At 69.0% G+C, this 55855-nt stretch carries 55 protein-coding genes and 1 pseudogene (2 of these 56 cut by a window edge); 24 read left to right on the top strand and 32 right to left on the bottom strand.

What is annotated here, in order from left to right; all coding sequences use genetic code 11:
- Together OOK40_RS09090 and OOK40_RS09085 are read left to right on the top strand one after the other, a co-directional pair.
- A protein-coding gene (locus OOK40_RS09090) for a polysaccharide deacetylase family protein (protein ID WP_266479054.1) crosses the window boundary here: on the top strand, positions 1-660 show its 3' portion. The gene continues 120 nt to the left of window position 1, outside the view; the window shows 660 of its 780 coding nt (coding positions 121-780); its start codon lies beyond the left edge, outside the window; the stop codon is at positions 658-660.
- 86 nt (positions 661-746) lie between these two features.
- Positions 747-1841 (top strand): DUF5925 domain-containing protein, encoded by a 1095-nt coding sequence (locus OOK40_RS09085; RefSeq protein ID WP_266478105.1) that lies wholly within the window; start codon positions 747-749, stop codon positions 1839-1841.
- Positions 1842-1893: 52 nt separating this feature from the next.
- Here the strand turns inward: OOK40_RS09085 and OOK40_RS09080 are convergent, their stop codons facing one another.
- Positions 1894-2268: a GntR family transcriptional regulator gene (locus OOK40_RS09080; RefSeq protein ID WP_266478104.1), complete on the bottom strand. Its 375-nt coding sequence runs from the start codon at positions 2266-2268 to the stop codon at positions 1894-1896.
- A gap of 70 nt (positions 2269-2338) precedes the next feature.
- Between OOK40_RS09080 and OOK40_RS09075 the strand changes: the two genes are divergently transcribed.
- Together OOK40_RS09075 and OOK40_RS09070 are read left to right on the top strand one after the other, a co-directional pair.
- Positions 2339-3259 (top strand): GNAT family N-acetyltransferase, encoded by a 921-nt coding sequence (locus OOK40_RS09075; RefSeq protein ID WP_266478102.1) that lies wholly within the window; start codon positions 2339-2341, stop codon positions 3257-3259.
- Positions 3240-3734, top strand: a complete 495-nt coding sequence (locus OOK40_RS09070; protein WP_266478100.1) for a DUF402 domain-containing protein — start codon at positions 3240-3242, stop codon at positions 3732-3734. Before OOK40_RS09075 ends, OOK40_RS09070 begins: the two co-directional genes overlap by 20 nt.
- 62 nt (positions 3735-3796) lie before the next feature.
- Here the strand turns inward: OOK40_RS09070 and OOK40_RS09065 are convergent, their stop codons facing one another.
- Both OOK40_RS09065 and OOK40_RS09060 read right to left on the bottom strand, forming a co-directional pair.
- On the bottom strand, positions 3797-4471 hold the full coding sequence (locus OOK40_RS09065; protein WP_266478098.1) for a response regulator: 675 nt from the start codon (positions 4469-4471) through the stop codon (positions 3797-3799).
- The gene (locus tag OOK40_RS09060; protein WP_266478097.1) at positions 4468-6117 is read right to left on the bottom strand and encodes an ATP-binding protein; all 1650 of its coding nucleotides are present in this window, start codon (positions 6115-6117) and stop codon (positions 4468-4470) included. Before OOK40_RS09060 ends, OOK40_RS09065 begins: the two co-directional genes overlap by 4 nt.
- Before the next feature lie 97 nt (positions 6118-6214).
- Here OOK40_RS09060 and OOK40_RS09055 point away from each other — a divergent pair, with 97 nt between their 5' ends.
- The 5 genes from OOK40_RS09055 (at position 6215) to OOK40_RS09035 (ending at position 10901) form a co-directional block, all read left to right on the top strand.
- Positions 6215-7216: a tripartite tricarboxylate transporter substrate binding protein gene (locus tag OOK40_RS09055; protein WP_266478095.1), complete on the top strand. Its 1002-nt coding sequence runs from the start codon at positions 6215-6217 to the stop codon at positions 7214-7216.
- Positions 7213-7746 (top strand): tripartite tricarboxylate transporter TctB family protein, encoded by a 534-nt coding sequence (locus tag OOK40_RS09050; protein WP_266478093.1) that lies wholly within the window; start codon positions 7213-7215, stop codon positions 7744-7746. The genes OOK40_RS09055 and OOK40_RS09050 overlap by 4 nt, the downstream gene beginning before the upstream one ends.
- A complete protein-coding gene (locus OOK40_RS09045) occupies positions 7746-9245 on the top strand; it encodes a tripartite tricarboxylate transporter permease (protein ID WP_266478090.1) in 1500 nt (499 codons plus the stop codon). The genes OOK40_RS09050 and OOK40_RS09045 overlap by 1 nt, the downstream gene beginning before the upstream one ends.
- A gap of 13 nt (positions 9246-9258) precedes the next feature.
- Positions 9259-9654: a universal stress protein gene (locus OOK40_RS09040; protein ID WP_266478087.1), complete on the top strand. Its 396-nt coding sequence runs from the start codon at positions 9259-9261 to the stop codon at positions 9652-9654.
- Between the two features lie 95 nt (positions 9655-9749).
- Positions 9750-10901, top strand: a complete 1152-nt coding sequence (locus tag OOK40_RS09035) for a DUF475 domain-containing protein (protein ID WP_266478085.1) — start codon at positions 9750-9752, stop codon at positions 10899-10901.
- Positions 10902-11052: 151 nt separating this feature from the next.
- Here OOK40_RS09035 and OOK40_RS09030 read toward each other — a convergent pair whose 3' ends face one another.
- Positions 11053-11613 carry a TetR/AcrR family transcriptional regulator gene (locus tag OOK40_RS09030; RefSeq protein ID WP_266478082.1) on the bottom strand — a complete coding sequence of 187 codons (561 nt, stop codon included), beginning with the start codon at positions 11611-11613 and terminating at the stop codon, positions 11053-11055.
- 97 nt (positions 11614-11710) lie between these two features.
- Here OOK40_RS09030 and OOK40_RS09025 point away from each other — a divergent pair, with 97 nt between their 5' ends.
- The gene (locus tag OOK40_RS09025) at positions 11711-12307 is read left to right on the top strand and encodes a DUF2867 domain-containing protein (protein ID WP_266478080.1); all 597 of its coding nucleotides are present in this window, start codon (positions 11711-11713) and stop codon (positions 12305-12307) included.
- Positions 12308-12421: 114 nt separating this feature from the next.
- Complete coding sequence (locus OOK40_RS09020; RefSeq protein ID WP_266478078.1) at positions 12422-13426, top strand: alpha/beta fold hydrolase; 1005 nt, start codon at positions 12422-12424, stop codon at positions 13424-13426.
- A 49-nt stretch (positions 13427-13475) separates the two neighbouring features.
- On the opposite strand, the gene OOK40_RS09015 is transcribed toward OOK40_RS09020, so the two are convergent.
- On the bottom strand, positions 13476-13943 hold the full coding sequence (locus OOK40_RS09015; protein WP_266479051.1) for a hypothetical protein: 468 nt from the start codon (positions 13941-13943) through the stop codon (positions 13476-13478).
- Between the two features lie 158 nt (positions 13944-14101).
- Between OOK40_RS09015 and OOK40_RS09010 the strand changes: the two genes are divergently transcribed.
- Positions 14102-14680 (top strand): dihydrofolate reductase family protein, encoded by a 579-nt coding sequence (locus OOK40_RS09010; protein WP_266478076.1) that lies wholly within the window; start codon positions 14102-14104, stop codon positions 14678-14680.
- A gap of 528 nt (positions 14681-15208) precedes the next feature.
- Here OOK40_RS09010 and OOK40_RS09005 read toward each other — a convergent pair.
- Positions 15209-15658: a hypothetical protein gene (locus OOK40_RS09005; RefSeq protein WP_266478074.1), complete on the bottom strand. Its 450-nt coding sequence runs from the start codon at positions 15656-15658 to the stop codon at positions 15209-15211.
- A gap of 186 nt (positions 15659-15844) precedes the next feature.
- On the opposite strand from OOK40_RS09005, the gene OOK40_RS09000 reads away from it, so the two are divergent.
- Positions 15845-16012 (top strand): hypothetical protein, encoded by a 168-nt coding sequence (locus tag OOK40_RS09000; protein ID WP_266478072.1) that lies wholly within the window; start codon positions 15845-15847, stop codon positions 16010-16012.
- A gap of 212 nt (positions 16013-16224) precedes the next feature.
- Here OOK40_RS09000 and OOK40_RS08995 read toward each other — a convergent pair whose 3' ends face one another.
- The 6 genes from OOK40_RS08995 to OOK40_RS08970 form a co-directional block, all read right to left on the bottom strand.
- Positions 16225-16578: a hypothetical protein gene (locus OOK40_RS08995; RefSeq protein ID WP_266478069.1), complete on the bottom strand. Its 354-nt coding sequence runs from the start codon at positions 16576-16578 to the stop codon at positions 16225-16227.
- A 25-nt stretch (positions 16579-16603) separates the two neighbouring features.
- Entirely contained in the window at positions 16604-17128 is a 525-nt protein-coding gene (locus tag OOK40_RS08990; protein ID WP_266478067.1) for a hypothetical protein, read from the bottom strand.
- A gap of 58 nt (positions 17129-17186) precedes the next feature.
- Positions 17187-17921 carry a hypothetical protein gene (locus OOK40_RS08985; RefSeq protein ID WP_266478065.1) on the bottom strand — a complete coding sequence of 245 codons (735 nt, stop codon included), beginning with the start codon at positions 17919-17921 and terminating at the stop codon, positions 17187-17189.
- A gap of 217 nt (positions 17922-18138) precedes the next feature.
- Positions 18139-18906: a hypothetical protein gene (locus OOK40_RS08980; protein WP_266478063.1), complete on the bottom strand. Its 768-nt coding sequence runs from the start codon at positions 18904-18906 to the stop codon at positions 18139-18141.
- Positions 18903-19436: a sigma-70 family RNA polymerase sigma factor gene (locus OOK40_RS08975; protein WP_266478061.1), complete on the bottom strand. Its 534-nt coding sequence runs from the start codon at positions 19434-19436 to the stop codon at positions 18903-18905. Before OOK40_RS08975 ends, OOK40_RS08980 begins: the two co-directional genes overlap by 4 nt.
- Positions 19437-19475: 39 nt before the next feature.
- Positions 19476-19799 (bottom strand): DUF4158 domain-containing protein, encoded by a 324-nt coding sequence (locus OOK40_RS08970; protein ID WP_266478059.1) that lies wholly within the window; start codon positions 19797-19799, stop codon positions 19476-19478.
- Between OOK40_RS08970 and OOK40_RS08965 the strand changes: the two genes are divergently transcribed.
- The 3 genes from OOK40_RS08965 (at position 19798) to OOK40_RS08955 (ending at position 20946) form a co-directional block, all read left to right on the top strand.
- The gene (locus OOK40_RS08965; RefSeq protein WP_266478057.1) at positions 19798-20382 is read left to right on the top strand and encodes a hypothetical protein; all 585 of its coding nucleotides are present in this window, start codon (positions 19798-19800) and stop codon (positions 20380-20382) included. The genes OOK40_RS08970 and OOK40_RS08965 overlap by 2 nt on opposite strands.
- An 86-nt stretch (positions 20383-20468) precedes the next feature.
- Positions 20469-20678 (top strand): hypothetical protein, encoded by a 210-nt coding sequence (locus OOK40_RS08960; protein WP_266478055.1) that lies wholly within the window; start codon positions 20469-20471, stop codon positions 20676-20678.
- A gap of 88 nt (positions 20679-20766) precedes the next feature.
- Positions 20767-20946: a hypothetical protein gene (locus tag OOK40_RS08955; protein ID WP_323136042.1), complete on the top strand. Its 180-nt coding sequence runs from the start codon at positions 20767-20769 to the stop codon at positions 20944-20946.
- Between the two features lie 86 nt (positions 20947-21032).
- On the opposite strand, the gene OOK40_RS08950 is transcribed toward OOK40_RS08955, so the two are convergent.
- Both OOK40_RS08950 and OOK40_RS08945 read right to left on the bottom strand, forming a co-directional pair.
- A complete protein-coding gene (locus OOK40_RS08950; RefSeq protein WP_266478053.1) occupies positions 21033-21812 on the bottom strand; it encodes a GntR family transcriptional regulator in 780 nt (259 codons plus the stop codon).
- A complete protein-coding gene (locus OOK40_RS08945) occupies positions 21809-22342 on the bottom strand; it encodes a GntR family transcriptional regulator (protein WP_266478051.1) in 534 nt (177 codons plus the stop codon). Before OOK40_RS08945 ends, OOK40_RS08950 begins: the two co-directional genes overlap by 4 nt.
- 95 nt (positions 22343-22437) lie before the next feature.
- Between OOK40_RS08945 and OOK40_RS08940 the strand changes: the two genes are divergently transcribed.
- Entirely contained in the window at positions 22438-22800 is a 363-nt protein-coding gene (locus OOK40_RS08940) for an ATP-binding protein (protein ID WP_266479048.1), read from the top strand.
- Between the two features lie 219 nt (positions 22801-23019).
- Here OOK40_RS08940 and OOK40_RS08935 read toward each other — a convergent pair whose 3' ends face one another.
- Positions 23020-23547, bottom strand: a complete 528-nt coding sequence (locus OOK40_RS08935) for a hypothetical protein (RefSeq protein WP_266478049.1) — start codon at positions 23545-23547, stop codon at positions 23020-23022.
- 404 nt (positions 23548-23951) lie between these two features.
- Here OOK40_RS08935 and OOK40_RS08930 point away from each other — a divergent pair, with 404 nt between their 5' ends.
- Positions 23952-24914, top strand: a complete 963-nt coding sequence (locus OOK40_RS08930; protein ID WP_266478047.1) for a lytic polysaccharide monooxygenase — start codon at positions 23952-23954, stop codon at positions 24912-24914.
- Positions 24915-24978: 64 nt separating this feature from the next.
- On the opposite strand, the gene OOK40_RS08925 is transcribed toward OOK40_RS08930, so the two are convergent.
- From OOK40_RS08925 to OOK40_RS08915, 3 genes are all read right to left on the bottom strand, one after another.
- On the bottom strand, positions 24979-25848 hold the full coding sequence (locus OOK40_RS08925) for a triacylglycerol lipase (RefSeq protein WP_266478045.1): 870 nt from the start codon (positions 25846-25848) through the stop codon (positions 24979-24981).
- Positions 25849-26038: 190 nt separating this feature from the next.
- Positions 26039-27019: a hypothetical protein gene (locus OOK40_RS08920; RefSeq protein ID WP_266478043.1), complete on the bottom strand. Its 981-nt coding sequence runs from the start codon at positions 27017-27019 to the stop codon at positions 26039-26041.
- Positions 27016-30507: a DNA polymerase III subunit alpha gene (locus tag OOK40_RS08915; RefSeq protein WP_266478041.1), complete on the bottom strand. Its 3492-nt coding sequence runs from the start codon at positions 30505-30507 to the stop codon at positions 27016-27018. Before OOK40_RS08915 ends, OOK40_RS08920 begins: the two co-directional genes overlap by 4 nt.
- A 107-nt stretch (positions 30508-30614) precedes the next feature.
- Between OOK40_RS08915 and OOK40_RS08910 the strand changes: the two genes are divergently transcribed.
- Entirely contained in the window at positions 30615-31649 is a 1035-nt protein-coding gene (locus OOK40_RS08910; protein ID WP_266478039.1) for a DUF3533 domain-containing protein, read from the top strand.
- 241 nt (positions 31650-31890) lie between these two features.
- On the opposite strand, the gene OOK40_RS08905 is transcribed toward OOK40_RS08910, so the two are convergent.
- Both OOK40_RS08905 and OOK40_RS08900 read right to left on the bottom strand, forming a co-directional pair.
- Positions 31891-32976: a S1 family peptidase gene (locus tag OOK40_RS08905; protein WP_266479044.1), complete on the bottom strand. Its 1086-nt coding sequence runs from the start codon at positions 32974-32976 to the stop codon at positions 31891-31893.
- Positions 32977-33199: 223 nt separating this feature from the next.
- On the bottom strand, positions 33200-34039 hold the full coding sequence (locus tag OOK40_RS08900) for a slipin family protein (protein ID WP_266479041.1): 840 nt from the start codon (positions 34037-34039) through the stop codon (positions 33200-33202).
- 197 nt (positions 34040-34236) lie between these two features.
- Between OOK40_RS08900 and OOK40_RS08895 the strand changes: the two genes are divergently transcribed.
- Positions 34237-35103, top strand: coding sequence for an alpha/beta fold hydrolase (locus OOK40_RS08895; protein WP_266479038.1), 867 nt, complete (start codon positions 34237-34239; stop codon positions 35101-35103).
- 261 nt (positions 35104-35364) lie between these two features.
- Here OOK40_RS08895 and fxsT read toward each other — a convergent pair whose 3' ends face one another.
- From fxsT to fxsA, 5 genes are all read right to left on the bottom strand, one after another.
- Positions 35365-39306, bottom strand: a complete 3942-nt coding sequence (gene fxsT, locus OOK40_RS08890; protein ID WP_266478037.1) for an FxSxx-COOH system tetratricopeptide repeat protein — start codon at positions 39304-39306, stop codon at positions 35365-35367.
- Positions 39290-40630, bottom strand: a complete 1341-nt coding sequence (locus tag OOK40_RS08885; protein WP_266478035.1) for a TIR-like protein FxsC — start codon at positions 40628-40630, stop codon at positions 39290-39292. Before OOK40_RS08885 ends, fxsT begins: the two co-directional genes overlap by 17 nt.
- A gap of 112 nt (positions 40631-40742) precedes the next feature.
- Positions 40743-41453 (bottom strand): aminoglycoside N(3)-acetyltransferase, encoded by a 711-nt coding sequence (locus OOK40_RS08880; protein WP_266478033.1) that lies wholly within the window; start codon positions 41451-41453, stop codon positions 40743-40745.
- Between the two features lie 79 nt (positions 41454-41532).
- The gene (gene fxsB / locus OOK40_RS08875) at positions 41533-43755 is read right to left on the bottom strand and encodes a radical SAM/SPASM protein FxsB, inactivated metallohydrolase extension form (RefSeq protein ID WP_266478031.1); all 2223 of its coding nucleotides are present in this window, start codon (positions 43753-43755) and stop codon (positions 41533-41535) included.
- A gap of 9 nt (positions 43756-43764) precedes the next feature.
- Positions 43765-43929, bottom strand: coding sequence for an FxSxx-COOH cyclophane-containing RiPP peptide (fxsA, locus tag OOK40_RS08870; RefSeq protein ID WP_266478029.1), 165 nt, complete (start codon positions 43927-43929; stop codon positions 43765-43767).
- 231 nt (positions 43930-44160) lie between these two features.
- Here fxsA and OOK40_RS08865 point away from each other — a divergent pair, with 231 nt between their 5' ends.
- On the top strand, positions 44161-45063 hold the full coding sequence (locus OOK40_RS08865; protein ID WP_266478027.1) for a DUF4231 domain-containing protein: 903 nt from the start codon (positions 44161-44163) through the stop codon (positions 45061-45063).
- Positions 45064-45075: 12 nt separating this feature from the next.
- On the opposite strand, the gene OOK40_RS08860 is transcribed toward OOK40_RS08865, so the two are convergent.
- From OOK40_RS08860 to OOK40_RS08850, 3 genes are all read right to left on the bottom strand, one after another.
- Positions 45076-45555 (bottom strand): hypothetical protein, encoded by a 480-nt coding sequence (locus tag OOK40_RS08860; protein WP_266478025.1) that lies wholly within the window; start codon positions 45553-45555, stop codon positions 45076-45078.
- Between the two features lie 126 nt (positions 45556-45681).
- Positions 45682-46584 (bottom strand): S1 family peptidase, encoded by a 903-nt coding sequence (locus OOK40_RS08855; protein ID WP_266478023.1) that lies wholly within the window; start codon positions 46582-46584, stop codon positions 45682-45684.
- 460 nt (positions 46585-47044) lie between these two features.
- Positions 47045-48304 carry a DUF5685 family protein gene (locus OOK40_RS08850; protein ID WP_266478021.1) on the bottom strand — a complete coding sequence of 420 codons (1260 nt, stop codon included), beginning with the start codon at positions 48302-48304 and terminating at the stop codon, positions 47045-47047.
- A gap of 249 nt (positions 48305-48553) precedes the next feature.
- Between OOK40_RS08850 and OOK40_RS08845 the strand changes: the two genes are divergently transcribed.
- On the top strand, positions 48554-48988 hold the full coding sequence (locus OOK40_RS08845; protein WP_266478019.1) for a cell division protein SepF: 435 nt from the start codon (positions 48554-48556) through the stop codon (positions 48986-48988).
- A gap of 27 nt (positions 48989-49015) precedes the next feature.
- On the opposite strand, the gene OOK40_RS08840 is transcribed toward OOK40_RS08845, so the two are convergent.
- Together OOK40_RS08840 and OOK40_RS08835 are read right to left on the bottom strand one after the other, a co-directional pair.
- Positions 49016-50206 carry an acyl-CoA dehydrogenase family protein gene (locus OOK40_RS08840; protein ID WP_266478017.1) on the bottom strand — a complete coding sequence of 397 codons (1191 nt, stop codon included), beginning with the start codon at positions 50204-50206 and terminating at the stop codon, positions 49016-49018.
- Positions 50207-50286: 80 nt separating this feature from the next.
- Positions 50287-51924: an MFS transporter gene (locus tag OOK40_RS08835; protein ID WP_266478015.1), complete on the bottom strand. Its 1638-nt coding sequence runs from the start codon at positions 51922-51924 to the stop codon at positions 50287-50289.
- A gap of 432 nt (positions 51925-52356) precedes the next feature.
- On the opposite strand from OOK40_RS08835, the gene OOK40_RS08830 reads away from it, so the two are divergent.
- Positions 52357-53334, top strand: coding sequence for a phosphatase PAP2 family protein (locus OOK40_RS08830; RefSeq protein ID WP_266478013.1), 978 nt, complete (start codon positions 52357-52359; stop codon positions 53332-53334).
- An 88-nt stretch (positions 53335-53422) separates the two neighbouring features.
- Here OOK40_RS08830 and OOK40_RS08825 read toward each other — a convergent pair whose 3' ends face one another.
- Positions 53423-53638, bottom strand: a complete 216-nt coding sequence (locus tag OOK40_RS08825) for an I78 family peptidase inhibitor (RefSeq protein WP_266478011.1) — start codon at positions 53636-53638, stop codon at positions 53423-53425.
- Between the two features lie 416 nt (positions 53639-54054).
- On the opposite strand from OOK40_RS08825, the pseudogene ctaD reads away from it, so the two are divergent.
- Positions 54055-55764: pseudogene (ctaD, locus tag OOK40_RS08820) on the top strand (cytochrome c oxidase subunit I).
- Here ctaD and OOK40_RS08815 read toward each other — a convergent pair.
- Positions 55724-55855: the 3' end of a YafY family protein gene (locus OOK40_RS08815; protein ID WP_266478009.1), read on the bottom strand. 825 nt of this gene lie beyond the right edge of the window; 132 of the gene's 957 nt are visible here — the last part of the coding sequence; its start codon lies off the right edge, out of view; its stop codon occupies positions 55724-55726. The pseudogene ctaD and the gene OOK40_RS08815 sit on opposite strands and share 41 nt — an antisense overlap.

Here is a 55855-nt window from a genome sequence, read left to right as displayed (position 1 = left end):
GCACAGCTCGGCGACGCGTGGCGGTCGGGCGGGCGCCGGCCCCTGCCCCGCCGCCCGGTGCTGATCACCTTCGACGACGGTTACGAGGGCGTGCACCGGCATGCCCTCCCCGTCCTCGCCGAGCACGGATTCGCGTCCACCTTGTTCGTCTCGACCGGCTGGCTGCGCGGCGCCCATGACGAGGGCGGCGCGCTCGACACCATGCTCGACTGGGACCAGGTGCGCGAACTGGCCGCCGCGGGCACGGAGATCGGCGGCCACACCCACACCCACCCGCAGATGGACCAGCTCGACGACGACCGGCTGCGCTACGAGACGGCCCGCTGCCGGGACATCGTCGCCGACGAACTGGGCACCGCGCCGGTCTCCTTCGCCTACCCGTACGGCTACTCCAGCCGCCGGGTGCGCCGAGCGGTCCGGGCGGCGGGCTTCGCGCAGTCGCTCGCCGTGGGCAACGCGCTCGCCCTGCCCCGGCAGGGGCCGTACGCCGTCCAGCGGGTGACCGTACGGCGCTCCACCGGTATCGAGGAGTTCGAGCGGCTCGTCGAGGGGAGGTCGATCGCCCGGAACTTCGCCAAGGACCGTGCCCTCACCAAGGGGTACGCCGTGGTGCGCCGCACACGCCGGGCCGTCGGGCTGATCCGCGGGACCGTCGGCTGATGCCGGAGCCGGCCGGCCCGCGGCCCGGGCCGCGCCACCGGTCAAAACACCGTGCGCGCGGCGGTCCCGTGCCGGATCATGGGCGCATGTCTGCAAAGCCTCAGGACGCACTGCCGATCCGGCTCACCGTCGACGACAGCGATTCACCTTCGGACGTCGTCGACGCGCTGTTCCTCGGCCGCTTCGCGACGGGCGAGCAACCGTACTCCCACAGCTCCACCATCGACCGTGTCAGGCCCGGCGCCACCCTGCTGCCTCCGGCAGCTTCCGTACTGCGCTCAGCGCGGGACGACGACCGCAGCGCCACACTCGCCGAGGGCGAGGGCTGGACTTTGCTCATCTCCCGCTGGAACCGCGGCGCGGACGTCACGGTCACAGCGGTCACCTCCGAGCTCGCCGAGAAGGTCCTCAAGCAGGCCACGGACGGTGCGGCGGACGAACCGGAGCCGCAGCCGGAGAACGTGACCATGGGATTCTGGTACGTCTCGCCGCGCCGCGGCCCGCACCGCACCACCCGCCAGATCGCCGCCGGTACCTGGGCCGAGGTCCGGCCCAACTACACGGCGCCGGTGGCCGATGCGATGGACCGGCTGATGAAGGTCACGCCGGACGACATCGCCGGCCGACTGCTCCTGCTGCACGGCCCGCCCGGCACGGGCAAGACCTCCGCCCTGCGAACGCTGGCCCGCTCCTGGCGGGACTGGTGCCAGGTCGACTGCGTACTCGACCCCGAGCGTCTCTTCAACGACGTCGGCTACCTGATGGACATCGCGATCGGCGAGGACGAAGGCACCTCGAAGGGCCGCTGGCGACTGCTGCTCCTGGAGGACTGCGACGAACTGATCCGCGGCGAGGCGAAGCACACCGCCGGCCAGGCGCTGTCCCGGCTGCTCAATCTCACGGACGGTCTGCTGGGCCAGGGCCGCAATGTCCTGGTGGGAGTGACGACCAACGAGGACCTGGAACGGCTCCACCCGGCGGTGGTCCGCCCGGGCCGCTGTCTGGCCCGGATCGAGGTGGGGGCGCTGACCCGCAAGGAGTCGGTGACCTGGCTGGGCACGGAGGAGGGAGTCGGTCGTGAGGGCGCGACGCTGGCCGAGCTCTACGCCCTGCGCCGCGGGCACAGCCCTACGTCGGTCCCTCTCCAGCACGACGGCGCGGACGCGGGGCTGTACCTGTAGCCAGTGGCGTTTGAGGCGCGGGGTCCGGGGGCGGAGCCCCCGGCACCGGACCTCAGCCGCCGTACGCCGCCCGCAGCGCGTCCCGCGCCGCGGACAGCGCCGCCTCCTGCGTCAGGCCGAGGCGATGCACCTGCTCGGCAAAGGCCGCCGCTGCCGCGGCCGCCCGGCGTTCGGCCGCATCGCCCGCTGCCGCGATGAACGTGCCGTTCCGGCCTCGGGTCTCGATCACTCCGTCGGTCTCCAGCGCGCGGTACGCCTTGGCGACGGTGTTGGCGGCGAGCCCGAGCTCCTCGGCAAGCCCGCGCACGGTCGGCAGTTTGTAGCCCACCGGCAGTGCGCCCGACCGCGCCTGCTGGGAGATCTGGGTACGCACCTGTTCGTATGGAGCCAGGTCCGCATCGGCATCAATGGCGATCTTCAAGGTCACCCGCCGATTCTCCCTCACCGCCGGAAATTGAGAGGCGAGGCCACCCGGCGGGCACGTACCGTCCCTCCCCATGACTTTGATCGTCCGTGATTTCCGACCCGATGACGCAGCGTCGGTGTCCCGCGTCAGGCGTGCCGCTCTCCCTTACATGGTGACGACGCCGGCAGCCGTCGCCTTCGGTGTGGAGTCCGCCAACCCGGCCAAGAAGTACAGGCTGTTGATCGCCGAGAAAGACGGGGAAATCATCGGCACTGCCCATGCCGGCATCGCGTACGACTCCAGTGAGCCGGGTCAGTCGTTCGTCACTCCGCACGTCCACCCGGAGCACCGCGGCCGGGGCGCGGGGGCGCTGATTCTGCGCACCGCCGAGGAGCATCTGGCGGCCGAGGGCGCGAGGACCGTCTACGCCTGGGTGATCGACGAGCCGGAGTCCCGGGCCTTCGCGGAGAAACACGGCTACCGGCCGACCCGTCCAGCCCACTTCCAGCGTCTTGACCTCGCGAACGGAACGCTGCCGCCGCTGCCTGAGCTGCCCGCGGGCGTCGAGCTGCGTACCGCCGCAGACTTCGAGGCCGACCCGCGGCCGATGTTCAGGGCCGATGCCGAGGCCACGTCGGACGAGCCCAGCGACATCGGCGCGGACTTCGACGATTACGACGACTGGATCCGCCACACCTGGAACAACCCGCTGCTCGACCGTGGGCTGAGCTCGGTCGTGCTGGTGGACGGCGAGGTCGCTGCCTTCACAGCGGCCCAGTCGGACGGCGGCACCCGCTATATGTCCGGCATGACGGGCACGCTGCGCGCTCATCGCGGGCGGGGTTTCGCGAAGCTCGCCAAGACCGACTCGCTGCGCCGCGCCCGCGCGGCGGGTCACACCGAAGCGTTCACCAGCAATGACGCGGACAATGGCCCCATGCTGGCGATCAACAAGTGGTTCGGCTACGAGATCTGCGCGACGGAGGTACGGCATGTCCGCACGCTCGGTTGAGGTGGTCCTGGTCAAGGCGGGCCGGACCAAGATCCGTTACGCCGCGGAGCTGCTCGCGGACGACGGCACCCATGTGACCGTGCGCGCGCCGTGGGCGGGCGAGGAGGCTCGTGACTTCGGCTTCGTACGCTTCGAGGCGGGCGATGTGTTCACCGAGCACTACTGGCGGGACCGCTGGTACGCGGTGAAAGAGGTCAGCTCGAGCGACGGCGCGCTGAAGGGCTGGTACTGCGACATCACCCGCCCCGCCGTCCTGGACGGCGACGAGCTGGTCGTCGAGGACCTGGACCTCGATCTGTGGGTGTCGGCGGACGGCGCTCAGGTGCTGCGGCTGGACGAGGACGAGTTCGAGGAGAGCGGCCTCGCCGCCCGCGACCCGGGGGCCGCCGAGCGTGCGGTGGACGCCCTCGACGAGCTCGAAGTCCTCGCCCACCGGGGCAAGTTGACCGACCTCCTCGATCGGACCGGTCGTTAGGTCCTGTGCGAGCTGCTTGCGGTAGCGGATGCGGTCGTACGGCCCGCCCACGCGGGGCGCCCTCAGCTGCGCCAGCTGTAGCGGCGCTCGGGTCTGCCCGCGGCTCCGTACCGCAGGGACACCTCAGCGTGGCCCGTGCACTGGAAGTGTTCGAGGTAACGGCGGGCGCTGACGCGGGAAATGCCGGCCCGGGCCGCGCACTCGGCGGCGGACAGCGATCCGTCGGTACCGCGCAGCGTCCGCTCGACGAGTCCCGCGGTCTCTACGCTCATGCCCTTGGGCAGCACAGGGCTCGATGTGGGCAGGGCGGTGCCGGCCAGCACCCGGTCCACGTCTGTCTGGTCCCTGACGACTGAGGCGAGCAGGCTGCTGCGCTGGGCGGCGTATCGTTCGAGGCGGGGGCGCAGGTCTTCGAACTCGAACGGCTTCAACAGGTAGTTGACCACGCCCTGGCGGACGGAACGGTGGACTGCGGCTGCCTCGCGCGCGGCAGTGATCACCATGACGTCACAGTCATGGCCGGCGGTCCGGAGACGTGGAATGACATCCAGTCCGAACATGTCCGGAAGATACAGATCGAGCAGGACCAGGTCGGGGCGCAGCTCGCCGACGGCTGTGACCGCCTGTTCGCCGGTGTTCGCCGTGCCGACGACCCGGAACGGCTCGACGCGGTCGACGAAGGCCCGGTGGACTTTCGCCACCATGAAGTCGTCGTCGACAACCAGCACGTCGATCATGAGGAGGCTCCTTCCGGTACCGCGTCGGCCGGGCTGCCGACGGACATCCGAGCGGTGAACATGGCACCGTCGGGCGTGTTGGCCACCGCGACCTCGCCGCCGCGGCGCTTGCAGACGAGCCGGGTGAGCGCCAGTCCGATGCCCCGCTCCCCCTCTTGGGCGGCTTTCGTGGTGAACCCGTGTGAGAACACCTCGTGGGCGAGTTCGGGCGCTACTCCAGGGCCGGAGTCGCGCACCACGATCTCGACGCTGGACGCGTCCTGCCGCAGTTCGACCTCCACCCAGGCCTCGTGGCCGTCGTCGTCGCCGGCCCCGGCCGCATCGACCGCGTTGTCGACGAGGTTGCCGAGTACCGTCGCCACGTCCGCCGAATCCTCCGGCGCCAGCCGGTCGAGCGACGTACGCTCCGAGACACGCAGCGCGACCTTGCGTTCCGCCGCAAGTGACGACTTCGCCATCAGCAGAGCGCCGACGGGCATGTCGCGGATTCGTCTGTTCACGGTCATGTCCAGCGACTGGCGGTGCCTGCTCAGCGCGCGGACGTACCGCACCACATCGTCGTGCTTGCCTATCTGGATCAGTCCGGAGATCGTGTGCAGCTGATTGGCGAACTCATGGCCCTGCGCGCGCAGCAGCTCGGCGGAACTGCGGAACGATCCGATCTCGCGTTCCAGCTGGGCCAGTTCGGTACGGTCCCGCAGGGTCGTGACCGAGCCGAGCCGGCGGCCGTCCTTGGTGACCGTCATCCGGTTCATCACCAGCACCCGGCCCCGGCGTATGACGACCTCGTCGCGTCGCCCGACTGCATCACTGGGGGATCCGGCCAGCACGTCGTGCAATCGGCCCTCGATCCCGAGGTCGGCCAGGCTCATCCCCACACAGTTCTCGGGCAGATCGAGCAACCGCCTGCCGACCGCGTTCACCAAGGTGAGCCGCAACTGCGGGTCGAGGGCGATCACGCCTTCCGCAATCCCGTACAGCATCGCCTCGCGGTGCTCGGCCAGCCCGGCGATCTCACGGGGCTCAAGGCCGAGGGTCTGGCGCTTGGTGCGCCGGGCCAGCAGCCACGATCCGACCAGGCCGATCCCGCTCGCGATGCCGAGGTAGGCGAGCAGATACGACGACGCGTTGCCCAGCCGCTGCCAGGCCGTCGGTGACGCCTCGCTGACCATCACCGTCCCCAGGTGGCGGCCGAGGTTGTGCTGAGCCGCTCCGATCACCGGAACCTGGGCCACCATTTGGCTGGAGCCGTCCAGCGTCACTTCGCCGGACCAGCCGCGGGCCTCGGCGACTCCGGGACCCAGTGACATCCGGTCACCGACCGTCGTGGGATTCGTGGAGCTGACGATCTTGCCGCTGCCGTCGGCGACGGTCACGGACGTAACGCCGGACTGGGTCAGCGTGGTCTGCACCAGGGGGGCGAGTACCTCTCCCGGTGCCGGCCGGTCGAGCTGGCTGCGCGCCAATGGGTTCCCGGCCATCTGTTCGGCCAACGCGGTGACCCGGCGTCCTTCCACCCGTTCGAAGGTCGCTTCGGACTGAGCCAGTGAGATCGCGGCGACCGCCACCAGCACCGCCACGATGATGGCGAGCTGCAGCACCAGCAGCTCGCCGGCGAGTGTATGGCGGCGAAACTTCACGACCACAATGAACTCAACCTTCAATGCTGACACAACGCAGACGGGGTGTCTGCCGAGTCGCACAATCATGGCGTCCGAGTGCCCGAAGCGAAAGAGACCAGCCATGAGAGCAAGAAGAGCCGCCCTCGTCGGTGCCCTGACCGCCGTGTCGATTCTCACTGTCAGTGCCTGCGGCGCCACTGGGCAGAAGCAGGAGAAGGGCAAGAGCGACGGGCCCGTCACCGGCCTGCGGATCATGGTCCCCAACACCCCGGGCGGCGGGTACGACACCACGGCGCGGACCGCGGCCAAGGTGATGGAGGACACCAAGATCGCGTCCGGTATCCAGGTCTTCAACCTTCCGGGCGCAGGCGGCACGGTCGGCCTGCAGCGCACGGTGAACGAAAAGGGCAACGGCAAGCTGGCCATGCAGATGGGGCTGGGAGTCGTCGGCGCGTCGTACGCCGCGAAGTCGAAGGCGACGCTCGCGCAGACCACACCGATCGCCAAGCTGATGGAGGAGGCGGGCGCGATCGTCGTGCCCAAGAACTCGCCGTACAAGACGATCGACGATCTCGTCACCGCGTGGAAGAAGAACCCCAAGGGCGTCGCTGTCGGCGGCGGCTCGTCGCCCGGCGGACCGGACCATCTTCTGCCGATGCAGCTCGCCAAGACGGTCGGTATCGACCCGAAGAAGGTCAACTACATCGGTTACGACGGCGGCGGTGAGCTGCTCCCGGCCATCCTCGGCAACAAGATCGCCTTCGGCGCCAGTGGCTTCGGTGAATTCCTCGACCAGATCGAGGCCGGCCAGGTCCGGGTGCTCGCGGTGACCAGCGAGAAGGCGGTCGAAGCCCTTGGGTATGTCCCGACGCTGAAGTCTGAGGGTATCGACCTGGTCTTCACCAACTGGCGCGGAATCGTCGCCCCGCCCGGCATCAGCGACGCCGACAAGCAGGTCTGGGTCGACTCGCTGACCGCGATGCACGACTCCAAGGAGTGGAAGGACGAGCTGGCCAAGCACGGCTGGACCGACGCGTTCATGGCAGGCGACAAGTTCGCCACCTACCTGACGGAACAGGACAAGGCTGTTGCCGACATCCTCACAGAGCTCGGCCTGGCATGAGCCTGCACGTCAACGAGCGGGACGAAACGAGTCACCGCCCGTCACCGGGCGGGGACCGCGCACAGTACGGCGTGTGCGCGTTCCTCGTCCTGGTGGGGGTGCTCGTCATCATCGACGCCGTCCGGACCGGGAACTCGACAAGCAGCACCGATCCGCTCGGCCCGCGCACGCTGCCGGTGATCCTCGGCGTTCTTCTTCTCGTGGTCGCGCTGGTGTACGTCATCGACGTCGCGCGAGGCGGTCGCGGCGAACCGGAGGCCGGCGAGGACGTCGACCTGACGACCCCGGTCGACTGGCGCACTGTGCTCCTGATGATGGGCGCCTTCGCCGTCAATGCGGTGCTGATCGAACCCCTCGGCTGGGTGATCAGCGGGTCCGTCCTCTTCTGGGGAACGGCCTTCGCCCTGGGCAACCGGCACTACGTGCGCAACCTCGCGATCTCGGTCGCGCTGTCGCTGATCACCTTCTACGCCTTCGCGATCGGGCTCGGCGTCAATCTCCCGGCCGGCGTGCTGCAAGGAATCCTGTGATGGACAACCTGAATCATCTGCTCGAGGGGTTCGCGCACGTCGTCACCCCGATGAACCTCCTGCTGGCGCTGATCGGCGTCACCATCGGCACGGCAGTCGGAGTCCTCCCCGGTATAGGCCCGGCCATGACCGTGGCCCTGCTGCTGCCCGTGACGTACGGAATGGAGCCGACGCGGGCATTCATCATGTTCGCCGGCATCTTCTACGGAGGCATGTACGGCGGGTCGACCACCTCGATCCTGCTGAACACCCCCGGCGAATCGTCCTCGGTCGTCACCGCCATCGAGGGCAACAAGATGGCCAAGGCCGGCCGGGCGGCGCAGGCGCTCGCCACAGCGGCGATCGGATCCTTCGTCGCCGGAACGATCGGCACCCTGCTGTTGGTTCTGGTCGCGCCGCTGGTGGTGCAGTTCGCTGTCAGCCTCGGCGCACCGGACTACTTCGCGATCATGCTGCTGTCCTTCATCGCGGTCACCGCGGTGCTCGGCGCGTCCCGTGTCCGCGGATTCGCCTCGCTGCTCATCGGACTGGTGATCGGCATCGTCGGAATCGACTCGGTGTCCGGACAGCAGCGGCTCACCTTCGGCATCCCCCAACTCGCCGACGGCATCGATGTGGTGGTGGTCGCGGTCGGCATCTTCGCCGTCGGCGAGGCCCTGTGGGTGGCCGCGCATCTGCGGCGCAAGCCCGCGGGGGTCATCCCGGTCGGCGTGCCGTGGATGGGCCGACAGGACTGGAAACGGTCATGGAAGCCGTGGTTGCGCGGCACGGCGTACGGTTTTCCGTTCGGGGCCATGCCGGCCGGCGGCGCGGAGATCCCGACGTTTCTGTCGTACGCCACGGAGAAGAAACTCACCAAGCACCCCGAGGAGTTCGGCAAGGGGGCGATCGAGGGTGTGGCGGGCCCCGAAGCCGCCAACAACGCGTCCGCGGCGGGCACCCTGGTGCCGATGCTCGCCATCGGGCTGCCGACGAACGCGACCGCCGCGGTGATGCTCGCGGCGTTCCAGTCGTACGGCATCCAGCCGGGCCCGCTGCTGTTCGAGCGTGAGTCGACCCTTGTATGGGCGCTGATCGCCAGCCTTTTCATCGGCAACCTGTTGCTGCTCCTGCTGAACCTTCCACTTGCGCCTGCCTGGGCCAGGCTGCTGCGCATCCCCCGCCCCTACCTGTATGCGGGAATCGTGTTCTTCGCATCGATGGGCGCCTACGCGGTCAACGCACAGCCCCTGGACTTGTTCCTCCTCCTGCTGCTGGGCCTGCTCGGCTTCGCCATGCGGAGATTCGGACTGCCGGTGCTGCCGCTGATCGTGGGCGTCATCCTCGGCCCGCGCGCAGAACTGCAGGGCCGGCGGTCGCTCCAGCTGTCGGGCGGCGACCTGTCCGGTCTGCTGGGCGGGCCGGTGTCCTACGTGATCTACACGGTGATCGTGCTGTTGCTGGCCTGGCCGCTGGTCCGCCGGTACATCGTGCGTCCGGCCCTCGAGCGAAGTGCCTGAGAAGGAGGCAGCCATGACCGTACTGGTCGGATACGTACCGACGCCGGAAGGCGAGGCCGCCCTGCGGGCGGGAATCGACGAGTCCCGCACCAGGGGCGAGACCCTGCTGGTGGTGAACACAACGCGAGGCGACGCTTATGCCGACCGCGCCTTCGCGGAGCAGAAAGACCTCGACCACGTCCGACGGGACCTGACCGAGCTGGGTGTCGACTTCGAGATACGCCAGGTGGTCGGCGGGCGCGACGCCGACGAAGAGATCCTCGACCTGGCGGCGTCGTCCGAAGCCTCCCTGATAGTGATCGGGCTGAGGCACCGCAGCCCGGTCGGCAAACTCATCATGGGCTCCGCGGCGCAGCGGATCCTCCTGGGCGCGCCTTGCCCGGTTCTCGCGGTGAAAGCCGATTCCTGACGTCCCGGCCTTGGGTAGTCCCCCGGGACATTGCCGCGTGTGGCCCCGGGGAGGCCCGTGGGAACGGGGACCCGTACACAACGATGGGGTAGCCAGTGGTACTGAAAACCTTCGGCTGGTCGTTCGCAGTCACTGCGCTCGGGCTGGTCGCTGCGGTGTTCTACGGAGGATGGGCGGCCTTCGGGCTCGTCGCCATCCTCTCGATTCTCGAGATCTCGCTGTCCTTCGACAACGCGGTGGTCAACGCCGGCGTGCTGAAGAAGATGAGCGAGTTCTGGCAGAAGATCTTCCTCACCATTGGTGTCCTGATCGCCGTCTTCGGCATGCGGCTGATCTTCCCCGTGGTGATCGTCGCGGTCACCGCGAGGATCGGGCCCATCAAGGCCGTCGACCTCGCATTGAACGACCACGACATGTACGAGCAGCTGGTCACCGACGCCCACCCGGCGATCGCCGCCTTCGGTGGCATCTTCCTGCTGATGATCTTCCTCGACTTCATTTTCGAGGACCGGGACATCAAGTGGCTGGGCTGGATCGAGCGTCCGCTCGCCAAGCTCGGCAAGGTCGACATGCTCTCGGCGTGCATCGCGCTGATCGTCCTGCTGGTCACCGCGGCGACCTTCGCGGTCCACGCCCACCAGTACGGCGGGGAGCACGTCGACAAGTCGGGGACGGTGCTCACCGCGGGTATCGCCGGCCTTATCACGTACATGCTCGTCGGCGGTCTCTCCGGCTACTTCGAGAACAAGCTCGAGGAAGAGGAGGAGCGCGAGCACGAGGCCGAGGAGGAGGCCAAAAAGGCCGGCAAGCCGGTCTCGGCCGTCAAACTCGTCGGCAGGGCCGCCTTCTTCATGTTCCTCTATCTCGAGGTCCTCGACGCGTCGTTCTCCTTCGACGGCGTCATCGGCGCCTTCGCGGTCAGCAACGACCCGGTGGTCATCGCGCTCGGCCTCGGCATCGGCGCCATGTACGTCCGGTCGCTCACGGTCTACCTGGTCCGCCAGGGCACCCTCGACGACTACGTCTACCTGGAGCACGGCGCGCACTACGCGATCGGCGCGCTGGCCGTGATCCTGCTCGTAACGATCCAGTACGAGATCAACGAGGTCATCACCGGTCTCGTCGGCGTCGTACTGATCGCCTGGTCCTTCTGGTCCTCGGTGCGCCGCAACCGGGCGCTCGCAGCCGCAGAGGGAAAAGCTGACGCCCCGCACCAGAGAGCGGGTCAGGCCGCGCTGTCCAAATGAGCTGTCCTTAGTGCTTCGTTGGCTCTGCCGTTCCCCCCGGCCCGGCGTCGTCCTGGCTGGTCATGTCGGGAACTTAGACAGGGGCCTCTGATCGCTCCGAAGCAATTGCACGGCCTGTCGGGCTGGATGCAGGCCGTCGTCGCGAAGGCGCCTACCTCAGGAGCCAGTTCCTGGTCAGGGCCATGACCTCCGCGCGGCTGTGGCCGCCGTGGTCGGCGGCGATGACATAGCTGCCGATCCGCACCGAGAAGGTGAGCATGCAGCGGACCTCGACGTCGTCCTCGTCGGGGCAGAACTCGCCGAACAGCGAACGCAGGTAGTCCATGCGCCGGTTGTCGGCGCGCCGCAGCCGCTCGGCGACGGCCTCGTCGCGCCGGGCCCAGTCGCGGATCGCGAGGTCGGCCGCCACGCCCGTCGTCGGCCCGTCGCCGTACGAGGCGACGATCGTGAACAGCCGGTCCAGCCTGGCCCTGGCGTCTCCGCCGCCGCTCTCGACCCGCTCGATCACCGCCTCGGTGACCTCGCGCTCCCACGTGTCGAGCATCTCGGTGAGCAACGCGCCCCGGTTACGGAAGTACCCGTAGAAGCCGCCCTTGCTGACGCCGAGCGCCTGCGCCAGCGACTCGATCCGGACGGCCTCCGGGCCGCCGGCGGCGAGCGCCCGCAGCCCCTCCTCGATCCACTTGCCGCGAGGCGTGCGGGGCGTTCCCATGATGTGTCTCCGCTCACGTCTCCACTCATCTATACGGCGCCGTATAGATGAGTGCTAGCTTTCTTCTATACGGCATCGTATAGATAGGGGCTTGCTCATGAGACTCCCGAAAACCGCCCACACCTCCCGTCCCTGGCGGATCCACGAGATCGCCGGTGACTTCCGCATTGAGGACGTGTGGGCACTGCCGACACCAGGCGGCCCCGACGACCTCGCACGGCTGGTGGACCAGTTCGCCAGCGGCAAGGGGGATCCCGTCCCCTCTCCCGTGGGGCGCATGCTCTTCGCACTCCGCTGGAAGCTCGGGGCCCTGCTCGGCTGGGACAAGCCCGCCGACGGCCTCGGCGGCCGGGTGCCGACGCTGCGCGACCGGCTGCCGGCGGACCTCCGCGAGGGCCCCAGCGGGCCGGACCTCAACGCGGTTCCGTTCACCTCCGTCTACCAGACGCACGACGAGTGGGCGGCGGAGACGGCCAACCGGACCATGCACGGCGTGATGCACATCGGCTGGGTCCCGGACGGGGCCGGTGGCTACCGCGGCCAGATGGCAGTCCTGGTGAAACCGAACGGGGTGTTCGGCGCCATATACATGCTGGGTATCAAGCCCTTCCGGTACCTGGGGGTGTATCCGGCGCTGCTTCGAGGGATCGGACGCGAGTGGGAGGCGAGGACCCGGGAGAAGAGCGTGGGCTGACCGGATCCGGTGCGTTTGCCGAAGCGGCAACAAGACTCGCGACGACCGCGCCGAACCCCCCATGATCGGGAACAGGATCTTGGCACACGGCGGATCGAGAGTCCCGGAGGATTCATGTCGCAGCAGTCAACGCAGCAGGCCACTTGGCAGGCCACGGAGGTCACTCACCGGCTGGTCCCCTCGCCCACGGGCCGGATCCACCTGGTGGAGCAGGGCACCGGGCCGCTGGTGCTCCTCGTGCACGGCTTCCCCGAATCCTGGTACTCCTGGCGCCACCAGCTGCCGGTGCTGGCCGCGGCCGGGTACCGCGCGGTCGCCATCGACGTCCGCGGCTACGGCCGTTCCTCCAAACCCGGTGGCACGGACGCGTACCGGATGCTCGATCTGGTGGCGGACAACGCGGCGGTCGTGCACGCCCTGGGCGAACAGTCCGCGGTGATCGTCGGCCACGACTGGGGGGCGGCCATCGCCGCCAACTCCGCCCTGATCAGGCCGGACGTCTTCCGCGCGGTGGGGCTGCTCAGTATTCCCTACGCCCCGCGCGGCGGACCGAGGCCCAGCGAGCTCTTCCAACAGATGGGCGGGGAAGAGGAGTTCTACGTCTCCTACTTCCAGGAGCCCGGTCGCGCCGAGGCCGAGATCGAGCCCGACGTGCGCGGCTGGCTCGCGGGCTTCTACGCCGCCCTGTCCGCCGACACCATGCCCGCTCCCGGCGCGCCCGGCCCGCACTTCGTCAGCCGGGGCGGGACGCTGAGGGACCGGTTCCCCGTCGGCCGGCTGCCCGCCTGGCTCAGTGAAAGCGACCTCGACGTCTACGCCGGGGAGTTCGAGCGGACCGGCTTGAGCGGGCCACTGAACCGCTACCGGAACATGGACCGGGACTGGGAAGACCTGGCCGACTTCGACGGCGCCCCCATCACCCAGCCGTCCCTGTTCATCGGCGGCAGCCAGGACGCCTCCACCACCTGGCTGGCCGACGCGATCAAGGCGTACCCCGTCACACTGCCCGGCCTGACCGCCAACCACATCCTCGACGGCTGCGGCCACTGGATCCAGCAGGAGCAGCCCACCGAGGTCAACCGGCTGCTGACCGACTGGCTCGCCGCCCTGCCCGCCTGAAGCCTGACGCGAAGCCCGGACACGTCTCCGGAAAGCGAGGTCCGCCCTCTCACCCGCCAGACGTAACTCCCCCGCCCCGGTTGCGACGAGAGCCGGGGCGCAGCGCAAGGGCGCACCATATGGCCGCCGCTGTCAGTGCGGCCCCGGCCATCGCACCCAGCGCCGGCGCCTCCGGCCGCCAGCCCAGCGAAAGCTCGGTGCCCAGGAGGGTGAGCACGACCGCGATCGGCCCCGGGGCATAGACCGGCACCCTGGCGGCGGCAGCCCGCAGCACGGCTGCCGCCGCCAGGCCGGTCGCGGTCCAGGCGACCAGATACGGCCATTGGGGCCCCGGAGCGGCGGGCGGCAGCCCGTACTCCTCGGGGCCGATACGGAACTGGGCGCTTGCCCAACCCAGGCCCACTCCGAGGACGGTGATGCCCGCCACCCACAGCGCGTGGCGCCACAGCGGCCCGGGCAGCACGGCCTCTTCACTGTTGTCAGGGCTGGAGGGGGTAAGGAGTTCGGTCACCCCCAGAAGGACGCGGCGCGTCGGCCGCAGGTTGCCCCCCGAGCGTCCTCCGCCGCACTCTTTCAATACGTCCCACCATGAGCCCGGAGGCGTATCGTCACGGCCGTGACCAGTTGGTGGAAGCTGGTGGAACACCGACCCTGACGACTCCGGCGAGGACCGCGATGCGAAAGATCATCCTGATGATGTCGGTGTCCCTGGACGGCTTCTTCGAAGGACCGGACCGCGAGATCGACTGGCACATGGTCGACGACGAGCTGCACCGCCACTTCAACGACCAGCTCAGGACGATGGGCGCCTTCCTGCACGGCCGCTTCACCTACGAACTCATGGCGGAGTTCTGGCCCACGGCCGACGCCGGCCCCTCAACCACCGCTCCCATGGCGGAGTTTGCCGGAATCTGGCGGGACATGCCGAAGATCGTGTACTCCCGCACCCTGAAGCGGGCCGACTGGAACACGACGATCGTGCGGGACGTCGTCGTGGACGAGGTCATGACCCTCAAGTCCCAGCCGGGCGGCGACCTGGCCCTCGGCGGCGCGGACCTCGCGGCGACGTTCATGGAGCACGACCTGATCGACGAGTACCGCGTCTACATCCACCCGGTCCTCATCGGCCGGGGCAGGCCCCTGTTCCCGACGTCGGACGCGAGGACGACGCTCCGGCTCGCGGAGACGCGGGCGTTCGGGAACGGGGTTGTGCTGCTTCGGTACGAGCGCGCTGGGGCTCCCTCGCCCGGGTAATCGCCGCGTAGAGCTGCGCCGGTTCCGGGAGCGCGGCAGGATCGTCGTCATGCGGATTCTGGTGCTGGGCGGTACGTGGTTCCTGGGGCGCGAGCTGGTGACGGGCGCCCTCCAGCGCTGGGGGTAAGCACCTTCAATCGCGGTGTCTCCGGAAGAGATCGGCTCGACGTCGAAGCCGTACACGACGACAGGACGGTGCCTTCCGATCTCGCCCGGGTTGGCGGGGCACGGCCCCTGGGACGTCGCGATGAATCCTCCAGCTCGGAACTGCCCCCTCGGGAAGTGCTCTTGACAGCGCGGGCGCTGCGTCCGGCTGTTTCGCGTTGGGTCCATGTGTCGACGGTCTCGGTATACGCAGGCTGGCCGCACCATCCGCTGTCGTAGGAGTCACCGCTCCTCGAATGCCCTGCGGACGCGGACGAGTCGTACGGCCTCACCGGGCCCGATGGAAGCCCGACGAAGTACGGCTTCCAGAAGGCCGGCGGCGAGGCGGCGATCCGTCAGGTCTTCGGAGCAGATGCAACTGTTCTACGCCCAGGCGTGATCCTCGGGCCTGGGGAGTACGTAGGCCGACTGCCGTGGTGTATCACCCGGGCCCATCACGGCGGCCCGGTCCTGGTCCAGCTCACCGACCGCCGCCAGGATGTCGGCCGTCATCGCCGCCGCCTTCTCTTTCGCCGTCAGGACCGGCCCGTCGGCGTCGATGGGCTGGAGCACCGTGCGGTAGTTGCCGATCAGGGACTCGACGATGGCCTGCTGTTGCCGGCAGATCTCCTCCAGCTCGGCCTTGGCCCGCTTGACCTGCAACGCGATGCGCTTGCCGAACATCGTGGTCAGGTCGTCGCGGGCCCGCATCCGCGCCTTGTGCGCCAGGCACACCAGCAGCGCGGACCGCTTCACCAGGGCGTAGTCTCGAAGCCCCGGCGCGTCCGCGGCGTCCGCCTCCCCGGCGAAGTCCGTGATTTTCCCGGCGGCCACGCCCTGAAGCCACCGCTCGGTCTCGCCGAGCGAGTCGACATTCCAGGTGCTCGGCCTGGCGGCAGAAGTGCGACCACGTTGGGGCCTTGGCCGACTGCTTGAGCCGGTCGGCCAGTCCGCGGACGGCAACTCGGACGAGGGGGCAGCCTCGTCAAGCCCGCCGCCGGTACGTACACGATCAAGGTCGTGGGCTACGCGGTCCCGGCCGGCACCACCGAGCACAACTACCGAGACGTGTACTTCGCGTCCTCGCTCGGCACCGTCAAGGTCGACGAGACCCAGTCGGTGAAGCTCGCCAACGGCGCGTCGGCGCAGGTCGCCGCCGAGGTCGTGGTGGGGAGTGCGGCCCCCTAGGGCGCCGGCAGTTCTTCGGCGAGGTGCAGCTGCTGACGGCGCGCGGCACGGCCGCGGGCACCGGCAGCGTGGTGATCGAGAAGGTCATTCCGCAACGGATAGGGCTGTATGCACAAGAGGGGCGGGCGCTCATCGCGAGCGTCCGCCCCTTTGCTCGTGCTGCTCAGGTTCCTGCCGGCCTTGTCGGCCGGGGCATCCGCGGCCTCCGCCGGTCAGGACCTGATTCCTCCGATATTGACGTCGTCGCACACCCGCTCGATGAATTCACCGACCCGGTAGCTGGACTTCCTGGCCGCCTCCTCGTCCTCGGGCTCCTGGTGCTCGTACCACGCGGCCAGCCGGCCGAAATCCTCGGCGATGTCATCCGGCGCCTGCTTGCCGAGGTCCTCGATGATGTGGTGCCGCTTGTCCGAGGTCAGTTCCTCGCTCTTCTGCAGATCGAGGGGAGCCGCCTCCCGGCAGAACTCGGCGCGCTGTGCGGACTTCCTGAACGTCTCTTCATCGGATTCCCTGGTGACCAGGAATCCGGTGACCGCGAGAGCCACGGCGAGCACGGTGGCGGACACACCTATGAGTTTCTTTCGCATATGCTCAGGTACCCGCCGCGATGGCATTCAGATCGTGCTGGTCGTAGTGCGTCGGCCAGATCTCCACACGCATACAGGAGTTGCTGTCGCTGTCCGTCGACGACCAGCGGTGCCCCAGGTCTCCGGTGTGCCCGAATTCATGGCAGCCGAGGCTCTTCCACTGGGAATAGGACTTGTAGTAGGACGTATTGAACCGGACCCGGATGATGTCGCACGACGTCCACAGGGCGTTCCAGTTCGTGCAGTCAGTACGTCCGTGCCACTTGGTGTCGCCATAGGCGTAGTCGTACACCTCGATGTCACCGCTGCCCCACGAGGTGGTGATGACACTGCGTTCCAGCTCGTACTTTCCGTGGTTCATCGCGGTGACGCCGTTCGAGGTGAGGTAGAACCCCTTGACGGCCTGGCTTCTGTTGTCCGGATCAGTCCCGCCGTCGTCGTGACTCGCGTATGCCGACGAGGGAATGGCCAGAATGAGTGCGGCTGTCGCAGCGAGTGTGCCCAACAGTCGGGGAGAAATGCGCAGCATGCGAGTTCACTTCCTGAAGAGAGGCCCACCGGGATTCCACAGCGGGCCATGAGCGGCCTCAGCTGGGGGACGGGTAGGGAGTCGGCTCCGAACCGTCGTTGGTCGAGTCGTCGGGGAGCGGTTCCTCGGTCCCGTCGTCCGGCGCCGGCGAGTTCGCCGCGTCTCCGCTGACCGGGTCGGGCTCGCTTTGCGGCGCCGGCAGGTCCTGGGGCGGGTTCTTCGTGTCCGTGAGCCGCCTCAGCTCCATTTCGAGGTCGAGCGGGTCGTACAACCAGAAGCTGGTGGCGAACTGGGAGGTCGGGTCGGCGGACAGTTCCAGCCAGCCGCCCTTGTCGAGCATTCTGGCCTGGGTGTTCACCAGCTGCCATTTACCAGTCGCGTCGCTCTGCTCGAGGAAGTAGAAGCCCTTGTCCCCCACCTGGCTCCAGGTGACATGCTCGACCTGATAGCCATTCCCCTGTTCGTCCCAGCCCCATTCCTCCATGACAATGGAGGTCGGGACAGTCGGGTAACGCTTATAGGAAGTCGTCACCGAGAGCGTGACATCCCGCGCCTGGTCGACTCCGCCTTCTTCGGCGCTTCCGAGAGTCCGGCCCGGCTGAATGCCGGTGACCTCCGCCTTCACGATAACCGGGGATGTCGAGACCAATTCCCCAAGGTTCTTGAAGTCAAATACCTCCCGGCCGGACACGACCCGCTCGGCCTGTGCATCACGGTGCACAGCGGCCGCATTTCCCTCCGAATTGCTCCACGCCGTCAGCGCTGTCACGACTGCCACAGCCGAAATGGCCACGACAATTCTCCCGGATACGGACAATCGCCTCGCCTTCACGGAAGGCCCCCTAACCGTCATGAGGCGCAGAAGCCGTTTCTGCACCCTGTGATCAAGCAGGGGAACGCTAAAGCCCCACCAAAAGGAAGTCAACAGTAAGGCAAATACGGAATGCTCAATTCCGCTCCGGGCCCGGCGTATACCACCCTCCGAAGGTTCCGGGTGAACCGAATTACAGTCAGCCGCGCCCCGGGCACTTTGCACCGCGTGCGCCCGGGATGGCTTCAATGATCCATATACGGCCGTATTCGAGTTCGTCGCGTACTGCGCCCAGTTCCTCACCCGTCTCCCCCGGCGGAGGGGTACCCTCCCGGAAGGTGACAGGACCCTCGTCGGGGAACTGCGAGACCATGACCAGCATCCGGCCGCCGACCCGGTAGTACTGCTCCCCGCTGTCGTCCCCAGGGGCGGTGAACGTCAGCTGCCGTCCCCCGTTTTCGGCGCTGTCCGGCTTCTCCGATTTGTACGAGCGCTCCACATCCAGCACCACGCGAAACCCGCCCTTCCCCTTGAGGGGTTCAACACGGGCCACCGTGCCCTCGGCGATATCCGTGGAGCACGCGACCAGGCCCTCCGCGGTGAGCTTCGCCGCCCCACCGCCATCCTCACCGCCGCCCCCGATGCTGCCGTTGTGCGCCACGAGATACGCCGTTCCTGTGCCGATCGCCACCGACGCCGCCAGCGTCAGCGCCAGGACACGCCCGCGCCGTCCGCGGCGCCCGCGCACCGGCACAACCGGTGCGGGTGCGGCTGTCCGACCAGCCACCGCGTCGCCGATGAACGTCAGCTGCTCGCGCAGCACCGCCACGTCGGCCAGCGCCGCCGCGATCTCCGGGTCCCGCTCCGCGCCTTCCGGCACCGGCTCGCCGGACACCGCGGCCATCACGGAATCCACGCCGTGCTCATCCATGCCGCGCCTGTTCATGTCGTCCCTGTCCACCGTCACACCGCCTCATCCGCATGCAGCCGCTTCCGCATCGCGCCCACTCCGGCGTGCAGCCGGCTCTTGACCGTTCCCTCGGGTATCTCCAGGGCCGCGGCGATCTTGGCCACGGGCAGATCCGCGTAGAAGCGCAGCACCAGCACCTGGCGCTGCTCGAGCGGCAGCTCCTCCAGCCCCTCCGCCACCGCCAGCGCCAGTACGCGGGCCTCCTCGCCGCCCTGATGCGCCCTCTCCCAGGGCCGCAGCGCCGTCAGCCGCTCGTCGAGCCGCTCCCGTCTGCGCTGAGCCCGGTGCCAGTCCATCGCGATGTTCGAGGCGACGACCGCACACCAAGCGGCGAGGGAACGCGGCGCCTCGCGTCCCTTCGCCCGGGCCTCCAGAAGGCGCAGCCATACCTGCTGCACCCCGTCCTGGAGCTCGGCGTGCGGCACTCCTCCGAGCGCCAGAACCGCGCGCACCCGGTCCACGAGTGCCGCGTCCAGGGGTTCCTCGGGGTCCTCCCCCGCGACCCGCGCCTTCCTCCATGCCGCCACTCGCGCCTCCCTCCTGCTTGCGTCCCTCCTATGACGCGGCTACCACCCGAAACGTTCGGCCCCGTCTCGTACCCCTGTCTCGCCCTCCGGGCAATCGATTGGACGCAAGTTCTCCAGCGCGATGTTGATCAGATCCGCCGGGCGGTTCTTCGAGACGGCCTCGCTCCGCATCGCCGCCTCGGCGATCTTACGGACCTTCGCCTTGTTGTACGACAGGCCCGTTCGCCGCCTCACGGCGGTGCGCTGCCGTTCCGCCGTACGGTTCGTGGCTCTCGGCACGGTGCCCTCCGGCAGGTCCATCGCGCGGCGGACGAAGTCGATCACCGTGTCCGGGACCGCGTCCAGCTTCGGGAAGCACCCCATGCGCTGGTACGTCTTCAGTGCCAGCAGCAGGGCCAGCAGGTGCTCGTCACTGCCCGAGAACGCCGCCGTCCGCAAGGTCGCCACCGGCGACGCGGTCGTCGACCTGTCGGCGGTCCGTCCCAAGCGCGCCCGCATCCAGCAGGCCCGCGCCGAAATCCGCCTCGCGACCGCGCTCCTCACCCATCTCGCCCAGCGCGGACGCTCCCTCGCCAGCTGCACCCAAGCCGATGTCGACGCTTGGTACGCCGGCGGCTACGTCGCTCGGCGCCTCACGCATGCCTTCGTCCGGTGGGCCATACGTTCCAAACACGCGCCCATCCTCGTCCTGCAGCACCGCTCCACGAGCAATCCCGCCCCCATCGCTCAGCACCAGCGCCTCATACTGTTGCGACAGACCCTGGGCCGCGAGGACATCCCGCTCCAGGACCGGGTCGCGGCCGCGCTCGTCGTCCTCTATGCACAGCCGATCACCCGCATCACGCGGCTGACCACCAATGACGTGCTCCAGGACGACGATGAGGTAGTCATCCGGCTCGGCGATCCGCCATCTCCCGTCCCGAACCCTTCGCCGGGCTGCTGCTGAACTACCTCGACCAGCGCCCGAACACCATGACCGCAACCAATCCCGAGGCCTAGTGGCTCCTCCCCGGCCGCCGGGCCGGACAGCCCATGACCGCGGAAACCATCGAACTCCGGCTCCGTCGCATGAGCTTCCCCACCCAGCGAGGACGCACCGCGGCCATCCGCCACCTCGTCCTCCAGGCCCCCGCACCCGTGATCGCCCGCGTGCTCGGCTACCACGACGAGACCACCGCACAGCTCGCCGCCGAGGCCGGGGGAACCTGGCGCCACTATGCCCCCGGCGACCACACACGGTGACCTCAGCGCCTCACTCACCAAGGAATAGGCGTCAGTCGATTACGCGAGGTTGCCAGTTTCATGCCCCACCCACGCCGGGGTGTGGTCCGTGGACGCGAGCAAGGCGGTTGCTACCGGGATGCGGTGTCGTCCCATCGAGAAGACCGTGGCCGACGCGTGGGCGTGGATGCGGGCAGACGGGCACCGGGTCGAACACCCGCGGTGGGCCGAGCACGGCATCGCGCCCGAGAAGGAGGCTGCGATCCTGGCCGCGCTCGGCCACCGATGACCAGGGCTTGCTATGCCTCGATCGCGGGGATGCCTCAGCCTGCGCCGAGCTGATGCTCGCAGGAGTTCAAGCTGCCCGATGGCCTGTCACTCAGGCGTGAACTCGTACTGCAGCTCGTAGAGATGACCTGCCTTGACCATGACGGTGGCTTCGATGGGGCGGTCGTGGTCGCTGTACACCACGCGCAGGGTCCGGAGGACGGGCAGATCGCTGGGCAGTTGAAGTGCCGTGTACTGGTCCTGTGTGGGAACTCGCGCGGAGATCCTGTCCACGCTCAGCCGAGGCGGGTACCCCAGCTCAGCGAGGAGCGTCGGCGTGCCGCCCTTGATCTTGCGGCGCTCCATCATCGCGGTGTCGCGGGCGATCTCCATGGGGTAGTAGGACGTGACCAGTTCCGCTGGCTCTTCGCCGAGCATGAGCACTTGGCGACGCATCAGCGCCGTGCCGCCCTCCGGAAGGTTCAGGGCGGCCGAGACGTCTGCAGGGGGCACGGCTTCTCCGACGTCGAGCAGACGGCTCCGCGCCGGCGCGCCGTGCTTCGCAGCTTCGGTGAGCCAGCGGTACGGCGCACCTGCCTCCGCCGGAGCCATGTACGACGCAGGCCGCATGTTCCGCTGCCGGTGCTCGCGGACCGTCACGGCCGCACCTGCCCGCCCGATGACCAGGCCCTCGTCCTTGAGGAGCTGCAACGCCTTCTGCATGGTGGCGCTCGAGGCATCGAACCTCGCCTTGAGCTGCACGGTCGATGGCAGCTTGGCCCCGGGGCCGAGGTCGCCGCTCATGATTTCGTCGCGCAGGTCGGCTGCGATCCGCTCGTGCAGAGAGCGGTGGTCGAACGCGTTCGCTTCGGTCGTGGGCACTGTCATCCGATTCTGATCTCGTATCGCAGCCGCTGACGGTCGGCAGGCATGGTCATCATGTCCACCTGAATCGGCTGGTCGTCGCCGTCCAGTGTGGTCCGTGTCAGCTGCAGGACAGGGGTGTCGGGCCCGGTCTGCAAGGCGTCTCGTTCCTCTGCGTAGGGCATCCGAGCGATCACGTCCTCGCGGACGCGTACGCCGACGTGCCCGAGCTCGGCGAGGAGTGTGACCGCGCCGCCGGGAATCTTGGCTGTCCCTGCGAGGCGAGTGCCCCGAGCAATGCCCAAGGGGTAGTAGGTGTCCGTCAGTTCGCATGGCTGGTCGTCAAGAAACATCATGCGTCGACGCACGACGACCGCATCCCCTTTGGCAACCCCGAGCAGCTCCGCCACCTCGGGCGGCGCGGCCACTTCGCCCGCGTGAACGATGCGCTGGCTGCCTCTCTTGCCCGCCTCGGACCCCCAGGCGTCGGGCTGCCCCTTCCCCCGTGGAGTCAGATACGGCATCGAGTTGCTGACCCAGTCGCTGGTGCCCACGGCGTCCTCCTGCACAGGTGACGATCTTCCAGCCTTGCTGCTTTACACGGTAAGCGCATCACTCACCGTATCCACCCCACTCTGTGGCGGTGCCAATAACGAAGGCGCGCGCAGCGCCGACGGAGATACGGGATCGGGGGAATCGCGTCGCCGATCGGCAGGACGACATACGGCTGTGCGTCTCCGAACTGGCCACGAACGCCCTGCTTCACGGAGTACCGCCGGGCCGGGAGTTCTGCGTGAAGGTGACGACGGACGGTGACCTCTTACGGATCGAGGTACGGGACAGCGGTGACGGGCACCCCGAGGTCCGTTCCCCATGCGTTCACGAGAGCACGGGGCGCGGGCTTCGCCTCGTCAACGAGCTGGCCGATGACTACGGAGTCGTCGAACACACCGTCGGCAAGACCGTATGGCTCGCGTTCAAAATCCCGCCCGTGTCAGAAGGAGCCCGCTGAATGGAAACCTTTGAACGCGCCCGACTCGACGCCTACTTCACTCGGGTTGCCTCGCGCTTCGTTCCTGCCGAGCGCCCCGCGTCGTTCCTGATCACGCACCTACTGCCGGAACGCCCCGCGTTCGTCCGGGGCGTGGCGGGTGTAACCGAGCTGCGCGCGGTGCTACCACTGTTCGCCGACCCCGACCGCGCCGTGCGGGTCGGCCATGCGGAGCGCCTGCTAAAAGGCGTCCTTGGGGTCGAGGGAGAAGTCAGCTTCGAGGTCCTCGACGTACACGCGCTGTCCCGAACGGTAGGTGAATCGGCATCCTTCGGCGCGCCCGGTGCCCGGAGCCGTCGTCGGCTCGACCCGAAGGTAGTAGTGGATGTGGCTCAGTTCCCCGGGGGCGATGCGCACGGGCTTGGTGGAGTAGTCCTTGTTCATGCCGGGCTCCTGGGCGAACGTTTCGTCGTAGGCGCCCAGCCCCAGGACGCCGACGTCAGTCAGGCTGACAGCCCGGACTGGGCCGGTCTTCCATGTGGCCGGCGGGTCGATCAGCTCCACGTCGAGCACCTCGATGGGCACGGACGACGTGTTCTCCAAGGTGGGGCAGGTGAACCAGTACCCCTTGCCCGCGGTTACCTGCCCGAAGCCGAGCGCGTAGGCCGACCCTTCCCCGCCGCCGGCCAGCGCCTGACCGGCCGCCTCGGCCCCGGACGCGCCGATTCCCAGCCCCGCCACCACCATGACGGCCCCCGCAGCGAGCATGCTTCGCCTCATCGCGCCCCCTCCCCTTGTTGTTCTCTGCGCAGGGGATCACAAGATCTGACCTGCGCAAAGCTATTTGAGGCGCCTCAGAGGTACGAGCCGAGGCGGAGGGCGGGCAAGGCGGCCCTCCCTGGACGATCACGGACGACGACCGGCCTCCACCAGGGGGCCGCCCCCTCAACGCTGCCCCCCTTCCTGAGCCCCCTCTTAGCGCCTCCTTAAAGCCACCATAAGGATCGCCATCACCCCCTCCCAGCAGGCGATTTCCCCCTTCCGAGCGGCTAGCTTGCTCGTCGTCGGGGCCGGTTCGAGCGGTCGGTGCAGATGTCCTACGGGGGGCCGCGCCGCCCGGTCGGGCCCGCCGCGGGTCCCCCCATATGCCGCTGTTGAAGGAGTACGTCACCATGACCGCTCGCCGTAAGGCCATCTCCCTCGCCGCCCTCGGGTTCGCGCCCCTCGCGCTTGCCGGGGTGGCTGCGGGGCCGGCCTTCGCGCACGGGTCGATGACCGACCCGGTCAGCCGGGTGTCCGCCTGTTTCGCCGAGGGGCCCGAGAGTCCCAAGTCCGCGGCGTGCAAGGCCGCGGTCGCCGCCAGCGGGACGCAGGCCTTCTACGACTGGAACGAAGTCAACATCGCCAACGCCGCAGGCAATCACCAGCAGTTGATACCGGACGGCAAGCTGTGCAGCGCGGGCCGTGACAAGTACAAGGGGCTCGACCTGCCGCGCGCCGACTGGCCCGCCTCGACGTTCGCCTCGGGAAATCACACCTTCCACTACAAGGCGACCGCCCCGCACAAGGGGTCCTTCGAGCTGTACCTCACGAAGGACGGGTACGACCCGGGCAAGCCCCTCAAGTGGTCGGACCTGGAGACCAAGCCCTTCGCGAAGGTCACCGACCCCAAGCTCGTCAACGGTGAGTACGTCTTCGACGGCGTCGTCCCCAACAAGTCCGGGCGGCACCTGATCTACTCCATCTGGCAGCGCTCGGACTCTCCCGAGGCCTTCTACACCTGCTCCGACGTCGTGTTCGGGCAGGACAACGGCAACACCGGCGGTGCGCCCGCGCCGACCGCGTCCGCTCCGTCCGACGAGGAGATCGCGGACGAGGCCGACAAGTCCACCGTCGACCACGGCGGTCACGGGGGCGATCACGCGGAAAATTCGACGGCTCCGCAGAACACGACGGCTCCGGCCACCCCTGCCGACAACGCTCCCGAGGCCAACGGCTCCGCCGGGTCCGAGAACCTCGCCGCGACCGGCGGCGAGAGCAACACCCCGTACATCGCCGTCGGCGGTGCGGCCGCCCTCGCCCTCGGTGCCGCAGTGATGTTCGGCTCCGTCCGCCGTAGCCGTCACTCCCGCTAGGGCAGAGACAGGACATGACTGCGGTCCGCCCCCATGAAAGGGGACGGACCGCAGTTACGTGCTCCTAGGAGAAGACGGACGCGCAGTTCGTCCGCGACGCATGCGCCGGGTCCAGCGCGTTCGCCACCTCGTGGAACGCGATCCGGTCGAGCAGCCCGATCGCCACATGCTCCGACAGGTCGACCGCACACAGGTCCTGCAGCAGGACATTGTGTACGTTCGCTCCGTCCAGGTACTGCGAGCGGTACGGGGTCACCACCTGGTCGTACCGGGTCGCGATGACCGTGTAGCGCACGCCGGGCACGGTGTCGCCGCCCGCGTTGAGCTTGGTGAGGAAAGCGGAGCCGGCCATCTGGTCGGCAAGCCCCGGGGTGGCCGCGTTGAGCAGGTCCTCCGCGCCCGGGAAGTACGGCAGCAGCTTGGCCAGGCCGCTCAGTGTCGTCCCGTGGTTGTCGGGCGCGAGGCCGATCAGCGCGTTCACCTTGTCCGCCCCGCCCAGGAACTTGAGGTAGTGGCGCGGCATCATGCCGCCCTGGGAGTGGCCGACGAGGTCCGCTTTCGACGCGCCGGTCGCGGCGAGCACGTTGTCTACGTACGTGTCGAGCTGCTCGGCCGACTTGTCGATCGGGCCGAGGCCGTGGAAGAAGGGCACGCCGGGGAGCTGCCCGTAGTCCAGGCTGAAGACGCAGTAACCGCGGTGCACCAGGTACGGAGCGAGGCCGAGCCAGTTGTCCACGGAGTTCCCGAGGGTGCCGTGGACGAGGACGACGGGGCGGGGGTGGGTGGCGGAGGGCTTGCAGGAGTAGTTGTTCCAGCCGCTGTGGGGGGCCGATTCGGTGGCTGAATCGGCGGCGGCGACGGCGGGGGTGAGGGCGACAGACACGGCCAGAAGCAAGGCGGCGACCGGTCTGAGGGCACGTTTCCAGGGCAGCATCGGGCAATCTCCTTGCGGCTCAAGGGAGTAGCGATGGCTGGTGCGATGGCTGGATTTGCGGCTCGCTCATGTCAAATTACGCACGGGTAACCCAAGAATGGAAGTTACGCGCGAGTAAAAACTGAATCCGTGTCAATAAGCCGCGTCCTGTACACGCGTTACGCGGCGAGTGCGTCACGCGGCGGAAGCGTTACGCGGCGAGTGAGCCCGGCACGACCGCCCGCGGCCCGAACCTCGCCCGCGCCCGGTCCGCCACCGCCTCGATCCGCCGCGCCCGTTCGTCCGCGGGGTCGAACGTCAGCTGTCGCGCGGCCCGTTCGACAGGTGTCAGGTCCTCGGCCCGCAGGGTGAGGCTCCGGACCCGGGCCCGCTGGAGGCCGAGCGACTCATGGATCCGGTACGCGGCATCGGTGAGCGCCGCGGAGTGGGCGGTCGGCTCGCGCAGGGTGCGCGCCCGGGTGGTCGTGGACCGGTCGGCGTACCGCACGGTCAGGCTCAGCGCGCGGCACACCTGGCCCTCGCCGCGCATCCTCAGCCCCAGCTCCTCGGCGATCGAGAGCAGCGCCCTGCGGTGGCGCACGGGGTCCAGCTCGTCGCGCGAGAAGGCCCGTTCGGCCGCGACCGAGCGGGCGGCGGCGTTCGGGACGACCGTCGTACGGTCGATGCCGCGCGCCCGCTCCCACAGCTCGCGGCCGGCCCGCGCGCCGACGATCCGCTGGAGCACGGCGAGCGGCGCCCCGGCGACCTTGCCGACGGAGTCGAGGCCGTACGCACACAGGGTCCGGGCCGTCGCTGTCCCCACGCCGTCCAGCGCGGCGACCGGTTTGCCGGCCAGGAACCCGGCCGTCCCGGCGTCCGTCACCACCAGGGTCGTCCCGGGCGCGGCCTCCCGTGCCGCCATCCTGGCCAGCATCGGGCCGGGGCCCGCTCCGATCGCACAGTCCACTCCGCAGTGCGCGAGCGCCCGCACCCGCAGCAGAGAGGCGAGCTGGACCGCGTCCTGGCCGAAGTACCGTTCGGCGCCGCGCACATCGATGAGCGCGGCGTCGGGCGGGAGTGCCTGCACGAGGGGGCTGATGTCCTCGGCCAGGCCGAGCAGGGACGGCAGGGCCGCCTCGACCCCGCCGGTTCCGAGCGCCGGGGCGGGCCGGAAGCGTACGTAGAGGATCATCCCGCGCTCCCCGGACTCTGGTGCCACAACTTCCGCCCGGTGGGGGTCCCTTCGCCCGGCGGCTGGAGGTCCGCCCAGGGGTTCATCTCATAACCCGTCGAGAGCTGGATACGGCGGCCGCTGTCCGCCTCAGCCGCATCCTCCGCGGGCACGGGCTCCGCCAGCCGTGCCGCGACCGCGTCGAGCCCGCCCGTACGCCGCAGCTCCACCAGTTCCGCGAGATTCCAGGCCGCCGCGCCGACCACGCTGAGGCTGCGCGGTCCGCGCCGCTGCACCACTCCGCGTACCAGCAGCAGCCAGGAGTGGAAGACGGTGTGCGCGCACGCGGCATGACTGTCGTCGAAGAAAGCCAGGTCGACCAGGCCCGTGCCGTCGTCGAGGGTGGTGAAGATGACCCGCTTGCCGGACCGGATCGGCGGGGTCTGGGTGGCCGCCTTCGCGCCCGCGACCAGCACCGTCTGCCCGTGCTCCGCCGAGCGCAGCCGGTGTGCCGAGACCACTCCCAGCTCCTTCAGGAAGGCATGGTGATCCGCCATCAGGTGGCGGGAGGCGTCCATGCCGAGGACGCCGAGCTCGGCGCTGAGGCGTTCCGCGTCGCCCAGGTCGGGGAGCCCGACGGGGGCGGTCTTCTGCCCGTCGCCCAGGGGGAGCTGACTGCCGTACCTGCCCGAGCCCCGCTGTCCTCGGTGGAGCTCGGCGAGATGCAGCAGCAGATCGCGGCGGTTCGCGCCGAAGGCGTCCAACGCGCCGACCTGCGCGAGCCGTTCGGCGACCGGTCGGCCGGGACGGGCCCGCTGCCAGAAGTCCAGCAGTGAGGAGTAGGGCTGCCCGGCCTCGATCCGTGCCGCCTCGGCCTCGCTGATGCCATGGACGTCCGAGAGCGCGAGCCGCAGGCCCCACCGATCAGGAGAACCAGACACCAGTTCGATTCGATGGGCGGCCGCCGACCGGTTCACATCCAGCGGCAGCACCGGCACCCCGCGCCGCCTCGCGTCCGCCAGCAGCAGCCGCTTCGGATACATCCCGGGGTCGTATGTGAGCAGCCCGGCGTAGAAGGCCGCCGGATGGTGCGCCTTGAGCCAGGCCGACTGATAGGTCGGTACGGCGAAGGCCACCGCGTGCGCTTTGCAGAAGCCGTACGAGCCGAAGGCCTCGATGATCTCCCAGGCGCGGGCGATCACTTCGGGCGCGTACCCCTTCGCCTCCGCGTGCTGGGCGAACCAGACCTTGATCTTCCCCTGCGACTCGGGGTGGGACAGCCCGCGCCGTACCCGGTCGGCCTCGTCGCGACCGCAGCCGGTCATGATGTTCACCATCTCGATGATCTGCTCGTGGAAGACGACCACTCCGTACGTCTCCTCCAGCGGCCCCTTCAGGTCCGGGTGCGGATAGCGGACGGGCGCCCGGCCGTGCCGGGCCTCGATGAACGGCCGCACCATGTCGGCGGCGACCGGCCCCGGCCTGAAGAGCGAGATGTCGACAACCAGATCGTGGAAGTCCGACGGCTGCAGCCTGCCGACCAGATCCCGCTGGCCCGGCGACTCGATCTGGAAACAGCCCAGGGTCTCGGCGGACTTGATGAGCCGATACGTGGCCGGGTCGCCCGACGGCACCTGCTCCGGGTCGTCCAGGTCGAGCACCTGACCCGTCGTGCGCCGCAGCTCCGCGACCGCGTGCGCCATCGCCGACTGCATCCGCACCCCCAGGACATCGAGCTTGAGCAGCCCGAGATCCTCCACGTCCTCCTTGTCGAACTGCGACATGGGAAAGCCCTCGCCACTGGTGGGCATCACCGGCGTACGGGTGAGGAGGGCGGCGTCCGAGAGCAGCACCCCGCACGGGTGCATGGCGATCCCGCGCGGCAGCGCGTCCAGCGCCTCGACCAGCTCCCACAGCCGTCCGTATCTGTCCTTCTCCCCTGCCAGCGAACGGAGTTCGGGCAGTTCCTCCATGGCCGCGCGGGCGTCGCGGGCGCGGATGTGCGGGAAGGACTTGGCGATCTTGTCGATCTCGGCCGGGTCCATGGAGAGCGCGGCGCCCACGTCCCGTACCGCATGGCGCACCCGGTAGGTCTCGGGCATGGCGACGGTCGCGACCCGCTCCTCGCCGAAACGGCCGATGATCGCGCGGTAGACCTCGAGCCGGCGGGCGGACTCCACATCGATGTCGATGTCGGGCAGTACGGAACGCCGCTTGGACAGGAAGCGCTCCATCAGCAGCCCCTGCTCGACGGGGTCGGCGTGCGCGATGCCGAGGAGATGGTTGACGAGCGACCCGGCGCCGGAGCCGCGTGCCGCGACCCGGATACCCATCTTCTTTACGTCGTCGACTACTTGAGACACCGTCAGGAAGTACGAGGCGTAGCCCCAGTGCGCGATGATGTCCAGCTCGTGGTGCATCCGCTCCCAGTACTCACGACGGCCGTCGTAGCCGCGCAGCACCATTCCGGCGGCGGCCCGGGAGGCAAGCACCCGCTGCGGGGTACGGCGCCCGGCGCCGACCAGATGCGGCTCGGGGAAGTGGACGGAACCGAGCCCCAGATCGTCCTCGGGGTCGACCAGACACGCGGCCGCCGCCTCCTCCGTCATGGCGAGCAGCCGGTGCGCGGTGTCGCGGCGGAAGCCTGCGGCCTCGGCGACGCGCTCGGCGGTACGGGCCATCGCGGCCGGTTCCTTGAGCCAGCGCTCACCGCTGTCGAGGCCCTTGTGCGGGTCGATCGGGACCAGGCGGCGGGCCGAGTCGAGGACGTCGGCGACCGGGCCCTGTCCCTGGTCGGCGTACCGGACGGCATTGGTGAGCACGGCCCGTACGCCCTGTTCGGCGGCGAAGCCGAGCGTGCGGGCGGCCTGGCGCAGCGAGCCGGGCCCGGTGCCCTTGAGGCCGTGGTGCACGACCTCCAGGCGCAGGCTGTCGCCGTAGCACTCCCGCCAGGGCACGAGCAGCTTGGCCGCACGGTCGGGGCGTCCCGCGGTCAGCGCACGGCCGATCTCGGAGGCGGGTCCGAGCAGCACTGTCAGGTCCTCGCCGTGGTTGTCGGCCCAGGGCAGCAGCGGGCTGCCGTCGCCGGCAGCGTGGGCGGCGGTCACCAGTCGGCACAGTTCGGCCCAACCCTTGCGGGACCGGGCGAGATAGACCGTACGGGGCGCGGACTCGTCGACGAACGCGCCGCCGCGGACCGGAGTGCGCCGCCGCTCGGAGGGCCCCTCCTTGTGCGCCCGCTCCCCCACCGCGAGATCGACACCGAAGAGCGGCCGCACTCCCACGCCCTCTTTCGCGCAGGCCTTGGCGAAGCGGACCGCGCCCGCGACGGTGTCGCGGTCGGTCAGCGCGAGGGCGTCCATGCCCCGCTCGGCGGCGCGCTCCGCAAGCCGCTCCGGGTGCGAGGCCCCGTACCGCAGGGAGAACCCGGAAACGGTGTGCAGATGCGTGAACCCGGGCACCTGCACCTCCTGGATCTCAGTCCGTCTCACCTCCCCCGCTTCCACCATAGACCAAGTTTCGAACATTCGTGCGACACGTGGCGCGCGTGCGCCACCTCAGCCATTCGGCCCCGTCCCACCTGCGAAAACACCGGGTGACACGGAGCGTGGGGCCCATGAACCGGACATCTGACGGCCCGCGCACCGGCTTCGTCGACGAGCTCAAGGACGCGGTGAGTGTGCGGGCGGCGGTCCTGGTCATCGGGGTGCTGGCACTCCAGCTCGCCTTCATCACGTCGTACATCGGCGCCTTCCACCATCCGAAGCCGCACGAGATCCCGCTCGCCGTCGTCACGCCCGCAGCGCAGATCACCGACCAGGCCGTACAGCGGCTCTCCGCGCTGCCCGGCGATCCGCTCGACCCGCGGGCCGTCGAGGACGAGGCGACGGCGGTGCGGCAGATCCAGAACCGCGACGTCGACGGGGCGCTGATCGTCGACCCGCGGGGCGCCGCTGACAAACTCCTGGTCGCCAGTGCATCGGGCGCCTCGCTCTCGCAGGCTCTCACCGAGGTCATCGCCACGACGGAAAGAGCGCAGCGGCGGACGGTGGCCGTCGTGGACGTGGTCCCCAACGCCAGTGGCGACGCGCGCGGGCTCTCCTCGTTCTACCTGGCCATCGGCTGGTGCGTGGGCGGCTATCTGTGCGCCGCGATCCTCGCGATCAGCCATGGCGCCCGCCCCGCCAATACGGCGCGTGCCCTGATCAGACTGGGTGTGCTGCTCTTGTACTCGATCGCCGCCGGCCTGCTGGGTACGGTGATCGCGGGCCCGATCCTGGACGCGCTGCCCGGCAGCATCATGGCCCTGTGGGGGCTCGGCACACTGCTGGTCTTCGCGGTCGGGGCGATCACGCTGGCCTTCCAGGGCCTCGCGGGCATCGTCGGTATCGGTCTGGCGATCCTGCTGGTGGTCGTCTTCGGCAATCCGAGCGCGGGCGGGGCGTATGCCTATCCGCTGCTGCCGCCGTTCTGGCGGGCCATCGGACCGGCGCTGCCGCCGGGCGCGGGCACCTTCTCGGCGCGCTCGATCGCGTACTTCAAGGGCAACGGCATGACGGGTCCGATGTGGGTCCTCGCCGCATGGGCGGCGGGAGGGGCGCTGGTCACGACGGGGCTGGCGCTGCTCCGGAGCCGCAGGCCGACGACGTGAAGCGGGGCTTCGCCCCGGACCCCGCGCCTCGATCGGCCAGGGGTCCGGGGCGAAGCCCTAGGGAGTGTCCGCAAAGTATCGCCGTCCGCCCGAAGGGCGGGGCTCGCGGCGTCCGGTGCGTGCGATCGCAAGGCGCCGGGATGCCCTCGTAGCGGAGCTACTTGGGCATTTCGGCAACGCAGCGAGCGTGCGTGCAGGGCGTCGCGAGCCAGGCGAGACTTTGCGGACACTCCCTATCTCGTCAGCCGATCTCGGCGCCGAACGTGGAGAGCGCCTCCGTCACCGGCTGGAAGAAGGTCTCACCGCCCGCTGAGCAGTCGCCGCTGCCGCCCGAGGTCAGCCCGATCGCGGCGTCGCCCGCGAAGAGCGAGCCGCCACTGTCGCCCGGCTCGGCGCAGACCGTGGTCTGGATGAGGCCGTTGACGATGTCGCCGTTGCCGTAGTTCACGGTGGCGTCGAGCCCGGTGACCTCGCCGTCGTGCACCTGGGTGGTCGAGCCGCTGCGCTGCACCTTCATGCCGACGGTCGCCTCACCCGCCTTGGTGATCGCCTGCGAGCTGCCGTTGTAGAGGTTGACCTCGCTCGGGTGCTCGGTGCTGCCGCTGTACTTGACGAGCGCGAAGTCGTTGTCGGGGAACTGCGAATCGACCATCGAGCCGATCGCCGCACCGCCCGCCGAGTCGGACCACTCGCTGCCGGCCTGCCCGCAGTGTCCGGCGGTGATGAAGTGCGGCTCGCCGTCCTTGACCACGTTGAAGCCGAGCGAGCAGCGTCCGCCGCCGGAGTGGATGGCGTCGCCGCCCGCGATCAGGGGCTTGAACTCCCCGGCGGACTTCTTCAGTTCGGCCTTGCCGCCCAGAGCCTTGACGACCTCGCTGAGCTTGGTCCACTGAGCGCCCTTGACCGTACGGTCGGCGGTGACGACAACCCTGTTGGTGACCGGGTCGACGGCCCACGAGGTGCCGGGGATGGTCGCCTTGGCGGTGAGGGTCTGCCGGGCGGACTTCAGCTCGGCGAGAGTGTTCTCCACGATCCGGGCCTTGCCGCCCGCCTCGCGTACGGACTCGGCCGCCTTCTCGTCGAGGACGTTCACGACGAGCGCCTTGGTGTCGGCGTCGTAGTACGTGCCTGCGGCGTCGCCGCCCAGCGTCTTGCTCAGGGTGGAGGCAAGATTTCCGGCCGCAACCGCCGACAGCGGCTTGACGGCGAACCGCTCAGTGTCGTCACTGGCGTTCGCACTCTGGAAGGTGACGCCCGCGGCCACCAGGGCGGCAACCGCGCCGCCGGCTATCGCCGCTTTTCTCTTGGGTATCCGTCGGTGCTTCAACATCGACCTCCTGTGGGGCCGCGTCCGGGCAAGTGGGGTGCCCTGGACACGGAGGATGGGGCGCCCACTATTCCGATACCGACTGGTAGGACACAAGGTCGACTTCAGGACGGGCACACGACAACACAGGTGCGTTCACAGCGCCTTCACAGGAGGCGTTCGCACTGGGCGGTTCCGATGTGCGAACACCGCGCGCAATCGGCCCATGGGCGGGGCGTAAGGACTAGTCCTGTCCTGTTTCCGACTGCGCAGAGCCGGAATCCGGCGACGGCAGTGGCTGCTGGGGTGACTGTGGCTGCTGTGGCTGCTGGGCGCGTTCGAGGAAGCGCAGCAGCTCCACCGGGAACGGCAGCACCAGGGTGGAGTTCTTCTCCGCCGCGACGGCCACCACGGTCTGCAGCAGGCGGAGTTGAAGCGCCGCGGGCTGCTCCGACATCACTCCGGCCGCCTCTGCCAGCTTCTTGGACGCCTGCAGCTCCGCGTCGGCGTTGATGACCCTCGCCCGCCGCTCACGGTCCGCCTCCGCCTGCCGCGCCATCGAGCGCTTCATCGTCTCCGGCAGGGACACGTCCTTGATCTCCACCCGGTCGATCTGCACACCCCAGCCGATCGCCGGACTGTCGATCATCAACTCCAGGCCCTGGTTGAGCTTTTCGCGGTTCGACAGCAGATCGTCCAGATCGCTCTTGCCGATGATCGACCGCAGCGAGGTCTGCGCCATCTGCGAGACCGCGAACCGGTAGTCCTCCACCTGCACGATGGCCTCGCTGGCGTCCACGACCTTGAAGTAGATCACCGCGTCCACGCGCACCGTCACGTTGTCCCTGGTGATGCCGTCCTGCGCGGGCACCGGCATCGTCACGATCTGCATATTGACTTTACGGAGCCGGTCCACGAAGGGGACTATCAGCGTGAAACCCGGGCCGCGTACGGCAGATCGGACCCTTCCGAGCCGGAAGACCACACCTCGTTCGTACTGCTTCACGACCCGGGCCGCCGCCATGACATAGACGACGCCCGCGGACGCGACGGTCGCTGCGGCCGCCACCAGTGCCTCTACCATCACGGCCCCCTGGGGTGCGATGTGGACGCGCATGCACGTTCCTCTTCGACGGTAACCCCCAAATGACGTCAAAGGGAGTCCCGGTCAGGACCCTGATGGGTAATCATCGAAGGGGCGGGGAATGCCTGGCTCAGCCTGTCTGCACAGGGCACGTACTGCGCGGACCGGCACGTACTTCGGAGGGGGGCGCGGGAGTGCTGCGACGTCGGGTGCGCGCGACGGACGGGCGGCATCTGATGGTGGAGCGGCTGGGGGATCCGCGCGGCAGACCCGTCTTCCTGCTACACGGCACCCCGGGCAGCCGGCTCGGCCCGGCGCCGCGCGGCATGGTCCTGTACCAGCGCGGCACCCAGCTGATCGCGTACGACCGCCCCGGCTACGGCGGTTCGGACCGGCTCGCTGGCCGCAGCGTCGCCGATGTGGCCCAGGACGTACGGGCGATCGCCGACGAACTCGGCCTGGACCGGTTCGCCGTGGTGGGCCGCTCGGGCGGCGCGCCGCACGCGCTGGCCTGCGCGGCCCTGATGCCGGAACGGATCACCCGCACCGCCGCGCTGGTGACGCTCGCGCCCAGGGACGCGGACGGGCTCGACTGGTTCGAGGGCATGGCCGCGTCGAATGTCCTGGAGTACACCACGGCGTCCGACGACCCGGCGGGACTGATCCAGCGGTTCATCCTGCGGTCCGCAGAGATCAGGAAGGACCCGATCCGGCTGCTCAATGATCTGCGGCGTGAACTGACGGACTCCGACCGGATGGTGGTGGCGGATGCGGGCGTCAGGTCCATGCTTCTGCGCAACTACCAGGAGGCGCTGCGTACTTCGGCGTACGGGTGGATCGACGATGCGCTCGCGTTCCGCAGCCCTTGGGGGTTCGACCCGGCGGACATCAAGGGGCCGGTGATGCTGTGGCACGGCGAGAAGGACGTGTTCTCGCCGGTGGGGCACTCGAGGTGGCTGGCGCAGCGGATTCCGGGGGCGACGGCGGTGCTCGAACCGGCGGCGGCGCATTTTGATGCGTTGCATGCGTTGCCGCGGGTGCTGACGTGGTTGCTGGAGGCGTGACCTTTCCCGCAACCAGGGGGCTCGCCCCCTGGACCCCCGTATGCGACCTTCGGCAGCATGTCCTCAAACGCCGGACGGGCTGAACATTCAGCCCCGTGGGGGTCCCCCCGGACGAAGTCTGGGGGAGTTTGAGGCGCGGGGTTCGGGGGCGGAGCCCCCGCTCGGGGTCCGGGGCGGAGCCCCAGGCAGGGCCGAGCCGTCGCCAGCCCGCCCCCCGGGCCCGGCGCGGGCATCCGGCCGGGTCCGGGAGCGGAGCCCCGGTCAGACTGCCAGGGGCTCCAGGTCGCGGTGGACGCGGCGTTCGTCGCGGGCGATTCGCGTCAGTGCGTGATCCTCGCCCAGCAGCCGCTGCAGCTCCTCCACCGTCTCCGCCCTCAGCTGCGCCGACTCGTCCTTGCGGCCGAGCAGGCCGAGCGTGACCGACATGTTCGACGCGATGCCCAGCACCTCCGGATGGTGCGGCCCCAGCACGTCCCGCAGCCGGGTCACCGTCCGCTGTTCGATCTCCAGCGCCTCCTCCAGACCGCCCAGATCGGCAAGGGCGTTGGCCAGGTTGATCGTGCCGTACAGGGCGTGCGGATGGCTTTCGCCCAGGACCTCCCGCATCGTCCTCGACACCTTCAGCAGCACCGCCTCCGCGGCCTCCGCATCGCCGCAGCCCCACAGGAAGATGCCGAGGTTGTTGCTGGCGGCGAGCGTGTACGGATGCCGTTCGCCCGGCACCTTCCGGTACTGGTCGACGACCTCCTGCGCCAGGTCCCGCGCGGCCACCGGTTCCCCGGCCGCGAACAGGTCGGCCGCAAGGTTCAGATCGCAGGCGAGCGAGTCCGGGTTGGCCGAGGTGTACTTGGCGCGATAGCGGTTGCGCGTGGCCGTGGTCAGCCGGCGCGCGTCCTCCAGCCTGCCTGCCCTGCGCAGCGAGACGGCGAGGCTCTTGGCCGCGGCAAGCGTGCCGGGGAAGGTCCGGCCCAGCTGCTCCTTGTAGAGCTCGTACGTCCGGCTGAGCAGCGAGACCGAGTCCTCGTACCGTCCGACCTCACGCAGGTCGCGCGCCAGGTTCATCGCCGAGGACAGGGTGTACGGATGCTCCGGGCCGAGGACTTCGGTGCGCCGGTCGAAGACCTCCTGGTCGATCTCGCGCGCCCTGGCGTACTGGCCGACCATGCGCAGATTCAGCGCCAGGTTGTTGGCGGCGGCGAGCGTACGCGGATGGGACTCGTGGAAGATCTGGCTGAATCCCTCGTGCGCCTCGGTGGCCAGTTCCATCGCCCTGCCGTACTGGCCGAGCGTGCCCAGGTCCATCGCGAGACCGCTGGTGGTCATGTACGTGTGCGGATGGGACGGGCCAAGAACCGCCTGCTGGCGCTCCAGGGTGACCTCGTCCAGCTCCTTGGCCTCCACGTAACGCCCTTGCGAGCGAAGGATGTTGGAGAGGTGGAAGCGCAGATACAGATACTGGAGATCGTCGTTGCCGAGCATCTCTCGCCAGCTCTCGCGCAGTTCCTCGGCGAGCGTGTACGCGGTGTTCAGGTCGCCGCGCTTCCACAGGTAGCGCACCCGGTCGATCAGCAGCCGCCGGGTTTCCGGCTCCTTGCAGAACCGGGCCTCGGAGGTGCCGAGATGCGGCCAGATGGTGGCGAACCGCGGCCATGTCTCGGGGTTGTCGATCGGCTCGTCGTCGTCGGGCCGGGCGCCGGCGAGGACGCGGTGGACGGCGTGCCGTGCGTCCTGCTGCTCCTGCTCGGTCAGCTGGGCCCGGATGACCGCCTGCACAAGCCGGTGCACCTGGATGGAGTTGGAGACCTGGTCGACCTTGGCGAGCGCGAACCGGCCGATCTCGCGGATGACCCGGCCGAGTACGAGCTTCTCCTGCAGGGAGGCGTCGTACGGCTTGAGTGCGTCGATCATCTCCTTGCTGTAGAGGAGGTTCGCGGAGATCGGCTCGGGCGCGAAGAAGGCGCAGAGCTGGAGCAGGCGCACCGCGGCCGGTGAGCGTTCCTTGAGCCGCTCGATGGAGACGTTCCAGGTCGCGGCGACCGGCTCGGGATAACCGGCGGGCTGGTTGAGCGCGAGGACGCTCGCGGCCTGGTCCTTGAGCTGTTCCAGATACTCGGCGACCGGTGTGGCGGTCTCCGCGATCCAGGCCGCGGCCTGTTCGACGGCGAGCGGCAGATCGCCGACGGCGGTGGCGACCTGGTCCGCGTCCTCGATGCTCAGCCCACGGGCGCGCCGCTGGAGGTGCTCGATGGACTCCTCGCGCAGGAACACGTCGACGGGCAGCGCGTCCCCGTACTGCGACCAGGTCTGGTTCCTGGAGGTGACGAGGATGTGCCCGGGTCCCTGGGGCGGGAAGAACTTCTTCAGCTGCTCGGGGTCGTCGGCGTTGTCGAAGACCAGCAGCCAGCGCGAGGACGGCACTCCGCGCCGCAGCAGATCGATGGCTTCCTGGGACGCGGCAGCCATGTCCTCGCCGCCCTGGGCGCCCAGGCGCACGGCGAGTTCGGCGAGGCCCGCGACCACGTCGTCGGGCTGCTCGGAGGAGATCCACCACACCAGGTCATAGTCCGCCATGAAGCGGTGGACGTACTCCAGGGCCACCTGCGTCTTGCCGACGCCGCCGAGCCCGTACAGCGTCTGCGGCTGGGGCAGCACCGCGGCCACCGCCATGCCGCCGCCGAGCTGGTCGCGCATCCGCTCCAGCACCACCGAGCGCCCGGTGAATCCGGGGTTGCGGGGAGGCGCGTTCCAGATCTTGGGCACCGTGCCGGGGAATCGCGGTCCCGGCGATGCGCTGTCGGGCAGCTGGACCGGGCGGTCGAGTGCGCGCAGCAGCGCGGTGGTGGCGTGCACCTCGTCGAGCCGGAAGAGATCGACCGGGTTGCGGTCGATGTAGGGGGTGGTGAGTCTGACGTCCCCGACCCGGATCGGCAGCAGATGGTGTCTTCCGCCGCCGGGGTCCTCGGCCGCGGCGCGCGACCAGACCTCCACCGCCCGGGAGGACTTGAGATAGGCGCTGGAAAGCAGCACGACGGTGCGCGCTGCGTTCTCGGCGGCGATTTCGGCCGCGTCGGCCGGATCCCGCTCGGCCGAGACGTCGCGCGGCACGACCCGGAACCCGGCCCGGGTGAGCTGGTACTCGACCCAGTCGGCCCACATGCGGTTCTCGGCCACGTAACTGAGGTAGAGGTCGGCGGGCAGGGCGGGGCGGCGCCGGGTGAAAGCGTCCCTGATGCGGAGCCTGACCTCTTCGCCGACCGCGGGCATCGAGGTGATCCGCTGTTCGGTGACGACCGAGGTGAGCCGTTCGAAGGCGGAGAGCAGGGAGTTGGTCAGACCCGCTTCGTCGCCGAAGGTGGCGAGGGTCTCCTCGTAGGCGTAGTAGGGGCGGTACGGAATCTCCACCGCGCCCCAGTAGGCGGTGAGGTCCTCGCCCGCGAGACCGTTGGGGAACCGGTCGAACTTCAGCCGGGCCAGGGCCCGTCCGGCGTCCGCCTTCTCCTTCTCGCCCTCGTCGATCCGCATCGGGACCGGGTAGATCTTGATGCCGCGGCCGCCGTAGCGCTCGTCGATCTGCCGGGCCACCGCGGCGGCGCCGTCGATGGACTGGTCGCTGAGGGTGAAGCAGTCCACGAGCACGTCGGGCAGATGGACGGTGCAGATGTCGGCGATGTCGCTGAGGCCGGTACGGCTGTCGATGAGGACGTAGTCGTAGTTGGCCTTCATGTCCTCGCGCAGCGCGTCGAAGAAGTGGCCGCCGCCCAGACGGTCGTAGAAGTTGTCCCAGTCGAAGGTGGAGACGGTCGCGGAGTACTCGCGGTTCTGCTTGCCCGCGGAGACGAAGTCGAGCGTGCCCCCGTCGGGGAACTCCCAGCCCAGGTTCTCGGGGGTGAGCGAGACGGCGTGCGGCTGGATACGCGCGTAGTCACGGTGCCAGTCGTCGCGGCGCGGCTCGGGGCTGGTCGCCGCCCAGGCGTACTCGGTGATCAGATCGATGACCCCGGTGGTGGCACCGAGCGTGGAGGGGTCGAGAAAGGGATGGAAGAAGCGGTGCAGGCCGGGGGCTTCGAGATCCCAGTCGACCGCCAGGACCCGCTTGCCGTTCGCGGCAAGGATCCAGGCGACGTTGGCCAGGGCCATCGTGCGGCCCGTACCTCCCTTGTACGAATAGAAGGTGACGATGCGCCCGTCACGACTGGCTGTCATCCGTGTCCTCCGCATCGGGGGCGATTCCACGCGTGTTCGGGACGTAGTGAGTGGTGCCGTACTCGGCCATCGGACCGCGCAGCCGGGGCCGCTCGGACGAACGGGCTCCGGGGGGCGGCGGCGCCGCGGGCGGGAAGACCTCGGCGTGCCGCAGATACTCCTGGGCCGCCGACTCCACCACCTGGGGCAGGATCTGGCCGAAAGCCTCCATGCTGAGCACTCCTCTGGCGGCTGCCCGGCTTGCCGCCCGGCCGTGGCGCAGCTGATGCGGCATGGTCCGCTCCAGTTTCTCGGCCAACTCGGCCTCGGCGGCCCGGCTCTGCGGGTCGTCACGGTTCCAGGGGACGATCACGCTCACCCAGGGGCGCGGTTCCGCGTCGAAGGCGGCGAGGCGCTGACGGCGGTCCTCGTCCTCCAGGGCCCAGCGGTCGACGAGAAGTATCTCGGGCCGGGTGGGCGGCTGGCCGGCGTCGGGCGGCGACTCGTGGTCGAACGAGGAGACCGTCGCCTGGTAGTTGAGCGAACGCACCAGGTCCTGGGCGACATACGCCAACGGCCTCGCGGAGTCCGGGTGGTACGGATTCCAGTCCTGGGACTGTTTGCCGTAGTAGTCGGGGGCCCGGCCTTCGGGCAGATCGTGGCTGGTCGGCGCGGCAACCGTCACATGCATCGGACGGGGGCCGCCGGTGGGCTTGCCGAAGGCGCTGGGCGCCTGCCGGTAGTCCACCGGACTGCCGGAGCCGACGCGCGTAGTGTCGGCGACGCTGACGATGCGTTTGGCGAGTTCATAGACAGCAGCCTCGTACTCCTCTGCGAATATCCGGAGTTTGATCAGTCCGTAGAGCCCGTCGGTGACATAGCGGTCGCCGAAGGCGCGGTGGTTGAACTGCAACCGCTCCGCGGGGCCCGGCAGTTGCTCCGGCGGTATGGGCACCCACAGGGCGGGCACGATCGCCTCGGCCGGTCTGTTGCTCTTCGCCTGGTGGTAGATCGCCCGCTGTGCGAAGGCGTACCACTCCTTGCCGCACATCTCGCTGGCGAAGTACCGCGGCGAGAAGAGCGGGACGAACACCCGGCAGGTGGCCAGAACTTCACCCAGCCGCTCCGACCAGCCCTCGCCGGAGCGGATCTCGCGGTCCATGAACCCGGCCGGCGCGCCGGCCGGCAGATCGGTCATGGCCATCACATGGCCGCACAGATCACGGAAGAGCCGTTCCACCCACATGTCCGGGTCCGGGCCCCCAGCCCCGTACCTCGGCGTATGCGCATAACTCAAGAAGAAGTACGGCCGATGATCCGCCGCCCGTTGCGCTGAATCCGACACACGACCCCCGTCCTGCCTGAACGCCCGACCTCACACCCGGCATCGATGAGAGATGCGAGCGAATTAATCATTCCGGAGCCCGACACACTCCATCCCCCCGACGTTCAGTCAATCAACACCGCTTTTCGGTCATCCAGCGCTCCGCATGGTCGACCGCTTCCTTGATCGAGAAGAACCTTGCCGGTCTTCCCCCCAGTTGTCCCTTCTGCTCCATACCCCATGCGAAGGCGGCGCCGATCGCGCCGAAATCGCTGTCGTCAAGTTCGATGTCTTCGTACTCAGTCCATTCCTTACCCCCACCATGTCGCTGCACCACACAACGGTAGGTCCGGGCAGGAGCACGGGTCTTGTATTCGGCGAGATGGAATGCGGTGCAGACATCGAAATCCACATTGATCATCAACACCTGGGCCCGCGCCCGGTACAGGGCTCCGAGCGGCGAGTCCTCGCCGAGATGCGAGGTCAGTGGATGTACGGCGAGCAATTCGGCGGCCCGGCGTCCCAGCGCGGCGAAAGAGGTCTGCGGATGGGCGCTGCGCACGGCCCCTTCGGCGGTCCGCACGGACTCGGCCAACCGGCCCATGCCCTGACTGGGCGTCGTCGCGGCGTCGAAGGCCGGCATTTCCGCCCGGAAGGCCGCCGACTGCTCGGGTGTCATGCCGCGCACACGGGCCCGGTACGAGGGCGAGGTGTCGGAGTTTCCCGCGGTGAAGGCGGGCACCACGAGCGTGCCGTCCCCACCCAGCACCTCGAGGAGCGCGTCACGGAGGGCTTCCGCCTGAAGTCCGGTGGCGCGCAGGGAAGCGTGGACGAGCAGCGTCATGCCGTCCTGTACGCCCAGCCCCCGTAAGGACCGCGTCAGCCCTCGCAGGGACGGCGCCAGTGCCCTTCTTGGCCCGCCCTCACCCACGGCCGGCTTCTTTCCAGAGTTCGTCCAGCAGGCGCTGCCCGCCGACGGTCAGCTCCGCCGCCCGCCCCAGGGTCTCCAGCGCGCGCTTGGCCTCCTCGGCCAGGTCCGGCTCGAAGGCCGCGAGCCCCACACGCTCGTACGCCCCCGCCAGCAGCTCGGACACCACGACCGGTTCGTCCTGCCAGGGCGCGGGGTGGCGCCACGAGCCGTCCTGCGCGTACAGATCCGTGACGTCGAGCAGCGCGTGCAGCCGGGCCCGCCGAAATCCGCGCAGCAGCGCGGGCGCGAGCTCTCCGGGCGTGGCGGGCAGGGCGATACCGAGCGCCCCGAAGCCGTGCAGGCGCGCCGTCGGTTCGCCCGCGGCCAGCGGGGTCAGAGTGGTCAGACAGTCCGCGGCATCGGTCGCCTGCTCCGGTGCGGCCCGCCGCAGCAGGGCCCATGCCTCGGCCAGCCGCTCGCCCCACAGGGCCGCCTCCCGCGAGCCGAGGCGCTCGCCTACCGGGACGCCGAAGCAGTCGCGGTACGGGTCGAGGTCGTCGAGCCGCAGCGCGGGCGGGCCTTCGGCGGCGAGTGTGCGGACGGGCCGCCAGTCGGCGCTCTCCTCGGTGGTGTCCACGTGGCGCGGCTCGCGCCCGTCCACGCGTACCAGGAGCCCGTTGCCGGCCGGCCGTACCTCGGCCTTGCCCCGCCGGTCCGGGCCGTCCAGCCGCAGTTCGCCGAGCGTGGGAAGCCGGAGCGTGGGAAGCCGGAGCGTGCCGCTCTCGTACGGCACGCGTACGGGGATGTCGAGCCCGCCCCGTACCACCGCGGCGGCGAGGTACGCGGGCAGCCGCAGAGCGAGGGCGGGCGCCTCGGGCAGCCCGTCACGCAGGGCGGCCAGGCAGGCCTGCAGCCAGGTGTAGGTGTAGGGATGGCCGTAGACCGCGTCGAGCGCGTCGGAGCGCCCTTCCAGAGCGGACGCCAGCTCCCAGGCCTCGTCCCAGGCTTCGCCGCCGCGCCCGTCGAGTTCCGCGTGGACGTCGGCGAGCAGCATGCGCGTCAGGTCCTGGTGCTCGGCCATGAGTACGCCGGGGTCCGTGACCGCGAGGGAGACCGTCGATGCGGCCGTGCGCTGCTCGATGCCCCGGATCAGTGCTTCGAGGTCGGTGCAGTACACGGAGGTGTTGTCGAAGTCGTTGCGGGAGCTGTAGCGGTGGGTGTAGAGGCCGCCGCCGCACGACCGTACGACGGGACACTGCCGGCAGGTCGCGCTGACTCCCGCGAGCCCCAGTTGGCGCGCCCTGACACCGGGGTGGGCCGCGACAGCGTCGAAGGGGTGCGTGAAGACGTCGAATCCGGTCGCTGCCGCGCCTTCGTAGGCGCTCTTGAGCGAGTCGACCTGCTCCAGGGTGCCGTCGGTTTCCACCACGACGAGGTCGGTGGGGGCAAGGCCGAGGGATTCGGTGAGGCTGGGGCCGCCGCTGAGGGTGGAGAGCACGGACTCGAAGAGCCGTACCGGCACGTTCCTGCCCTGCTGGTTCCAGCGGTCGAAGATCGCCAGGATCCAGTCGGCATACGCGGTGGGTGAGCCGTCGGGGCGGGCGGGCGGGTCGTCCCAGGTGCTGTGCGGCAGGAGGAAGTCGATCCGCGGGGGTTCCAGCTCGGTGAGCGCGTCGTACACGGCGATCGGGTCGTTGGCCACATCGATCGTGCAGAGAAGACCGAGGTAGAGATGGCGGTAGCGGTCCTGCCTGAGCAGGTCGACGGCTCTGAGGACCAGGGGGTGGCTGGTGCGGCCGTCGGCGAAGCGGCGATGGCGGTCGTTCGCGGCCTTGTCGCCGTCGAGGGAGATCCCGACCCTGACGTTGAACTCGCTGAAGAGGTCGAGGTACGAGCGGCTCAGCTGTAGGCCGTTCGTATGGATACGAAGGTCGAGTGCGGCGACGGGGTCGAGTGCTCTCGTGAGCTCCTCACAGACGCGTCGCAGTCGTGCGGGCCCCGCCAGAAGAGGCTCCCCTCCGTGCAGGATCACTGACACGGAGGGCAGGGCATGGCTCTTGGCATGCTCGGCCAGTCGCAGAGCTGTCCAGGAAATCGCTTCGTCAGAGATTGCCTTCGGGCGGGTACGCCAGCTCTGATCAGCGTGTTCGTAGATATAGCAATGGTCACATGCAAGATCACATCTGCTGTGAACCTTCAAAACGATCTCGCGGAATGGGACCAGGGGTCCTGTCATTCCGCCAGTCTAGAGCGCCGAGTTGAAGGTGGAAGCACGCAGAGAGCGGTCGGTGGCGGCCGGGAGGACCCGGGCCAGCTTGCTCGCGGCATCGGTGCCACGCACATCGATCTGTGCCAGTGGAACGCGATTCTTCTTCGCAGCGGCGAAGGAGGCGGAGGTCTGAAACGTCATGGGGGCCGTCCTTGATGTTGTGTCCAGCACAGATACCATGCACCGTTGCGATGCCGGCGGCACGACTTTACTCTCATGGCCACTCGCAGCAACTCAGCACGTGGATACGCAACAAAAGAGTTGCGGCGCATTCTCGCAGGACGGCACGGAACAAGCCATTCCGCCTAAAGGGTGAAGACAAAACTGCAGACGGGGGTGCACATGACCGGTTTTACCGGCCCACTGCAAAGCATGGTCTTCCGTAACACTGATCTGCCGGTTCTCTACCACCACACGGACTCCATAGCGATCGCGCGCCAGCGTGAGGCCGTGGGCGCCACGCGCTACCAGCTGCTGTTGCTGGTGGCGGGTGCCGCTCTGGCCGCACTGCCGTCGTCGCTCAAGCTGGGCACCAGCTTCCAACTCCCCGGCGCCCTCAGCGCGTTGGCATACGCCGGAGTGCTGATCTTCAGCTATCGCTCATCGCGCCGCCGAGCAAAGTCGCATTGGCAACTCAACCGCTCCGCAGCGGAGTTCATCAAGTCACTGTGCTGGCGGTACTCCGTCCATGGAGCGCCGTTCGACTCGCACTCCACCGACGCCGACGCGTTGTTCACCGTGAGGCTGGAGGAGGGACTGGGGGAGCTGACCAAGGTCGGCTGGGAGGACCCCCGCACCAGCGTGCCCAAGGTGGCCGCCGGGGAGCTGATCACGACACCCATGCGGCAATTGAGGGCCAAGTCATTCAGTGTGCGCAAGGAGACCTTTGTGAGGGACCGCCTGATCGAACAGCGCAATTGGTACCACCGGCGCACGGAGATATCCCGCCGCGCCACCCTTCTGTGGTCCGCGTCCATCGGACTGCTCACGATGCTCGCGCTCTTCCTCGCCCTGCTGAGGACCTTCTCGCTCGCCGAATCGGTCGATCTGGCGGGCCTGTTGTCGGCAGCGGCGGCCGCGTGTCTGGCGTGGAGCGAGATCCGTCGCCATCAACCACTCATCGCCGCACACTCGTTGGTCGAACAGGATCTGGCGACGATGCACACGGCGATGGAGACGTCTGTGAGTGAGGTGGAGTGGCCGTCAGCGGTCTATGAGACCGAGCGCATTGTGTCCCCGCAGCACACGGACTGGCTGGTCAGACACCGGAGTTGAGGGCCACTTCAGTCACAGGCGCTCCAGGCCGTCGCGCCAGATGACCGTGACGGGCTTGCCCCGGTCTCGTGCGTAACGGACGATGTCGCCCGTGCCGCCGAGGCCGCGGGCGGGGTGGCCGTCCCAGACCGCCAGCAGCCGGTCGCAGTTGTCGGCGATATACGCGCCCGCCGCGTAATAGGCCTCGTCGGTGGAGTACGGGAAGGCCAGCTGGATCTCCCGGCTGGCAAGGCCTCTGAGGTGCTGGAAGCGGGCCAGCTCCCCTGGGACGGTGAAGCCCTCCTCGTAGTCCCCGCTGGGAATCACCACGGTCAGCTCGGCCCCGCAGTCCAGCGCCACGTCGGCGAACAGCTGGTCGGCGCCCGCCGCAAGGCTGGAGAGGGCTTCCATCGAACCCTGATGGCCGCACAGAACGGCGCGCATTCCGGCGCGGATATGGTCGTACGCCTCGGGAGGGATGCCCCTGTGGCCGGTCACTCCGATGCGTTTCACTGACCGCAACCCCCGTCCCTCCACGCCCGACCGCCCTCACATCCTCTCAAATGGGGGCGCGACGTCGAGCCCCCGTCCTGTTATACGGACGAGGGCTCGACTGTTGCCGACTGCACAAGTGGTGCGTCAGTAGACGCTGACCCCATAGGCGCTGAGCGCTTCGGTCACCGGCTGGAAGAACGTCGTACCGCCGGAGGAGCAGTTGCCGCTGCCGCCGGACGTCAGGCCGATGGCCCGGCTGCCGGAGTAGAGCGAGCCGCCGCTGTCGCCCGGTTCGGCGCAGACGTTGGTGCGGATCATGCCGTAGACGATGTCACCGCCGCCGTAGTTGACGGTGGCGTTCAGCCCGGTGACGGAGCCGCAGTGGGTGCCGGTGGTGGAGCCGCGGCGGCAGACGGACATGCCGACGGTCGCGTTGGCGGCGCTGGTGATGTCCTGGCTGCCGACCATGCCCGGGTGGGAGAGCGAGGTGTTGGAGTACCTCACGATGCCGTAGTCGTTGCCCGGGAAGCTGGATCCGGCCGTGGGGCCGATGCTCGTGGTGCGCGAGGAGTTGGTGTACCAGGGCGGGTTGCCGTCGGTGCAGTGACCGGCGGTCAGCAAGTAGTAGGTGCCGCTGCTGCTGCGGACGTTGAAGCCCAGGGAGCAGCGCCAGCTGGTGGCGTAGATGGCGTCGCCGCCCGAGATGAGCTTGGAGAGCTTGCCGGCGGTGCGCTCGATGCGTATCGCACCGGCATTGGCCCCGGCTTCCTTCTTGATCTTGGCGATCCCGGCCTGGGAGACGGTGCTGTCGGCCGTGACGACCAGGGTGTTGGTCGTCTTGTCGACGAGCCAGGCGGTGCCTGCCACATCGGCGTCGAGTACGGCGTCGCTCGCGGCGCTGAGCTGGGTGGCGCTGAAGGTCTGTGCCTGGGTTGCGTTGGCGGCGGGGACGGCCAGTGCGGCGGCGGTGATCAGGCCAGTGGTGACGGCGAGCAGACGCAAACGTCTCGCCATGCCACTGCGTGGGGTGGTGCGCTTGATCCTCACTTGTCGTTCCTCCAGAGGGGAATCGGGGGCCCGTTGTGGGGTTCGGGGCCCGTGAGGCGCAGTCATGGAGCACGGGGGACGTGTTCGAGTTCCGGACACGACGTGTTCCTGACAAGCGCTGTTCGGGAGTATTCGGTGCGCCAACATCCCGCGCAAGGGCATCTTTCGGCCGCTCGCACACGCACGACGTACGGCCCCGGCAGCTCGGTGGCTGCCGGGGCTGTGCCGTGCGTGTCCGCCCGTAAGACGGGCCGGCCGCCGAGAAGGTTCCGTTCACCGTCGTACGAGGTCGCAGCGATGCCCAGGCCGGTTTACCTCGGCTCGGGCCGAGATGGATTCGGCCGGTGAGCGCCTTGCCATCGGCCGCGCGACCGTCCTCGTGGGCGACGGTCGGCGCCACCTCGTCGCGGCCCTCGCGCCCCTCCCGGGGGCGGCCGGAATTCGCCCTTCCGCCGCCCGGTCAGCAGCCGTCGCAGGGGCAGCAGCAGTCGCAGCCATCGCAGTCGCAGTCCCGGCAGCAGCCCTCGCGCTTCTTGCGGGACCAGGGGCCCTCGTACTCCTTGGCGCAGCAGATCTGGCAGGTGCAGAACAGCCCGGTGAAGACCGCGCAGCCCGCCCAGAAGCCGCGCCGCTTGGGCTTGGGCGGTTCACCGCCGAACTGCGGAGGGAGCCCGCCGGGGCCACCGGGGCCGCCCGGCGCTCCCGGGTTGCCGCCGCCGTAGGGGTTGTTCGAGCCGTACGGCCCCTGGCCGTGCGGCCCGTGACCGCCGCCCTGGTAGGGATTTTGCGGGTCCTGCGGCGGCCCGTACCCCTGGTGCGAGCAGGTCGTGGTGCCGAAGGCACGGTTCACGGAGGTCCGCAGCTCATGGGCGAGCAGCACATGCACCAGCGTGTCGTCCACGAATCGCGCGTCGCGCAGCGCGAGGCGTACCCCGTGCACCGCGTCGTCGGCGAGCCTGCGCGCCTCGGCGAGCGAGGTGCCGGTCGCCGTGAGCGGGTTCCAGGCACCCGACGCCGCGTCAGCTTCCCTGTCCTCGACGGCATCCAGCAGATGCGCGAGCCGTCCGAAGAGCTTTCCGGCCTCGGCCAGCGGCACGATGTTCTCCGGCCGCCCGGCCAGTACGGCGGTGTGCGCGAAGGCGGCCGCGGTCGCCGTCTCGGTCGGCTCGGTGACCGTGAGCAGCGGGGTACCGGGACCGGCCAGCGCCTCGATGCCGCTCTGACGGTCGACCGCGTCGAGCAGCACCGCCGTGTCGAAGCCGAGCTCCGCGCCGGTGCGGGCGCCCGCACGGTCCCAGCCCGCGGCGATCCTGCGGGCGGTGGCGGCCACGGGCCTGCGGGCCAACACCCCGTCCCGGTCGACGACGTGGTCGCGTATCTTCGCCGACGCCAGCACCAGTGAGACGGCGGCTGCCAGGCGTGCTCCCTCGCCCAGGGCGACGGGCGCGGTGCGCATGGCGCGCAGCGGGCAGGGTCCTGCGGTGCGGCGGGAGGCGGGGGTGCGCTCGGTCTGAGCCTCCGTCAGAACCGAGACGATCAGGCCGTCGTAGTTGGTCACGACCCGGGCGAACTGGCCGTGGTCGGCGCGAAGTGCCAGGCAGAGCCCGCAGAGATGGGCCATCCACTCGGTCTTCAGCCCCTCGCTGAGCCGGTGTGTGCATGGCCTGACGATTCCGAACACGACGGTCCCCCGAGAGTCGTTCGACAGTGCGGTGCGCATCGTATCGAGCAATCCGTTCACCCGTACGCCCCACGATCACCCGTCTGGCCCGACTTTCATATTTTGGGCTCGCCACGCCCCGTACGCAGCAGGAATCTTGACGAATCGCCACATGTTCTGCACCAGTACCGTCACGAATCCCCTGCGCGGCGACTATCTACTTGGCGCGCGATCCGCATTATGGACGACGATAGGGACGCGGAACGGAAGAAGACCGCAGTGAGCGGACCGCAGTGAAAGGAGGCGTCCATGGGATCTGTGCGCAAGGCGAGCGCCTGGCTGGGACTCGTCGAGGACAGCGACGAGCGTTACTACGACGACGAGTACGCCGAGGGTGCGGAGTCGGGTGAAGCGTGGGTCACCGACCCGCGGGTGCGCGTTGCCTCCGAGGCCGCCCAGGAAGAGGGCCGGCGGATCGCCACGGTGTCGCCCTCCAGCTTCCGGGACGCCCGCGGTATCGGTGAGCTGTTCCGCGAGGGCGTCCCCGTCATCGTGAACCTCACGGCCATGGAGCCCTCCGACGCCAAGCGCGTCGTGGACTTCGCCGCCGGGCTGACCTTCGGGCTGCGCGGCTCCATCGACCGCGTCGCGACCCGTGTCTTCCTGCTGAGCCCCATGGACACCCAGGTGGTCAGCGGGGAAGCCGCGGGTCGCGGGCAGGACGGTTTCTTCAACCAGAGCTGAGCAAGGCGTCCGTCGGCCGCTGCCGGGTCACCGGAAAGCGTCGAGGCCGGTGAGCGCCTTGCCCAGCACCAGCTGGTGCATCTCGACGGTGCCCTCGTAGGTGAGCACCGATTCGAGGTTCGTCGCATGACGCATCACGGGGTACTCCAGCGAGATTCCGTTCGCACCGAGGATCGTGCGGGCGGTGCGGCAGATCTCGATCGCCTCGCGCACATTGTTGAGCTTCCCGAAACTGACCTGCTCGGGCCGGAGCTTGCCGGCGTCCATGCGGCGGCCCAAGTGGTGGGCGAGCAGGATGCCCTTGTGCAGTTCGACGGCCATGTCCGCGAGTTTGGCCTGGGTGAGCTGGAAGCCGCCGATCGGCCTGCCGAACTGCTCGCGCGTCTTCGAGTACTCCAGGGCCGACTCGAAACTCGACCGGGCGGCCCCCATCGAGCCCCAGACGATTCCGTAGCGGGCGTGCGTGAGACAGCCCAGCGGCCCCTTGAGACCGGTGACCTCCGGCAGTACGGCGTCGGCGGGCAGCCGCACCTCGTCCATGACCAGTTCGCTGGTGACGCTCGCGCGCAGCGACCACTTGTGCTTGATCTCGGGTGCGGAGAAGCCGGGGGTGTCGGTCGGCACGGCGAATCCGCGAATGCCCTCGTCGGTCTGCGCCCAGACCACGGCGACGCCGGCCACCGAACCATTGGTGATCCACATCTTGCGGCCCGTCAGCACCCAGTCGGAGCCGTCGCGTTTGGCGAAGGTGCGCATCCCGGCCGGGTCGGAGCCGTGGTCGGGCTCGGTGAGGCCGAAGCAGCCGATGATCTCGCCCGCCGCCATACCGGGCAACCAGCGCTGCTTCTGCTCCTCGGAGCCGAAGCGGTGGATCGCGTACATGGCCAGCGAGCCCTGGACGGAGACGAGCGAGCGGATGCCGGAGTCGGCGGCTTCCAGCTCGAGACAGGCGAGGCCGTACTGGACGGCGGTGGCGCCCGCGCAGCCGTAGCCCTTGAGCGACATGCCGAGGGCGCCGATCGAGCCGAGTTCGCGGGCGAGTTCGCGGATGCCGGGGAGCTCGCCGCGCTCGTACCAGTCGGCGATGTACGGCAGGACACGATCAGCGGCCCAGCTGCGGACGGTGTCGCGGATCGCCAGGTCCTCGGGGTCGAGCAGATCGTCGATGCCGAGGGGGTCGCTCGGATCGAAGGGCGCGGGCTTCGAGGGTGCGGACATGACATGGCCTCCGACGGCGCTCACACAGCGGAACACGAAAACTAGCAGTGTTAGTTACGGGCTCCGCCCGACGTTACGACTCAGTGTGCCGCGCGTCCAGACCCGGTCGCTTCGGCGGGCTCACGGCTCGCCGGGAGCGAGACCTCCGGGCGCCTCGGCGCCGGGCACTTCTCGGCCGCGGCCGCGCACTCCATGACCCTCGGCAGCCGCAGCGCGGCGAGCGCGCCGAGCAGCAGCAGACCGGCGCTGACCAGCAGCGTGACATGGAGACCGTGGACGAAGGAGTGGCGGGCCGTGGAGCGCAGCATCTCGCCGCTCGACCCTCCGAGGCGGTCGGCCACCTGATAGGCCTCGCCCAGTGAGTTCGACGCGGCCGAGCCCGCCGAGCCGGGGACGCCGCTCAGAGAGGTCAGGGCGGGCGCGTACGCGGCGTTCATGACGCTGCCGAGCAGAGCGATGCCCATCCCGGCGCCGAGCTGGTAGGAGGTCTCGCCTATCGCGGCGGCCCCGCCCGCCTGGTCCGGCGGGGCCTCGCTGAGCATCGACTCGTACGCACCGAAGAGCGTCGTCTGCAGTCCGAAGCCGAGCAGGACGAACCCGGTGGTCAACAGCCAGGGCCGGTCGTGCTGCCCCATAAGGGTGAGCAGCAGGACGGCCGCCGCGGTCAGGACGAAGCCCCAGGCGACCATCCGGCGCGGGCCGACGCGGTGCAGGGTGTGGGATCCGGTGGCGCCCGCGGCCATCGCGGCGAAGGTGAGCGGCAGCAGCCGCAGGCCGGTCTCCAACGGGCTGAGTCCCAGCACCAGCTGGAGGTACTGGACGGCGATCAGCTCCAGGCCGACCAGCGCGAGCATCGCGAGGATGATGCAGCCGACCGAGGTCGAGAACGTGGCCCTGGCGAACATCCGCATGTCGATCAGCGGTTGTTCGCGGCGCCTCTGGCGGCGTACGAACAGGGCGAGCAGCACACCGCCCAGCAGCAGCGGCCCCACGGCCTTGACATCGAGGACGCTGTCACCGGCGCCGAGGCGCTTGACGCCGAGGACCGCGCCGAGCACGCCGCCCGCGGCCATCAGCGCACCGAGCACGTCCCAGGGCCCGTCGGCGCCACCGCGGGATTCGGGCAGCAGCCAGCGCCCGACGGGCAGTATCAGCGCCATCAGCGGGATGTTGATCAGGAAGACCGAGCCCCACCAGAAGTTCTCGACGAGAAAGCCGCCGAGGACCGGGCCGGTGGCGGCGCCGACCGCGGCGACGGCGGTCCATATGCCGATCGCCATGGCGCGCTCACGCCGGTCGGGGAAGACCGCGCGGAGGATCGAGAGCGTCGCGGGCATGATCATCGCGCCGCCGACGCCGAGCAGGGCTCGCGCACCGATCAGTACTTCCGGGGTGGTCGCGAGTGCGGCGACCGCCGATGCGAGGCCGAAGATCCCGTAACCGATCAACAGCACACGGCGACGGCCGAAGCGGTCACCGAGCGTGCCGAAAAGGATCAGCAGCGAGGCGCAGATGAGGGGATACGCGTCCACGATCCACAGGAGCTCCACCCCGGTGGGGCGCAGATCCTCCGTGACGGCGGGGACGGCGACATGCAGCACGGTCGCGTCGAGCGCGACCAGCAGCAGGCTGATACAGAGGACGACAAGAACGACCCAGCGGTTGGCACCGCCGCCGGCGGCACGCAGCCGTGCTCCGGCCGTGGTCGTCCCGGACATGTACGTACCTCCCAATGAGTCCCTCGCGCTCGGCGGGCCTGCCCGGGACGGTGCTGCTGTTCCACAGGGCGGTCCGGCATCGACGGGCGAGTGAGCCGTCAGAGTACGCGAGTTCGGGCGCCCGGCGCGTGGTCAAGCTCTCACCTCTGTGAACACGGACGTGTGGCGTGCGCCACGCCACGCCCGGCACGGAAGTGAATCTTGGATGGTCCGAACGGGGGGAAAATTCCACACGGGGCGGCGGTGAACTATTATTTGCGGCGCCGAAAGACCCCGGCGTGACCCGCTCCTGAGCAATATGACGGGCGGCTTGCGGGATTTCCGAATTGGCCCGGAATAAATCCCGAACTGAGAGATAGTCCACATCACATCGTCATCACAAAGCCGCTGGTTCGGCCTAGTCGCACACTCACTCGCTGTAACGTCGATTGGGTGCGTACCGACATCTTTGCCCGCCTGGACCGAGAGCCGGAACCGCCGAAGATAGAGATCCCGCGGATGAGCCGCACGCGTCTCACGCTCTTCGGCGGGACGTTGGCGTTCTATCTCGCCATCGTCGTGGCGGTGCTCGCCCCGACCTGGCTGGTGACCCTCGACTGGAAGGTCATGCTCTTCCGGCCCTACCAGCAGTGGCCGGAACTCCACGCCTTTCTCGACTACTTCGTGGTGCTCGGCCAGCGCGGACCCACAGCCGTGATGGTGGCGGCCTGGCTGGGCTGGCGCTCCTGGCGTCAGCACACGCTGCGCCCCCTCCTCGCGCTCGGCGCCGCCCTGCTCCTGCTCAACGCGACGGTGGGCGCCGTCAAGATCGGTCTCGGCCGCCTCGGCCCCCACTACGCGACGCAGATCGGCTCCGCCGAGCTCTTCGCCGGCGGCGATATATTTCCCTCCGGGCATACCGCGAACGCGGTCGTGACCTGGGGAATCCTGGCGTATCTGGCCACCACTCCGCGTGCTCGGCGCTATCTGTCGGCACTCTCGGCAGTGGTCTCCCTGGGCGTCGGCCTGACCACCGTGTACCTCGGTACGCACTGGCTGAGCGATGTGCTGCTCGGCTGGGCGGCCGGGCTGCTGATCCTGCTCGCACTGCCCTGGTGCGAGACCCTGATCGGCACGGCGGAAGCCTGGATCCTCTCGCTGCGCGAGCAGTGGCGTGCGCGCCGCCGGCTCGCTCCCTCGCTGCCGGTCGCCGCCGGCGGCCTGACGCCGGGGATATTCCCGCAGCGTGGGCCCTCGGGAGAGCAGGAGCCGGCCCGCGAGCCGGTGGCCGCTGTCGGCGGCCGCCCCACCGCGCGCACGGCCACCCAACTCGACCGTCAGAGACCGCACACGGTGCGTTCCGAGCGGATGCCGGTCACGCCCTCGGGCAGCCGCCGCCCGCCCACGTCACGCCCCGTCACGGGCGGCTGAAGCCCGGCCGCTCGGCTGCGTACGGCGAAGGCCCCGACCATGACGGTCGGGGCCTTCTTCGCAAGCGGTCGCCCGTAGCGCGGTCCTGTCAGCCCGGCCAGCAGCGGATGACCGTGCCGCCCTCCACCTCGAAATTGAGCCGTCCCGCCAGATACTCCATGGTGATGATCGCGCCCGGCGGCAGCGCTCTGACGGTGGTCCAGCCGCGCTCGCGGGCCAACTGCCCGGCGCTCTCGACTTCGAGGCCGACGTACGACGAGGGGGCGTCGTCGGGCTGTGCGGGAGGGGTCGGTATCGGTGCCATGACACCCACCGTAGGCGGGAGCGGACGGTGACGGAAGCGGGGACAAGGGGTGCTTCAGCAGCCTCGTGTACGCCACCGGTCACGCTTCTGTCACAGGATCCCGACACGCGTTCAGCTCAAACTCCGTCACTCGAACGAGCAGTTCCGCGCCACCCGTGCGGTAATTCCACACGCCTTGTCGATCATGCTAAATTCCGCTCTGGAATTGCCCGGGGCAGGCGCCCGAGGGTGAATTGACGGACTGTGGAGAATTCACCGGTTCCTTACAGAATCCACCCTCGTGTTCGAACGGTCTCGCCAGTGGACACATCCCGCCGGGGACACACCCTGTCGGAGTGGACATCGCGGCGAGCATCATGGCCCCAGCCCGATACCGAAGACACGAAGCCCGAGCCGCGGACAGCGAGGGGGCAGGGATGGGTACGGAGACCGCCGAGGCAAAGGCCGAGCCGGCGCGGGAACGGCATCCGGGCCGGGTGGTGGTGGACTGGCTGACCACCACCGACCACAAGAAGATCGGGCACCTGTACCTGATCACCTCGTTCGTCTTCTTCCTCATCGCCGGCCTGATGGCCATGATGATGCGCGCCGAGCTGGCCCGTCCCGGGCTGCAGCTGATGAGCAACCAGGAGTTCAACCAGGCCTTCACGCTGCACGGCACGATCATGCTGCTGCTCTTCGCGACCCCGACCTTCGCGGGCTTCGCCAACGAGATCGTGCCGCTGCAGATCGGCGCGCCCGATGTCGCCTTCCCGCGGCTGAACATGTTCTCGTACTGGCTGTTCCTCTTCGGCGGGCTGATGGTGGTCGGCTCCCTGCTGGTGCCCAGCGGTCCCCCGGCCTTCGGCTGGACCGCCTACGCGCCGCTCAACGGCCTGGAGCGGTCCCCCGGCATCGGCGCCGACCTGTGGATCATGGGCCTTGCCCTCTCCGGCTTCGGAACGATCCTGACCTCGGTGAACTTCCTGGCCACCATCGTCGGGATGCGCGCGCCCGGCATGACGATGTTCCGGATGCCGATCTTCACCTGGAACATCCTCTTCACCACGATCCTGGTGCTGATGGCCTTCCCCGTACTGGCCGCGGCGCTGCTGGTACTCGAGGCGGACCGGCGCTTCGGATCGGTGGTCTTCGACGCGGAGAACGGCGGGGCGCTGCTGTGGCAGCACCTGTTCTGGTTCTTCGGCCATCCCGAGGTCTACATCATCGCGCTGCCGTTCTTCGGCATCATCACGGAGATCATCCCGGTCTTCTCGCGCTAGCCGATCTTCGGTTACATCACCCTGATCGGCGCGACCATGACGATCACCGGGCTCTCGGTGGTGGTGTGGGCGCACCACATGTTCGTCACCGGAGCGGTGCTGCTGCCGTTCTTCTCACTGCTGTCCTTCCTGATCGCGATCCCGACCGGGGTGAAGTTCTTCAACTGGACGGGCACGATGCTCAAGGGCTCGCTGTCCTTCGAGACGCCGATGCTGTGGGCGGTCGGCTTCCTGGTGACCTTCCTCTTCGGCGGTCTCACAGGCGTCATCCTGGCGTCGCCGCCGATGGATTTCCAGGTCACGGACTCGTACTTCGTCGTGGCGCACTTCCACTACGTGGTCTTCGGCACCGTCGCCTTCGCGACCTTCGCCGGCTTCCACTTCTGGTGGCCCAAGTTCACCGGCAAGATGCTCGACGAACGGCTCGGCAAGATCCATTTCTGGACGCTGTTCGTCGGCTTCCACACCACCTTCCTCGTGATGCACTGGCTGGGCGCCGAGGGCATGCCCCGGCGGTACGCCGACTATCTGGCCGCCGACGGCTTCACGGTCCTCAACACCGTCTCGACCATCGGCTCGTTCCTGCTCGGCCTCTCGACGCTGCCGTTCCTCTACAACGTCTGGAAGACCACGAAGTACGGCAAGAAGATCGAGATGGACGACCCGTGGGGATTCGGCCGCTCGCTGGAATGGGCGACGTCCTGTCCGCCGCCCCGGCACAACTTCATCACCATCCCCCGTATCCGCACCGAGTCGCCCGCCTTCGATCTGCACCACCCGGAGTTCGCGGCCATCGAGCACGATGTGGCGGAGGCGGCGGAGATCAGTCGAGAGCCCGGGACAGGCGGTCCCGGACCGACCTGATGTGCTCGGTCAGCTCCTCGGGCTCGACCACCTCGAAGTCGACGCCCATGAGCATCACATGGATCACCAGCACGTCCAGGCTCGCGGCCCC

The sequence above is a fragment of the Streptomyces sp. NBC_01481 genome, assembly GCF_026339995.1.
GTDB lineage: Bacteria > Actinomycetota > Actinomycetes > Streptomycetales > Streptomycetaceae > Streptomyces.
The sequence above is the reverse complement of the archived record's forward strand: the minus strand, read 5'-3'. Positions and strand labels throughout refer to the sequence as shown.

What these genes read in the sequence shown, in the direction of transcription:
- OOK40_RS08925 (WP_266478045.1), bottom strand. Translation starts at nt 25,848, where the DNA reads ATGCTGCCCTGGAAACGTGCCCTCAGACCGGTCGCCGCCTTGCTTCTG.
- OOK40_RS08950 (WP_266478053.1), bottom strand. Translation starts at nt 21,812, where the DNA reads ATGACAGTGCCCACGACCGAAGCGAACGCGTTCGACCACCGCTCTCTG.
- OOK40_RS08920 (WP_266478043.1), bottom strand. Translation starts at nt 27,019, where the DNA reads ATGATCCTCTACGTACGCTTCCGGCCCGCCCCGGCGCTCGGAACCGGC.
- OOK40_RS09070 (WP_266478100.1), top strand. Translation starts at nt 3,240, where the DNA reads ATGTCCGCACGCTCGGTTGAGGTGGTCCTGGTCAAGGCGGGCCGGACC.
- OOK40_RS08915 (WP_266478041.1), bottom strand. Translation starts at nt 30,507, where the DNA reads ATGGTGGAAGCGGGGGAGGTGAGACGGACTGAGATCCAGGAGGTGCAG.
- OOK40_RS08840 (WP_266478017.1), bottom strand. Translation starts at nt 50,206, where the DNA reads ATGTCCGCACCCTCGAAGCCCGCGCCCTTCGATCCGAGCGACCCCCTC.
- OOK40_RS08965 (WP_266478057.1), top strand. Translation starts at nt 19,798, where the DNA reads ATGCGCTGGTACGTCTTCAGTGCCAGCAGCAGGGCCAGCAGGTGCTCG.
- OOK40_RS09025 (WP_266478080.1), top strand. Translation starts at nt 11,711, where the DNA reads ATGAGACTCCCGAAAACCGCCCACACCTCCCGTCCCTGGCGGATCCAC.
- OOK40_RS09050 (WP_266478093.1), top strand. Translation starts at nt 7,213, where the DNA reads ATGAGCCTGCACGTCAACGAGCGGGACGAAACGAGTCACCGCCCGTCA.
- OOK40_RS08845 (WP_266478019.1), top strand. Translation starts at nt 48,554, where the DNA reads ATGGGATCTGTGCGCAAGGCGAGCGCCTGGCTGGGACTCGTCGAGGAC.
- OOK40_RS08880 (WP_266478033.1), bottom strand. Translation starts at nt 41,453, where the DNA reads ATGACGCTGCTCGTCCACGCTTCCCTGCGCGCCACCGGACTTCAGGCG.
- OOK40_RS08930 (WP_266478047.1), top strand. Translation starts at nt 23,952, where the DNA reads ATGACCGCTCGCCGTAAGGCCATCTCCCTCGCCGCCCTCGGGTTCGCG.
- OOK40_RS09030 (WP_266478082.1), bottom strand. Translation starts at nt 11,613, where the DNA reads ATGGGAACGCCCCGCACGCCTCGCGGCAAGTGGATCGAGGAGGGGCTG.
- OOK40_RS08900 (WP_266479041.1), bottom strand. Translation starts at nt 34,039, where the DNA reads ATGGTAGAGGCACTGGTGGCGGCCGCAGCGACCGTCGCGTCCGCGGGC.
- OOK40_RS09075 (WP_266478102.1), top strand. Translation starts at nt 2,339, where the DNA reads ATGACTTTGATCGTCCGTGATTTCCGACCCGATGACGCAGCGTCGGTG.
- OOK40_RS09085 (WP_266478105.1), top strand. Translation starts at nt 747, where the DNA reads ATGTCTGCAAAGCCTCAGGACGCACTGCCGATCCGGCTCACCGTCGAC.
- fxsB (WP_266478031.1), bottom strand. Translation starts at nt 43,755, where the DNA reads ATGACAGGACCCCTGGTCCCATTCCGCGAGATCGTTTTGAAGGTTCAC.
- OOK40_RS09040 (WP_266478087.1), top strand. Translation starts at nt 9,259, where the DNA reads ATGACCGTACTGGTCGGATACGTACCGACGCCGGAAGGCGAGGCCGCC.
- OOK40_RS08825 (WP_266478011.1), bottom strand. Translation starts at nt 53,638, where the DNA reads ATGGCACCGATACCGACCCCTCCCGCACAGCCCGACGACGCCCCCTCG.
- fxsA (WP_266478029.1), bottom strand. Translation starts at nt 43,929, where the DNA reads ATGACGTTTCAGACCTCCGCCTCCTTCGCCGCTGCGAAGAAGAATCGC.
- fxsT (WP_266478037.1), bottom strand. Translation starts at nt 39,306, where the DNA reads ATGACAGCCAGTCGTGACGGGCGCATCGTCACCTTCTATTCGTACAAG.
- OOK40_RS08970 (WP_266478059.1), bottom strand. Translation starts at nt 19,799, where the DNA reads ATGGGGTGCTTCCCGAAGCTGGACGCGGTCCCGGACACGGTGATCGAC.
- OOK40_RS08865 (WP_266478027.1), top strand. Translation starts at nt 44,161, where the DNA reads ATGGTCTTCCGTAACACTGATCTGCCGGTTCTCTACCACCACACGGAC.
- OOK40_RS09045 (WP_266478090.1), top strand. Translation starts at nt 7,746, where the DNA reads ATGGACAACCTGAATCATCTGCTCGAGGGGTTCGCGCACGTCGTCACC.
- OOK40_RS08835 (WP_266478015.1), bottom strand. Translation starts at nt 51,924, where the DNA reads ATGTCCGGGACGACCACGGCCGGAGCACGGCTGCGTGCCGCCGGCGGC.
- OOK40_RS09065 (WP_266478098.1), bottom strand. Translation starts at nt 4,471, where the DNA reads ATGATCGACGTGCTGGTTGTCGACGACGACTTCATGGTGGCGAAAGTC.
- OOK40_RS09055 (WP_266478095.1), top strand. Translation starts at nt 6,215, where the DNA reads ATGAGAGCAAGAAGAGCCGCCCTCGTCGGTGCCCTGACCGCCGTGTCG.
- OOK40_RS08960 (WP_266478055.1), top strand. Translation starts at nt 20,469, where the DNA reads ATGACCGCGGAAACCATCGAACTCCGGCTCCGTCGCATGAGCTTCCCC.
- OOK40_RS08850 (WP_266478021.1), bottom strand. Translation starts at nt 48,304, where the DNA reads ATGCGCACCGCACTGTCGAACGACTCTCGGGGGACCGTCGTGTTCGGA.
- OOK40_RS08990 (WP_266478067.1), bottom strand. Translation starts at nt 17,128, where the DNA reads ATGCTGCGCATTTCTCCCCGACTGTTGGGCACACTCGCTGCGACAGCC.
- OOK40_RS08935 (WP_266478049.1), bottom strand. Translation starts at nt 23,547, where the DNA reads ATGCTCGCTGCGGGGGCCGTCATGGTGGTGGCGGGGCTGGGAATCGGC.
- OOK40_RS09020 (WP_266478078.1), top strand. Translation starts at nt 12,422, where the DNA reads ATGTCGCAGCAGTCAACGCAGCAGGCCACTTGGCAGGCCACGGAGGTC.
- OOK40_RS09010 (WP_266478076.1), top strand. Translation starts at nt 14,102, where the DNA reads ATGCGAAAGATCATCCTGATGATGTCGGTGTCCCTGGACGGCTTCTTC.
- OOK40_RS08910 (WP_266478039.1), top strand. Translation starts at nt 30,615, where the DNA reads ATGAACCGGACATCTGACGGCCCGCGCACCGGCTTCGTCGACGAGCTC.